This window comes from Isoalcanivorax pacificus W11-5 (assembly GCF_000299335.2).
Lineage (GTDB): Bacteria > Pseudomonadota > Gammaproteobacteria > Pseudomonadales > Alcanivoracaceae > Isoalcanivorax > Isoalcanivorax pacificus.
The window spans coordinates 4118271-4168427 of the sequence record NZ_CP004387.1 but is presented as its reverse complement, the minus strand read 5'-3'; the positions used below and the strand labels follow the sequence as shown (position 1 = coordinate 4168427).

Sequence of the window (50157 nt, the reverse complement as noted above, 5' to 3'; positions counted from 1 at the left end):
ACTGGCCATTCTATCCCCCGGGGGCTTCGTTATCCACAGCCGTCTGCATGCATTTTCCCTGTGGATAACCATGGGTGCGACAGGACGCACAAACCCGGTACAACCCTGTGGGCAGACCCATGAACAGATTTCGTCCCCAACCCTGCACCGGTTATCCCCCACTGCACCACCGTCCCCGCACCGGGATACCAACCGATTACACACAATCCAAATCATTGAATTTTATTTGTTTTTCAAACTTATCCACAGAAATCGCTTTGCTTATAACTAATACAACTACTAAAAAATCTAAATCTTTAAATCTAATAAAAGATAAGCGACGCACCGGCTCCGTAGGCCCCGACTTTGCCGTTTGACAGCCCGGCAGGGCTCACCTAGAATTGCCGCCCTTCGACTGACCAGTGATCCCGTGGGGACGCCACCATGAAACGTACTTTTCAACCGAGCCAAATCAAGCGCAAGCGCACCCATGGCTTCCGTGCCCGCATGGCCACCAAAAACGGCCGCGCTGTACTGAACCGTCGCCGCGCCAAGGGCCGCAAGCAGCTGACCGTCTGAAGTCGGCTGTTTGCTTCACTTGTCCCGCTGACGCCTTACCCGCCGACGATGGCCTGATCCGGTGAGCGATACCGCCCCGGATTTCCGCTTCCGCCGCGAAAACCGTCTGCTGACTCCCGCTGACTTCCAGCGTGTGTTCGACCAGGCCCGTTACCGGGCCGGCAGCCGGCATTTCCTGTTTCTCGCCATTGAAAACCCGCTCGCTGTGCATCGCCTCGGCCTGGTGATTCCCCGCAAGCGTGCCCGCCGCGCCGTGGATCGCGCCCGCGTCAAGCGCCAGCTCCGTGAAAGCTTCCGGCACCGGCCGGACATCCTCCGGGGCCTGGACGTGGTGGTACTGCTCCGCGGCGGCCTGAGCGACCCTGATCCCGCCGAGCTGCGGACCGAGGTCGACGACCTCTGGGACAAGCTGCTTGCCAAGCGCACCCGGGCCTGAGACACTGCCCGCCGTTTTTCTCGCCGCCAACAAGTCCTATCTATGGAAATCAAGCGCGCTCTTATCCTGGTCGCCATCGCAGTGGTGACCTATATGATGATCCTGGCCTGGCAGAAGGATTACGTCCTCGTCCCCGACCAGGATCAGGCCACCATTACCGACACCACCACGCAGATCCCGGATGATCCGGCATCGCCTCCCATGCCCCAGGCGGACGCCAGTGATGAGGTTGTTCCCGGTATTGAGGATGTGCCGACGCCTGCGCCGGCAACGCCCGCCGCGGTTTCCGAACCACAGGCTGCGCCGGGTTCGGATCGCATCATCCGGGTGCGCACGGATGTGCTGGAAATGGAAATCGACCGGCTGGGCGGTGACATTGTCCGCTTGTCACTGCTCGACTATCCACGCCATGTCGATACCCCGGACCAGCCGTTTACGCTGCTTGAGCGCTCCAGCACCCGGACCTATGTGGCACAGAGTGGCATTGTTGGCGCCAACGGCACCGACAGCGCCGAAGGCCGCCCCACCTGGCAGACCGAAAAGGGCGAATACCAGTTGCTCGACGGCGAGTACGAACTGAACGTCGACCTGACCCTGCGCCAGGCCAACGGGGTGGATATCATCAAGCGCTTCACCTTCGAGCGTGGCAGCCACCTGATTCGTCAGTCGCACATCGTGCGCAACAATGGCGGCAGCCCCTGGCAGGGTGCGCTGTACGGCCAGATCAAACGTGACGGCAGCGACGACCCGGGCAAGGCGACCGGCGGCTTCGCACCCATGCCGACATACCTGGGCGCGGCCTACTGGGACAGCGAGAAGCCCTACAACAAGCTGCGCCTCAAGGACATGAAGGAATCCAACCTGCGTCTGACCGAAGACGGCGGCTGGATTGCCATGATCCAGCACTACTTCCTGTCTGCCTGGATTCCCGACAGCACCCAGCGCCAGGTCTACAGCAGCGTCTACCGCAGCAGCGCCGACGAATACATCCTGCGCTTTGTCTCCCCGACCACCACCGTGGCACCGGGCGACGAAGGCGTGCTGTACGCCGAGTTTTACGCCGGCCCGAAACAGCAGGACAAACTCAGCGCCATCAGCCCCGGCCTGGACATGACCGTGGACTACGGCTGGCTGTGGTTTATTTCCCAGCCGATCTTCGCCCTGCTGGTGTTCCTGCAAAGCGGCCAGATCAGCATTTTCGGCAACGAGTTCGATATCGGCTTTGGCGTCGGCAACTGGGGGGTGGCCATCATCCTGCTGACCCTGATCATCAAGCTGCTGTTCTTCAAGCTCTCGGCCACCAGCTACCGCTCCATGGCGCGCATGCGCAAAGTGGCGCCGGAAATGCAGCGCATTCGCGAGCAGAACAAGAGCGATCGCCAGAAACAGTCGATGGAGCTGATGAAGCTCTACCAGAAAGAAAAGATCAATCCGCTCGGCGGCTGCCTGCCGGTGCTGGTGCAGATGCCGGTGTTCATCGCCCTGTACTATGTGCTGCTGGAATCGGTTGAACTGCGCCAGGCACCCTTCTTTGGCTGGATTCAGGATCTGTCGCTGATGGACCCCTGGTTCATCCTGCCGCTGTTGATGGGTGCCTCGATGTGGTTCCAGATGCGCCTGAACCCGACCCCGCCGGACCCGACCCAGGCCCAGGTCATGAAGTGGATGCCGGTGGTGTTCACCGTGTTCTTCCTCTGGTTCCCGGCCGGCCTGGTGCTGTACTGGCTGACCAACAACCTGTTGTCCATTGGCCAGCAGTGGCTGATCACCCGCAAGATCGAAAACGAGTGATCCGGCCCTGCGCCGCTCTGAAAAGCCCGGCCTTCGCGCCGGGCTTTTCGGTTTAAGGCGCCCAACCCGTATACTCCCGCCATGACCCAACCTGATACCGACACCATCGTTGCCATCGCCACCGCGCCCGGTCGTGGGGGCGTGGGAATCGTGCGCCTGTCCGGGCCGCGCGCGCTGGCTGTCGCCAGCGCGTTAATGCCGGCCAGCCGCACCCTTGCACCCCGCCATGCCCATTTCAGCAGCTTCCGCGATGCCGAAGGCCAACTGATCGACGAAGGGCTGGTGCTTTATTTTCCGGGCCCGAAATCGTTCACCGGCGAAGACGTGGTGGAATTGCAGGGCCACGGCGGGCCGGTATTGCTGGATCAACTGGTGCAGGCCTGCATCCGCCAGGGTGCCCGCCAGGCCAGGCCCGGTGAATTCTCCATGCGCGCCTTCCTGAACGACCGCATGGACCTGACCCAGGCGGAAGGTATCGCCGATCTTATCGATGCCGGCACCGTCGCTGCCGCCCGCGCGGCGGTGGGCTCACTGCGCGGCGCGTTTTCCGACGCTGTGAACAACCTGGTCGAACAACTGATTCAGTTGCGCATCTACGTCGAGGCCGCCATCGATTTCCCGGAAGAGGAAATCGATTTCCTGTCCGACGGCAAAGTCGCCGGCGACCTGAACGACCTGATCCATGCCACCGCCGAGGTGCTCGCCACGGCCCGTCGCGGCAGCCTGCTGCGCGAAGGCATGACCCTGGTGATCGCCGGCCGGCCCAACGCCGGCAAGTCCTCCCTGCTCAATGCCCTGGCCGGCAACGACGTGGCCATCGTCACCGATATCGCCGGCACCACCCGCGACGTGCTGCGCGAAACCATCCAGCTCGACGGCATGCCCCTGAACTTGATCGATACTGCCGGCCTGCGTGAATCACCGGACGTGGTGGAACAGGAAGGCATTCGCCGTGCCTGGCAGGCCATCGAGCAGGCCGACCGGATTTTGCTGGTGGTGGATTCAACCACCGTCACCCCGGCGCAGCTCGACCAGCCGGACCAACTGCTGCCGGAAGGGCAGCGCACACTGTCGTCACTGGGTATTCCGCTGACCCTGGTCCTCAACAAGGCCGACCTGTCCGGCTTACCCCCCGGTATTCAAACCAACCACCCGGATACCCTGGCGATTTCCGCCGCACACGGAAATGGGCTGGACGCATTGCGCGAATACCTGAAACAGAGCGTCGGTTTTCACAGCGGCGAGTCCAGCCCCTTTTCTGCCCGTCGCCGGCACCTGAGTGCGCTGGAGTTGGCGCTGACTTCGCTGCAGCACGGGGCGCGTCAGTTGGGGGACCATGCGGCGGGTGAGTTGTTGGCGGAGGATCTACGTGGTGCGCAGCGTGCTTTGGAAGAAATTACGGGGGTGTTTTCGGCGGATGATTTGCTGGGGCGGATTTTTTCCAGTTTCTGCATCGGGAAGTGAAACGGCCTAATAGGTACAGAAGTATTCTGTAAAATTTAAACAAGCCATTTTTATGAAGACATAAATAATTTCTATTTCTTTGCGAGCTGCTTGATCCGTTTTGCCTAGCTTGCTTCGAGTGTCCGAGTAGAAGGTTTCGTAGCACGCTGAGCAACAAAAGGTTATCCCGACTTCTGGGCCACAGCGATCTCAAAAAAAGAGATCTATGTGGACATACTCGAAACCCGCCGGATGAAAGGTCATGAGGAGGAACTCTCCTGACACATTGACGAAACCTCGAACATGCCAGAAGACGCTATCAGTGGCCCAGCCAGCGCTGCTCAATGCTAAATATCGCCAGCAGATTTCCACGGCGCCATTGATCAAATTTACAACCGATATAAATGCCTCTCTATACTGGTCTATCCGGATTAAAGCCGTTGAAAGCGGTGTGATGCCAATATATATTGACCAGTCAGCGTAATTTAGGGCGGTTCCGCCCACGAGACCGTGCCGCCTCAGGTGAGGAGGCAATACCATCGCCCATAGGAAGCGAAAACATGGCCGAGATGGAAGATCGTTGGTTATCCGTAGACGAAATAGGCAAACACCTCGGTGTCAGCAACGATACCGTGTATCGCTGGATCGACAAGCACTCAATGCCTGCCCACCGCATGGGGCGCTTTTGGAAGTTCAAGAAAGTGGAAGTAGACGAGTGGGTCAAAGCCGGTGGAGCCGCCGAGACGAGCAAAGGTGAGCGTTCCGAATGACCCAAGGCAGGTATCGCATCTCCTTCACGTCCGGCAGCCTGTATCACCGCGAATCGGTGAAGCTCGCAGAGCTCTACGTGTCACTCCGTGACTGGGAAAAGGTGCGTGCTCAAGCGTTGCGTGACAACTTGCTTCAGGCCAGAACAGAAAGCACGGCAATGCGCACTTGTAGAGAGGCAATTGCTCGCCTGAAGAGATTGAACGATGACGAACTGGCTTTCCTGGCCGAGGCAAACTACCACGACCAGGCTCACCTTCTATGGGTTGCGGTGTGCCGTCTTTATCGCTTTATTGCGGATTTTGCGATGGAAGTAGTTCGCGAACGGTTTGTTGCGATGAAATTGGATCTCAGTTTTGAGGATTTCGATGCCTTCTATAATCGTAAATCAGAATGGCATGACGAGCTCGATAATGCCAGCGCTTCAACACGCGATAAGTTGAGGCAGGTCCTGTTCAGAATGCTGCGGGAGGCTGGGCTGCTGGCTAAGGACAAAACCATCAACGCCGCGCTGCTTAGCCCTAGCTTGATTGAGTTGCTTCGACAAAAAAATCCTGAGGCGTTTCTTTACTTTCCAGTCTACGAATCAGATATCAAGGGGATGTCAAAGTGAGAAAGGACATTGCCAAAATGCCTATGCAGGAACGGCTACAGCACCTGTTTAGCGTGGTTTCTGGCCAGCGATTCCTGAACAGGCAGGGGTTGGGTAACGAGGTCCCTTTCTTCATCTGCCCCTACGGGCCTAAAGAAGCGGTCGAAATGGACCGTCTTCAGCGGCAGCTGGTTAACCGACTGGAGCAGGCGGGCATCCGGATACTGAGCATCAACCTGTATGACCTTACCGTCGATATTTTGAAAGAGAGAGACATCTGGGAGCAGGTGTTCGAGCTCGAGCCCACGGTCTCAAAGGATCAGCTGAAAGAACTGTTACAAGGCGTGCTGGACCCGGAAGCCCATTTGGTGCCCGCTATTGCGGCAAAACTCCAGTCTGTTGAGTTTGACGTGCTGTTTCTCTCAGGGGTGGGCGAGGTCTTCCCCTACATACGCTCCCATAACGTGCTCAATAACTTGCAGAGCACTGCCAAAGACCAGCCAACGGTAATGTTCTTCCCGGGCTCCTATACCCACTCGCTGGAAACCGGAGCATCATTGGATCTTTTCGGCAGGCTGCATGACGACAAGTACTACCGGGCGTTCAACATCTTTCATTACGAAGCCTGAGTGAACGAAACGATTCGAGGCGTAATCATTAAGGGAAAGTACCATGACATTGAAGAACATTTTTCTAAAGCCCGTTGATCGCCCTATTGAAGGCGTTATCAAAGCCGACGATGAAGCCAGTCTTCGCCTCGAAATCGAAGAATACGTACTGACTAACGAAGTCGAGAAACGCCTCGAAGAGTTTCTGGACGCCTACAACAACTATGAAGGAGCGAACGGTGTCTGGGTATCCGGTTTCTTTGGCTCGGGCAAGTCTCACTTGCTCAAAATGCTGGCCCTTCTGCTTGAAAACAGGGAAATGGACGGTGCTACAACGCTGGATCTGTTCCTTCCCAAGTGCAGCGAGAATGAAATTCTCCGGGGTGACCTGAAGCGAGCCATCTCTATCCCTTCAAAGAGTATTCTTTTCAACATCGATCAGAAAGCCGATGTCATCAGCAAAACCCAGATCGATGCGCTTCTGGCCGTGTTCGTTAAAGTCTTTGACGAAATGTGTGGCTACTACGGAAAACAAGGGCACATTGCCCAGTTTGAGCGCGATTTGCACAGCCGAGGGCTGTACAAGCAGTTCAAAGCCGAGTACGAGGCCATTGCCGGTCGCTCATGGAAAAAAGGTCGAGAGCAAGCTCTCCTGGAAGGCGCGAATATTGCCAAGGCTTACGCTTCTGTGACCGGGGGCGACCCGCAGTCGGCAGCGGGCATTCTCGACAAGTACCGCAGCGAATATCGAGTCTCGATTGAGGACTTCGCGGATAATGTGAATGCCTATATCGAGAAGCAGGCAAAAGAGGGTGGCCACAAAGAGTTCCGTCTGAATTTCTTTGTGGACGAGGTTGGCCAATACATTGCCGACAACACCAAACTGATGACCAACCTGCAAACCATTGCCGAGAGCCTCGCCACCAAATGTCGGGGCCGGGCCTGGATTATCGTCACCGCCCAGGAAGAGATGAAAGACGTTGTGGGCGAAATGGGCAAACAGCAGGGCCACGACTTCTCGAAAATTCAGGCGCGGTTCAATAACCGCATGAAGCTCTCCAGCGCGGACGTGGCGGAGGTTATCCAGAAGCGCTTGCTGACCAAGACCGAAGAAGGCGTCAATCAACTGTCGGACGTCTATCACGCGCAGGCGAACAACTTCAAAACCCTCTTTGACTTTGCCGATGGATCGGCCACCTACCGGAACTTTCGGGACAGGGACCACTTCATCCACAGCTACCCCTTCGTCCCCTACCAGTTCGCGCTGTTTCAATCGGCGATCCAGAACCTGTCGCAGCACAACGCCTTCGAAGGTAAGCACAGTTCTGTCGGTGAACGCTCCATGCTAGGGGTTTTCCAACAGGTTGCCATCCACATCGGCAACCACGAGGTGGGCCAGCTGGCCACCTTTGACCTGATGTTTGAAGGCATCCGCTCTGCACTGAAATCACAAATACAGCGGGCGATTATTCAGGCCGAGAACCATCTGGATAATGCCTTCGCCATCCGGCTGTTGAAGGCCCTCTTCCTGGTCAAATATGTCAAGGAATTCAAGCCCACGGTGCGCAACCTATGCGTGTTGATGCTCGATGCTTTTGATCAGAACCTGCCGGCACTTCGCACTAAGGTGGAGGAAGCCCTGAGCCTTCTGGAGCAACAGACCTACATACAGCGCAACGGGGACCAGTACGAGTACCTGACGGACGAAGAAAAGGACGTCGAGCAGGAGATCAAGAACACGGAAGTCGAGTCATCGGACATCGCTGACGAGCTGGAAAAGATCGTTTTCGACTTTGTCATCAAGCAGCGCAAGATCCGTTATGACGCCGGCTCCTCCCAGAACCAGGGGCAGGACTACTCTTATTCGCGCAAACTGGATGATCGTCTGCATGGGCGTGAATACGAGCTCTCCATTAATGTCATCAGCCCGTTCCACGAGCATACTGACAATGAGCAAATGCTCCGTACAGCCTCAACCTACAAGGCAGACGAGCTGTTCGTGCTCATGCCTTCGGACGAGCGCCTGGTGCGGGACCTGCTTATGTTCAAGCGCACCGAGAAGTACATCAAACAGAACATCTCCGTTACCCAGCAGAAAGGCGTCAAACGGATCCTGCATGACAAGGGCTTCCAAAACCGTGAGCGTGAGGCCAGACTCCGGCAGCAAGTTCAGACCCTCATTGGCAAGTCCAAGTTGCTCATTGGCGGCGCCGATGTGGAAGTGGCGAATGAGGACCCCCAGACCCGCATTATTCGGGGCTTCCATGAGCTGATTTCACGGGCTTACCCCAACCTCCGCATGTTGCGCGGCGTTTCCTATACGGAAAACGACATCAGCAATTGCCTTAACCGTACAGACGATGGTCTTTTCGGTAATGACGCCACGGCCCTGGCGGAATCCGAGCAGGAGGTGCTGGCGTTCATTCAGAGCAACAACCGGGGCGGTGTCCGCACCACCCTCAAGAGCCTGCTGGAAAAGTTCGAACGCAAGCCCTACGGCTGGTATTACGCCGCTGTTCTCTGCACCCTGGCCAACCTGTGTGCCCGTGGCAAGGTGGAAGTTCGTCTCGACGGGAATATCCTGGAGGACAGCGAGCTGGAGCGCGCCCTGCGTAACACTCACGGCCACGGCAACGTGGTGCTGGAACCACAGATTGAGTTCACCGCCTCTCAGGTCCGAGCCCTCAAGTCGTTCTATGAGGACTTCTTCGACAGCCCGCCCCGCAGCAGCGAAGCCAAAGCCCTGGGTAAAGAAGCCGGCGAAGCCTTCCGGGACATGTACCACGACCTGGATCGGCGGATAGCGCAGGTCGACCAGTACCCGTTCCTTAATGCTTTGAAACCTGCTCTGGAGACGCTGAAAGAAGTTGCCGCAAAGCCCTACACTTGGCACCTGACGGAATTGGGTAAGCAGGAAGATCAACTGCTTGGCCTGAAAGAGGATGTCATTGACCCCATCCGCAAGTTCATGGGCGGCTCGCAAAAAGACATCTATAACCAGGCTCGATCCTTCCTGCAGAGCCAGAAGCCCAACTTCATCTATGTGTCCGGGGATGAGATCGAGCAGATTCGCACCATCCTGAACGATGCCAACTGCTACAAAGGGAATCGCATTCAGCAGCTCAAGGGCCAACTGGATAGCCTGCAGGAGCGAATCGATGAGAAAGTGCAGCAAATCCGCTCCCAGGCAGAAACCTCCCTGAAGACCATGCAGGAACGCATGCAAAGCATGGACGAATATCAGTCCCTGCCGGAACCGCGCCAGGATGAGCTTAATAAACCGTTGCGGGAGCTGGTCGATTACATCGGACAGGAGCGCCTGATAGCCGTGATCAAGGACCGGATCCGGTACTTTGAAGAAGAGGGCTACCAGAAGCTGCTGGGCAAAATGGTGGCAATGGCCAAGCAGAAACCAGCACCGTCGGATGATCCCGCGCAACGCACAGGTGTTGAGAATGGCTGGAATGGTGGACAGCCTCATGAGATCAAGGAACCGTCTGCCGACTACATTCACACTCGCAACCTCCGTGTCGCGTTCGACAAGGCCTGGTTGGCTGACGAGGATGATGTGGACCGTTACCTGAATGCCTTGAGAGAGGCCCTGTTGGTTGAGATCCAGCAAGGTCGCAAGGTTCAGATCTAAACATGCCACACCGTTTATTGGGGATAGCCATGCACGAAGCCGAACAGGAAATCCGGGCGCTCATTCGCGGCGGCGAAAGCCTTGCCGTCGAGTTCAAGAGCGACGTCAAAAGCCTGCCGGACCGGGATCTGGTAGCTGCGGTGGTGGCCCTTGCAAACACCGAGGGCGGCGACCTGTTCCTGGGCGTTGAAGACGATGGCACCCCGACTGGACTGCATGCCAACCACCGCAACCTCGCAGGCCTGCCCGCTCTGATTGCCAACAAGACTATTCCTTCGCTGGCCGTGCGCGTTGAGGCCCTGGAGCTGGAAGGGCAACCTATTGCCAGGATCCAGGTGCCCAAGTCCCGGCAGCTGGTGTCCACCTCGGATGGTCTGCTGCAACGCCGGCGCCTGAGAATGGACGGCACCCCGGAGGCCGTGCCCTTCTATCCTCATGAGTTTGTTCAGCGCCAGTCCAGCCTGGGGGTAACGGACCCCTCTGCCTTGCCGGTGGAGAACCTGGCGGTTGAAGACCTGGACCCGATTCAGCGCATCCGGATCCGCAACGCCATCAAGAAGTACGGCGGCGACCAGAGTCTGATGCCCCTGGCGGACGATGAGCTGGACGGCGCCCTGGGCCTGACTGTGAGCGTGGGAGGCATGCGCCGCCCCACGGTTGCAGGCCTGTTGCTGCTGGGAAACGACAGGCAGCTCCGGCAACACCTGCCCTCCCACGAGGTAGCCTTCCAGGTCCTGCGCGGTACCGATGTGCTGGTCAATGAGTTCTACCGCAAACCACTGCTGGAGACCTTCGAAGAGGTCGAAGTGCTATTCCGCGCCCGGGTGGAGGAAGAGGAGATTCAGGTCGGGCTGTTTCGCGTGCCCATCCCCAACTTCGACCGCCGTGCCTTCCGGGAAGCCTTTGTGAACGCCCTGGTTCACCGCGACTACAGCGCCCTGGGCGCCGTGCACGTCAAATTGGACGACGACGGCCTGAGCATCAGCAACCCAGGTGGATTTGTGGAAGGCGTCAACCTGGACAACCTTCTGGTGGCTGACCCTCGCTCCCGTAACCCCTTGCTGGCTGACATTATCAAGCGCATCGGCCTGGCCGAACGCACCGGCCGGGGCATCGACCGGATCTTCGAAGGCATGCTCCGCTACGGGCGCACCGCCCCTGACTACTCAATGTCGTCCGCTCACACCGTCTCCGTGCGCATGAGCGCAGCGGACGCGGACGCCGAATTCCTGCGCATGATCGTCGAGCGAGAGGAACAGACCGGCGCCGCCATGCCCATCGACAGCCTGATCATCCTGTCCCGGCTGCGCAATGAGCGGCGTTTAAGAACGGCGGACCTGGCCAAATCCGTGCAAAAGCCCGAAACCGTGGTCCGGGGCTCCCTGGAAAAACTGGTGGAAGCCGGCATGGTGGAAGCCCACGGCACCGGCAAGGGCCGCACTTACACCCTGAGCGCCAAGGTTTACCGGGGGGCGGGACAGAAGGCGGCCTACGTTCGCCAGGCGGGGTTTGATGCCATCCAACAGGAGCAAATGGTGCTGAATTTCATCGATACCCACGGCAGCATCAAACGAGCGGATGCCGCTGATCTGTGCCATATCAGCCCTTTCCAAGCCACTCGGCTGCTCAACCGCTTGAAAGACAAGGGCGTGATACGCCCGGTGGGCCAGGGGAAGGGGACTCGATATGAGCGAAGCTGATAAAATACGTGCGGCGCACGAAAAATGCGAGCGGGTGCGAGCGGCGCGCGTATTTCCGTGTGCAGCCAAGCAGACATGCTATGCCGCAGCCGATCCCGCATTAGGCCAGCTCAGTAACAAAATATTGGGAAGTAACGATGATAGAACGCCTTGAGCTCAGAAACTTCACGTCATTCAGAAAGCTGGAGATCAATTTTTCGCCAAGAATCAACGTGATCATTGGCGAAAACGGGACCGGCAAAACCCATTTGCTTAAGGCAGCATATGGGCTGTGTTCCGGCGCTCCACTGTTTAAGAATCAACCTGACCTCGGTCAGAATGAGCTCGAAGTGGCGCTGACAACCAAATTCCTTCGCCTATTTATGCCTCTTGATGACAGGTTTGGAAAGCTGCACGGCCAAGGCGTGACTGATCAGGCGTACCTTTCGGCCCAATTTGCCCATGAGAAAAAAGTCGCCGCAACCTTCTTTAACAACTCTAAAGCATTAGCCATTCAGGATCGTACAAACTACGAAAAACACTTGGCTGAAGCGGTATTTATTCCCACCAAAGAAGTCCTCTCCTTTATGAAGGGGTTCAACAGCCTGTATGAGAAATATGGGCTCTCTTTCGATCAAACTTACCAGGACATTTGTCTCTCACTGGACCTCCCTGAAGTGCGCTCCCAGTTACTGCACGAGAAAGCAAAATGGGCTATGGCCGAAATCGAGAAAATATGCGGTGGTCGTTTTGTTTTTTATGGAGGAGGAAAGGTTACTTTTAAGACTGAGCATACGGAGTACTCTGCCAACTCCATTGCGGAGGGCTTTCGTAAAGCAGGAATGCTCTCACGCCTCCTGGAAACCGGAACAATCCAGCCCGGTGTTAGCGGTCCACTGTTCTGGGATGAACCTGAATCCAATCTGAACCCCAAGCTGTTGAGGATCCTTGTTCAGATTCTGTTGGAGCTTTCCCGTAACGGCCAGCAGATAATTTTAGCGACTCACGATTATGTCTTGCTCAAGTGGTTCGATCTTCTAGCGGACGAAGGCAAAGAAGATCATGTCCGCTTTCATAGCCTGTATCGAGATCCTGATACTTCAGAAATCAAGGTCTCGTCCACTGACAGTTACCATGATATCTCTCCCAACCCAATTGATGAGGCTTTCGGTTTTCTCATCAACCAAGAAATTGAAAATGATATGGGGGGCCTTGGCAAATGAAGATTGTGGCTGCTGACGGCTTCGAGTTTCAATTCACTGATGCACTTGATGCGTTTGTTTTCGATGAGAAGGACCGTACAAAACCCACATATCATGGTGCTCCGATGAAAGGGGTCGACATAGTCGCCGAGTTTGAAGAGGCCTATGTCTATGTGGAGTTGAAAGACTATGACGATCCGTCGATCTATGATGTCCGCAATGCGGCAAACGATCAGCAGAAGAAAGCAAGGCAAGATAGTTTTAAGTGGCTAAAGAACTACCTCAAATATAAATTCCGAGATTCTTATCTCTATAGACACGCCGAACAGAAAGTGGATAAACCCGTCCATTATGTCTGTCTTCTCACTTTTGAGAATGCCTTAAATGGCCATATGCAAAAGTCATTGAAGCAGGAGCTACCTGTGGGGAAAGCTTCCTCGCGCTGGGTTCAGTCACTGGCCACCAGCTGTCATGTCGTCAACCTGCAGAAGTGGAACGAAAACTTTCCCAAATGGCCTGTTACACGCTTGGCGGATGCTGAAGGAGCATAATCAGATGGAAACATCAAAACTTAAAAAATTCGCCCAATTCGCTCGCCGCAGCCTCCTCGAACAGGTTACAGCCAAGCTCAAACTAGTACTCGCCGACGAGAGTCCCGCCCGGCGAGAAAGGCCACAGGCAATTAAAAAGCTGGAAGAGGCGGTAACCGACCAAGGCAAAGAGCAGGTTATCGAACGGGTGGCCTACATCTGGTTCAACCGCTTCTGCGCCCTGCGTTTTATGGACGTGAATCGTTACAACCGCATTGGCATTGTTTCCCCTGCTGAGGGGCAGTTCCAGCCCGAGATCCTAGCGGATGCCAAAATGGGCCATATCGATGAAGAAATGGTGTCGGAGGCAACCCGTCAAAAGATCTTCACTCTCCTGGATGGCAAAACACCCAGTCAGGATCCGCAGGGGGAGGCCTATCGCCTGTTGGTCGTCGCGGCCTGTAACTATTGGTACAGTGCGATGCCGTTCCTGTTCGAACGCATTGACGATTACACCGAGCTACTAATGCCGGATGATTTGCTGTCAGGAAACTCTATCCTGGCCTATACCCGCGAAGCCATGACGCCGGATGCCTGTGAGGATGTCGAGGTGATCGGCTGGCTGTATCAGTTTTATATCTCCGAGAAGAAAGACCAGGTATTCGCCGATCTTAAGAAAAACAAGAAAGTTACTCCCGAGAATATCCCAGCGGCGACCCAGCTATTCACTCCTCACTGGATTGTTCGTTACTTAGTGGAAAACTCGCTGGGCCGACTCTGGATGCTCAACCGGCCAGACTCAGGCCTGATTGAACGGATGGATTACTACATTAAGCCGGAAGATCCTGAGGCAGATTTCCTCCGCATCAGTAGCCCCGAAGAAATTAAGGTTTGCGATCCAGCCTGTGGCTCAGGCCATATGCTGACTTATGCCTTCGATTTGCTGTATGCCATTTATGAGGAGGAAGGCTATGAGTCCGCTGAGATTCCGGCCAAGATTCTGACCCATAACCTTTACGGAATTGAGATCGACGAACGCGCTGGAGAACTGGCCGCATTTGCGCTGACCATGAAGGCGCGAGCCAGACAACGCCGTTTCTTCCGAAAGCCCGTGCAGCCGAATATTGTCGTTCTGGAGAACGTGTCCTTTACCGAATCCGAGATGCAAGATGTAGCTACTCTGGTAGGTAAAGATCTTTTTACTGACGAGCTGCGCGAGACTTTATGCCGGTTCGAACAGGCAAAAAATTTCGGTTCACTGATAGTGCCGAAGCTAACTGATCCATCCCAAACTCTGAGCGTTCTTGAGGACGGAGGCCTTTGCGACGATATGCTGCTAAAAGAAGTTCAAGCGCGCCTCGTCGCCGTTCTCCGAATGGCCGAAGTGCTCTCGCCCAAATACCATGTGGTGGTAGCCAATCCACCGTATATGGGGCGAAGGAGTGGGATGAATGATGTTCTGAAGAAATTCATCAACGACTTCTTCATTGAAGGAAAAGCTGATCTATACGCAGCCTTTCTGAAAAGGGCTTCCTTGCTCGGCGTTGAGCGATCACTGCATGGGCTCGTCACCATGCAAAGCTGGATGTTTCTCTCATCGTACAAGGGAATCAGGGAACTATTGGTTCGCAACCATACGATAGATTCAGTGCTGCATCTTGGGCCGAGGGCTTTCCCTGAAATCGGCGGGGAAGTCGTGCAAGTTGCAGCTACATCGTTCTCAAAGCTACGGAATCTTGACAATAAACCGATATTTATCCGTGCAGTAGATAGAACTGCCGAGGAAAAGTCGCAGGCGCTAAAAGATAAACGCAACTTTTTTTCTAAGGTGAGCCAGCTAGAGTTCTTGGGTATACCTGATTGCCCGCTTCCATATTGGCTTCCTGAGCAACTTATCGCCCTATTTGGACGATCAAAAAAGGTAGAAGACTACTCAGATCAGCGCCAGGGCCTTGCAACTGGAGATGATGACCGATTTCTTAGAACATGGCCGGAGGTTTCCAGTGCTCGAACTAACTGGGATGCGGAGAAATTTCCTGACCAAGCCTTTCCATGGTTCCCATTCATTAAAGGCGGTAGCTTTCGGCGCTGGTATGGAAATAATGAGCATGTCATTAAATTTGACCAGGAAAGTTTTACTGCGTTATCCCAGCAGGGAAACTGCCTGCCAAGCAGATCATATTATCTAAGGGAGTCTGTCGTTTGGTCAGATATTGCCGGATCAGCATTCGCTGCAAGATTCAACCCTCAAGGGAAAGTTTTTGCTACTGGCGCACTGAGCGCTTTTCCATCCCAAACGCCTATTTCTTCGCTGCTTGGCTACTTCAATTCTAATATCCACAAGGAGGTTATGTACGCTCTTAGTAGCGGAATGCATTACAGCGTGGGCTATGTCGATAAATCGCCATACCTTCACAGTGATGTACCGCACTCGCGCGTTGGCGAGATAACTAAAATTTGCGTCGCTCTCTCAAAATCTGACTGGGACGCCTACGAAACATCTTGGGATTTCACGAGTTCTCCACTGCTTACGTTGGATCACCGGGCCGAGACGCTGGAGGCCAGCTATACCCTGCTACGCACCAATTGGCAACGCATGACAGAAGAGATGCAGAGATTAGAGGAAGAAAATAGTCGCATTTTCATCGATGCCTATGGCCTGCATGACGAACTATTCCCCGAGGTGCCGCTTGAGGAAATCACACTTACTTGCAACCCCGCCTACCGCTATGGGGTAAAAGGCTCTGAGGAAGACCGGGAAACCCGCCTGTGTGCTGACACCATGGCTGAACTCATCTCCTACGCTGTGGGTTGTATGTTCGGTCGCTACGCTCTGGACAAGCCGGGCCTGATTCTCGCCAATCAGGGTGAGACTATCGCGGACTACCTGAAGCAGATCCCAGAGCCGAGCTTCCCGGCGGATGAGGATAATGTCATCCCCATGCTCGACGGTGACTGGTTCACCGACGACATCACCGAGCGTTTCCGCGAATTCCTGCGCATCGCCTTTGGCGAAGAACACTATGAGGAAAACCTCCGCTTTGTCGAGCAGGCGCTGGGCAAGGACATTCGCAAGTATTTCCTAAAGGACTTCTACAACGATCACGTGCGCCGTTACAACAAACGGCCCATCTACTGGCTGTTCTCCTCACCAAAGGGCTCATTCAATGCGCTGATCTACATGCACCGCTACCAGCCCCACACCGTGGGCACGGTGCTGGAGTACCTGCGCGATTTCAAAGACGAGAAGCTGCAAGCCCGGAAAAACCATCTGGAAGCCGTCAGCATCAGTGCTGGAGCTTCCCAGGGTGAGAAGACCAAGGCCCTGAAAGAAATTGAGAATATCAACAAAATCCTTGCCGAGCTGGATGACTACGAGCGGGATGTGCTTTACCCCCTAGCCACCGAGCAGATGGAAATCGATCTCGATGACGGGGTGAAGGCCAATTATCCGAAATTCGGCGACGCTTTAAAGAAGATTACCGGGTTAAGCCAATGAGTGACCGTATTAGTCAGGCGCTGAGCAGGCTTTTCGATAAGCACCGCATCGTGTTTTGGTACGACGCCAAGCAAGAGCTGCGTGGTGACTTTGAAGCTGTTTCCATTCCGGACGTCGAAAAGCTGGAGATTGCCAACAACGAGTACGGTATGAAATATCGTATTCTGCGAGATTCACCGGAACAGAAGTTCCTTTTGTACAAGGAGGGTCCGCAACCGGAGGATCTGGATAACTGGTTGCTGGACGTACAGCTGACCCACGGTGAATTCCGGACTGACCAGGTGGCTATCTGGCTGTCCGAACTGGAATTGGGCCTGGAGTTTGCCGAAGTAGCCCAGGTCCACGCGGAATTCTTTCAGGCGAACAAGCGCAAGGATGCGTTGAAGAAGCTGCTGAAACCGGACGACACCGCCGGTCAGCTGCGCCTGAAGATGCTGGCTGTATGTGCCGGTAGTGAGCCCCGTATGGACTCGGTGGTGGAAACCCTGCTGCAGCAACAGGCGGAAGAGCGCGATGATGGCATTCGGCTGATTGAGCGTTGCGGTCTGGACAGCTTCCTGTGGGAGCAACTGGCCCGTTTCTACGGCTACGAGGCCAGTGAACCCAGCCTGCGCGACTTCGTGATTGAGCTGTTCAAGTCCTGCTATGCCATGGGCACCGATGGCGAGGTCAAACTGACCGGCGACGCCCTGGTGTTCCTCAAACGCTGGAAAGACAGCCGGCAGTTCGAGCAGGGGTTTGAAACCCTGTCTGCCGAGTGTGCCGAGGTCCTGGGCATTGAGCAGGATCTCGGTAAGCGGGACTTCCGAGACCTGGTTGAGCTCGATTACTTCCGGCTAATCGACCAGAAGATTATCAGTGACCTAGTGCGGGCGGTGGTTGGCCGCACGGTGACCAGCGGTGATGTGGCACTGTGGGTACGGCAGCGGCGCCAGGGCCACTGGTACGGGGAGTTTCGCCACCTGTATGAAGCCATTGAGTTTGCGGCTCGTTTTGTCCAGATGCTGGGTGAGGCTCGTCTCACCATGGATAGCCTCTCCGACGGCGTTCAGCGATACAGCCGTTCCTGGTTCCAATTGGATCAGCTCTACCGCAAGTTTACCTACCATGTGCGCATGTCCGGCCAGGCATCGTTGATGGGCGAGCTTAGTGAGCAGGTGGAGAACCTTTATTCCAACAACTACCTGCTCAAGCTGGGCGATGGCTTCCAGGTTCACGTGGACGCCGCGCCGCGCTGGGAGGCCTATCCAGTCATTCAGCAAAAGGCCTTTTTCGAGCACTGGGTTCGCCCGTACCTGCGCAAGGACAAACGGATCTGCGTGATCATTTCCGACGCCATGCGCTATGAGATTGGTGACGAGCTGCTGGGCCTTATCCGGCAGGAAGATCGCTACAGCGCGGAGCTCGAGCCGGCTCTCTCGACCCTGCCCAGCTATACCCAGCTCGGTATGGCGGCGCTGCTGCCCAACAAGTCCTTGGCGATCGCCGACAACGATACCGGCACGGTACTGGTGGATGGCCAAAGCTCACAGGGCACGGTCAACCGTACCAAAATCCTGCAGGCCGCCTTGGATGGTCGGGGCCAGGCCGTCAAGGCGGAGGATTTTATGCAGCTCAACCGGGAAGACAGCCGTGAGCTGCTCAAGGGTAATGATGTGCTGTACATCTACCACAACCGCATCGATCACACCGGCGACAAGATGCATTCAGAGGGGCAGGCCTTTGAAGCCGCAGAACAAACCCTGGATGACCTGATTCGACTGATCAAGAAGCTCACGGCGGCCAACGCCAATAACCTGCTGATCACCGCTGATCATGGCTTTATTTACCAGAACCGTGAGCTGGATGAGAGTGATTTCCTGGGTGACGTCGTTTCTGGCGATGATATTCGCTACCGGGACCGTCGGTTCGTGCTAGGTAAGGGGCTGTCCGCCTCTCCGGCTTTCCATCACTTCTCGTCGGAGCAGCTTGGGCTGGATGGCGATATGGAAGTGCAGATTCCCAAGTCCATCAACCGGCTGCGCCTTAAAGGCTCAGGCAGCCGCTTTGTGCATGGCGGCGCATCCCTTCAGGAGGTTGTGATTCCAGTCCTGAAGGTTAACAAGAAGCGCCAGAGTGATGTCAGCGCCGTTGAGGTGGACATCCTGCGTGGGTCCAGCTCGGTGATCACTTCCGGCCAACTGGCCGTCACCTTGTATCAGTCCGGACCGGTTACCGAGAAAGTACAGCCTCGCTACCTCCGGGCTGGGATTTATACCCAGTCAGGGGAGCTGATCTCGGACAGCCACGAGCTGTCGTTTGACCTGACCTCGGAGAATCCCCGCGAGCGGGAGCTTCAAGTGCGCTTTGTGCTCAGCCGCAAGGCGGACGAGGCCAACGGCCAGGAGGTTTTCCTAAAGCTGGAAGAACAGCACGCCGGCACCTCCCACTACAAGGAATACAAGTCGCTCAGGTATTTGATGCGGCGGTCCTTTACCAGCGATTTTGATTTCTGAGGGTTTTAGCCAATGAGTACGCTTGACCAAAAGATCAACGAACACTTCCCCGGGTTGGTGGTGCGCAAAGACCTGGTGAAAACGGTCAAGGGCAACGCCATCGTCCCCTCCTATGTGCTGGAGTATCTGCTCGGCCAGTACTGCGCCACTAACGACGAGGCTACGATTCAGACCGGTATCGAGACGGTCAAGGAGATTCTGGCCAAGCACTATGTCCACCGCAACGAGGCCGGGCTGGTGCGCTCGAATATCAAGGAAAAGGGGCGCTACAAGGTCATCGATAAGATCAGCGTGGCCCTGAATGAGAAGACGGATGCCTACGAGGCGCAGTTTTCCAACCTGGGAATCAAGAAAGTGTTGGTGGATTCTGGGACCGTGAAGGCCCACCCCAAACTGCTGGTAAGCGGCGTCTGGTGCATCGCGGACATCGAATACGTATTTTCTGAAGACCAGAACGTCAGCCCCTGGATTCTGTCCACCCTCAAGCCGATTCAACTTTCGCACTTCGATTACGATGCCTACGTTGCCGCGCGGCAGCAGTTCAGCACCGATGAGTGGATTGACCTGCTGATACAGAGCATCGGCTTTAACCCGGAGATGTTCGGACGGCGCAGCAAGCTGACGCAGCTGGTCCGTTTGATTCCGTTCTGCGAGCGGAACTACAACCTGATTGAACTTGGCCCCAAGGGGACGGGTAAGTCCCATGTTTACTCAGAGTTCTCGCCCCACGGAATTCTGGTATCCGGTGGTGAAGTCACCGTACCCAAGCTGTTTGTGAACAACTCCAGCGGCAAGATTGGCCTGGTGGGCTACTGGGATTGCGTGGCCTTCGACGAGTTTGCCGGCAAGCAGAAACGCGTCGATAAAGCACTGGTCGACATCATGAAGAACTACATGGCCAACAAGTCCTTCTCCCGGGGCGTGGAAACCCTGGGTGCTGGGGCGTCCATGGTGTTCGTGGGGAACACCCGGCATACCGTTCCTTACATGCTGAAGCATTCGGACCTGTTCGATGAGTTGCCGGACAAGTTCTACGATTCTGCCTTCTTGGACCGGATCCACTTCTACATCCCCGGGTGGGAGGTCGACATCATCCGGGGCGAGATGTTCTCCGACGGCTATGGCTTCGTGGTGGACTACCTTGCAGAAATCCTGCGCTCGATGCGAAACTATGATTATTCCGATCAGTACCGGGAGTACTTTACCCTTTCTTCGGATATCTCGACCCGTGACCGGGACGGTATCAATAAGACCTTTTCCGGCTTGATGAAGATCCTGTTCCCCCAGGGCGGAGCAACCAGGGATGAGGTTGAAGAAGTGTTGCGTTTCGCCATCGAGGGGCGCAAGCGGGTCAAGGACCAGTTACAGCGGATTGATACCACCTACGGCGAAGTCCGATTTTCCTATCAGGATCAACAAGGCCAGGAAATACTGGTCACGACACTTGAGGAAGAAGAGTACCCGGGTTACTACCATCAGACAGTGTCTACTCCTGATGAGGGGGGATTAGAGACCGAGCCAGCAGCAGACGTTAAAGGTGGCGAGCCCAAAGCGCCCCGCGCCTCTGAACCCGTACTGGAGGAAAAGCACCTGACCTTCCAGGAAAATCAAAAAGGCATCTCATTCGACGGTTTGTTTGGCGCATACCTGAAAGGAGCCAGCAAGATCACCGTTACAGATCCCTACATCCGGCTTTTCTACCAGATCCGTAATTTCATGGAGTTTCTCGAAGCCGTCGTAAAGAATAAGGCAGAGGAGGATGAAGTGGCGGTTCACCTCATCACCGTCCGGGACGAGTTCAAGGGTGATCTGCAAGACGAGAGTTTTGAAAAAATCCAGGCATCCGCTCGCACCGTGGGCATCGACTTCACTTGGGAGTTTGACGACAGCGGGACCATTCATGCCCGTCATATCGTTACAGACCACGGCTGGAAGATTTCACTGGATCGGGGGTTGGACATCTTCCAGCACTACGAGATGAATGAGGCCTTCGCGTTTGCCAACAGGTTGCAGCAGTTTCGATCGAGCAAAGCCTTCGAGGTGACATTTATCAAGCAGTCATAAATGTAGGAAGACAGGAGGTCAGGCTTCTGAATGGATATCACTGGAACTGCCTGTGTCAGCGATCTTCGTGATCTTTGCGGGCCATGGCAGCCAGCATGTCGAGCATCATGGCGATTACTGCCCGGAAAATGGAGCCTATGAATCCGTTATTACCCTTCTTGTCCAGTGCGAGCCTGCTGGGCAGCAACTCCGGAGAAACAATGTCTAGCCGCTTGGTGGGCCGGCTTTGTCTGAGAGAGTCCCAATAACTTTGTTTGAGGCGCTTGGCCGGGCGGTTACGCTCGCTAGCAGCAGGCGCCGGCCGTCCCGTCTGAATGTTTTATATGACATGACTGCGCCCCTATCGACATCGCCCCACATGGTCAAAGCAGCCGTCATCTCACCGCAGCATGGTTACTGTTGCCGCACCTGATTTTTACCTCCAATAAATAAAAAAGGTACAGATAAAACTTTTTGCATCGGTAACTGGCATCGGCTATCTCCTCCCGCGTAAGTTGCTCCGCGCTTGGCGTTTCAATCAGACAGCTAACCGAAAAGCCCACTTCCACCAAAATATAGGCGCATATTTGAGATCAAAATGACATCATTTCGCTGGCAGGGCGGATTTACCCCTTCCGCACGAATATAGGCACAAGCGCCACCCCACCCCACCCGAACTGTTATCACCGTCACATCCTTTCTGGACTACCGTTGGAGACGGAGCAATGTCGCTCCGCCATTAATCCAAACCAGAAAGGAGATTCACCATGCGTAATGCCGCTCTCAAACACGCTGATGTCACGCACGCCAACTGGGCTGCCCAGCCGCAATCGTTGCCGGTGCAGTACGACCTGGCCGAATGGCAGTCCTTGCCGTATCAGCTCGCGGACCGTACTTATGAGCATCGCATCGAGACCTACCTGAAGGATTCCAACGCCTACACCAACACCTACTTTGCCCGTTACTTTGAATGGCAGGGAGTGTGCCGGGAGGCCTGGTTCTTCAAGTGTGTGTCAGCGGACATGCTGCAGGACAAGGGGGTGTTTATCACCAAGGCTGCGCACAATGACTATGTGCAGGAAACCTTCCCGTTCCAGACCATTCGGGGGCAGGTGAATACGGCCCTGGTGAAGAATGCATCGTTCTATATCCTGTTCCGTTTTTCCAATGCGGAAACCGGTGAGTTGGTGTCGGGCGGTTACCAGCAGATTGTGTTTGCGGATCTGAACCGTCGCATTTGCCGCCTGCCGGCGGACGTGCTGGAAACGGTACGCCGTTATGAGGTACCGCTGATCGTCTGAAGCAAGTGCATGACAACGAGAAGAGGCCGGTAGCACTGGCCCCGGAACTGACGGGCGCCGGATGGCGCCCGATTTTGATCGTAAGGTGGGTAGAGCGCAGCGAAACCCACCGGGTCCATGCAGCGCACTGCTCGCACAGAAGCCGCGAAACTATCTGCCTTTGAAGTGGGGTAGTTCCGATGATTTTGCGGGAGTGGATGATGGGCATGGGCGTGGTGGGTTTCGCTGCGCTCTGCCCACCCTACGGTCACCCTGTTAAAAATGCGCGCAGTCCGGGAAACGCAGCCGGAACAGGGTGTACTCGCCCTGCACAGACTCGCAGAAAATATCCCCGCCCATATTGCGCATTGCACTGCGGCAGAAGGACAGGCCGACGCCGGTGCCGTTGTGTTTGGTGGAATAGAAATCATCGAACACCCGCTTCACGGCGTCCGGTGCAATACCAAGCCCGGTATCCCGGAAATGCACTTCATTGCCATGAATGCTGCGTTGCAGGCTGATGTGAATATCGCCCTTGCCGGCAGCACGCACGGCATGCAGCGCGTTCTTGAGCAGGTTATAGAGAATGAACATCACCAGCACATCGGAGCCGAAGAAGTCGAAATCCGGTGCGGCTTCGAGATGCACCAGTGCGCGTGCGCCGGGCTCGAACGGGTAGTGGGAAAGCGCTTCATGAATGCACTGGTTAATGCCGTACACGGCAAAGGTCGCGGTATCAATCTGCCCGGCGTTCGCCGAGGCAAGCAACATGTCGATCACCAGGTTCGAGCGGTCCACTTCCTGCTGGATGGTGTCGAAGCTGTCAGCCATGCTCTGCAAGCGCCGTGGCCGCATCGGGGTTTCAATGCGACCGTTGTGCAGCGCTTCGTGATACAGCTCCATCAGCATGGGCCAGTGCCGGGCGATGGCATCCGCACGCATGCGGATGGTGGCCAGTGGCGTGCGCATTTCGTGGGCGATGCTGGCTGCCAGCGCCATCAGGGTTTCACGCTTGCCGGCGAGCAATTCGATTTCGCGCTGGCGCATGGTGAAACTCTGTAGCGACTGCTCAAGCTTGGCCCGCAGTTCTTCCAGCAGCCAGGGTTTCATGATGTAGCCGGAGATGCCGCCGTCATTGACTGCCGCTACAGCCTGGGAAAGATGAGCATGAGAGGTAGTCAGCAGCCGCACGGCATGAGGCAACTTCTGACGCGCCCACGCCAGCACCTCCACGCCGGTGCCGTCCGGCAGATAGTGATCGGCCAGCAGTACGCCGATCTCGTCGCCGCGCTCACGCAGCACCTCGAACGCCTGACTGACATTCGGTACGGTGATCAGGTTGAATTCGGAATAAGTGCGCAGGAACAGGCGGGTAATGGCGTCCTCGTCCTCGATCAGCAGAATAAAGGGCTGTGTGGATGGGTCCTCTTTCTGCAACTGGTTCATACCGCCTCCGTTGAGTGGGGCTCAGTATCGTCCACCGGCAGGCGGATTTCCACACGGGTACCTACGCCCGGCGTGCTGGTGACGTGGATCTCGCCGTCATGCTCTTCGACGATGCGCTGGATGACCTTCATGCCCAGGCCAGTGCCGCCGGCCTTGCCGGTTTCCAGCGGCGTCCAGAGTCGGCGCAGCCGTTCCTGATCCATGCCGATCCCGCTGTCGCTGACGCTGACCAGTATCTGCCGGTCACCGCCCTGGTAGCTGGAGGCTACCTCCAGCACGTTGGGCCGGTCACGGTCGCCGGCTTCCACCGCGTTCTTGATCAGGTTGACGAACAGGATCAGCAGATCATCCGCGTCGCCGATCATCGGCGGCAGCTGTTCATCCAGCGCCAGCGCAACCGTGGCATCACGTACCGGGAACAACCGCAGGGCGGATACCAGCATGGCGTTGATCGACACCGGGCGCTCCTGTCTGTCACGACGGTCCTGCAACACGCGCAGCATTTTTTCCAGCAACCCCAGCACGCGCTGGCACTGGGCAAGGGTTTCCTCGCGCAGGGTATCGCGGTCGACATCTGATTGTGCGTACATGTGGATGATGCTGATCGGCGCTTTCAGTTCGTGCTGGTACTGATTCATCATGGCCATCAGCGAGGCGCTTTTCTGTGCCTTGGCCAGGCCATGACACACCTGCGAATAGGCATCAACGCGGTCAAACGCGAGATCAAGCTGGCCGGGCAGAAACTCGATCAGGTCCAGGTCATCGTGGCTGTAATGCGCGGCATTGTCCTGCTTGCCGAGCAGCACGATGGCAATCACTTCCCCGGCACGGCGTATCCGCACGGCGCTCATGGCCTGATATTGCTGATACAGCGCCTGCACTTCGGTGTCGGCTTCGCGAAAGTGAACGACCCCATTGCCACGCTGCAGTTGCCGCACCAGCGAGTGCTCCGCCGGCAGTGCTTCGCGGTGGTCTGGCTCGCCGGCATCCATGCGCCATATATAGAACGCCGAGCCGGGCGCTTCATTGGCGCCGAGACCAAAATCGGCGCGCACGAACAGGGTCAGGGGCGCAATGCGGGCTTCAGTGGCCAGCACGCCAGCGAAGTCGCGCACCAGATCGTCCAGACGAATGTGCGATCCGAGAGAACGGGTCACCGCCTGTACGACCTGGGCGTAGGTGTAGCTGTGGCGCCCGCGTTGCAGCAACCGGTCCGGTACGCCCTGGAGAAAATCACTGAGCGGGACATAGGCTTCGCACACCAACACCAGAAAGCCCAGCCCGAGCACCAGGGCCAGCAAGGGCGGCAATTGTGGCGTCAGCGCGCGTAACCCGAAGAAGGCCGCCAGGTAAAGCAGGGCGAACAACAGCAAGGCTGCTGAGCGGGCCAGACCGCGGCTGAGCGCCACGGAGATATCCATCAGCTGATACTTCACTGTGGCAATGGCGAGCAGGCCAAGGCTGATGGCAATGAAGAACACACCCGGTGGATAGAAGCCCAGCCCGTAGTTGCACAGATAGTCCACGGCCGCAAACAGGTAGATCAGCAGGCTGGCAACACAATAGCGCAACCGCGTGCGCTGCCGGGGGGCGGCGGTCTGCTGTGTGCGCCAGGTCAGGTACAACCCGCGCAACACCACGACGCAGGTTTGCAGCACGTGCAGCGGATGCAGGTAGCCGGCTTTCGGGTAATACCCGAAGAAGAAATCGTAGTGCCCGCGCACGAACAGGTCGCCCGGCAGGGTGACCATCAACAGCGCGGCAAAACCGTAAGAGGCGTAGACCCGGGGCAGCTCCCGGCGCTGGTCGGTAATCTCGGAGAGAAAATGGTAAAGCGTCGTCGGCAGGAACAGGATCGGCAAATATCCCAGCCGCACGAGTATCTCGGCGGTGTCCGGATCATGCACCTGAAACAGCACCGCCCAGGTGGCCTGCCAGGCGAAGGTGGTGAGGCACATGAGGAAAAAGCTGCGCGTGACGCGGTTGAAACCACTGCGCCAGAGCACGTAACCGCCATATACCAGAAACAGCAGGGCGACAGTTGCGGGGAAAACCGAATACACCTGGGCCTCGCTTCCACGAATACGGGACAATGGGCGACGGGCGGAGCGGCCCACAGCGACATGCGGCAGCGGCGAGGCATGCGCCTGGCCTGCTGTAACATGCTAGCACGGTACCCGTACCAGCCCCGCCCCCCTGTGGACATTGCCTGAATGACAACAGGTAGTGTCTCATTGATGACGATAAGGCCCAATGCTGCCACATTGGTATCAGGACGGTGCCTTCCAAAGGTGCCCAGGCTGCACTCAGCAGCCGGCTTAACAATGGAGCCGACCCCATGGCCGATATCTTGCCGTTCAAGCGCCCGCCTGCGAAGCGCAGGCATCAGGGCATGTGCCAGCATGGCTTCCACAAATGGGTGGTATGCAAGGAAAAGCAGTTTGACGTGAAACAGGGCAGGCTGGTCACGGTCTATCGATGTGAACGCTGCAACGCGCAGAAAGTGAAGGCCCTGTAGCCGGTGGCCGCCACCAGGAGGAGCACATGACCGGATTTCGTAAAGAGCACGACAGTCTCGGCGAGGTCGAGGTCCCCGCCGGGGCACTCTGGGGCGCGCAGACGCAGCGCGCGGTGGACAATTTTCCTGTGTCCGGCCCGATGCCCGCAGCCTTCATTGCCGCCCTCGCGCAGGTCAAATGGTGCGCGGCGCAGGCCAACGCCGAACTCGGCCTGCTTGATGAAGCCCGGCGCGATGCGATCCAGCACGCGGCCGAGGCGATCATCGCCGGTGAACACCCGGACGCGTTTCCGGTGGATGTATTCCAGACCGGTTCCGGCACCAGCAGCAACATGAACGTCAACGAGGTCATCAGCCATCTCTGCCAGCGGCAGGCCGCAGCGCCCGCGGTGCATCCCAATGATCATGTGAACCTGGGCCAGAGCAGCAACGATAGCGTGCCGACGGCCCTGCACCTCAGTGCGGTACTGCAGGTGACCGGTGCACTGTTGCCGGCCATGCAGCACCTGGATCAGGTGCTCGCACAACGGGCGAAGGAATGCGAACACATCGTCAAGACCGGGCGCACCCATCTGATGGACGCGATGCCGGTCACGCTCGGGCAGGAGCTTACCGGCTGGCGCGCGCAACTGGCGTTTGTGCGTGATCAGTTGCGTCAGGCGCGCGATGGCCTGCTCGCCATTCCGCAGGGCGGCACGGCAGTAGGAACCGGCGTCAATGCACATCCGCAGTTCGCTGCGCTGTTTGCCCGTCATCTGAGCCAGCGAGCCGGCCACAATTTCGCACCGATGGATACCGCCTTTGCGGGCCAGGGCGCCATTGACCGTCCACTGGCGCTGTCCGCCGCCTTGCGTGGCTACGCCGTGGCGTTGATGAAGATCAGCAACGATCTGCGCTGGATGAATTCCGGTCCGATCCATGGCCTGGCAGAAATCTACCTGCCCGCCGTACAGCCGGGATCCTCGATCATGCCGGCCAAAGTGAACCCGGTGATCTGCGAATCCGCCTGCATGGTCAGTGCGCAGGTGATGGGGCTGGATCAGGCCAATACCCTGGCCGCGCAGAGCGGTAATTTCCAGCTCAACGTCATGCTGCCGCTGATGGCGGCCAATCTGCTGACCATGATCAGCACGCTGGCGAACGTCACCACGCTGCTGGCGGATCGCGCCATTGCCGGTTTTACCGTCAATCACCAGGGCCTGGCAGAGGCGGTCAACCGTAACCCGATCCTGGTCACCGCGCTGAATCCGGTCATCGGGTACGAAAAAGCCGCTGCCATCGCCAAGGAGGCGTTTGCCAGCGGGCGGGCGGTCATTGATGTGGCACAGGAAAAAACAGACCTGTCCCGGGAGCAGCTTGAGGCCTGCCTTGATCCGGCGCGATTGACGCGCGGGGGATTCCCCGGAGAATGAGGGGCTATCCCTGATTCACAGGCAGTACACAACGAGGCCGGCACACCGGCCCGGTAGCACACTACGGACGATAACAACGACAGGGCATACCCCAGGAGTATTTTTTCATGACAGCACGCGTCATTGAGCGAACCCCTTCCGCCGTCGACCAGCCACTGGTGATCGGCAGCATCCTGCAAGCGGGTGTACGCACCGCGGGAGAACAGGAAATCATCTACGCCGACAAGAAGCGCATGAGCTACCGCGAAATGGCCGAGCGCATCAACCGGCTGGCATCAGCGCTCAATCGCGCCGGCGTGAAGGAAGGCGACACCGTGGCGGTGATGGACTGGGACAGCCACCGCTATCTGGAGTGCTTTTTCGCCATCCCGATGATGGGCGCCGTGCTGCACACCATCAACATCCGGCTCTCGCCGGAACAGGTGCTCTACACCATCAACCACGCCAAAGATGACGTGATCCTGGTGAACCGCGAGTTTCTGCCGCTGCTGGATGCGATCAAGGATCGCATTGAGACGGTCAAGACATTCATCCTGCTGGACGATGGCGAAGGCCCGGAAAGCAGCAGCATCCAGACCGTCGGCGAATACGAGCAGCTGCTTGCCGAGGCGGCACCGGAATACGATTTCCCGCTGCTGGATGAAAACACCCGCGCCACCACCTTCTATACCACCGGCACCACCGGTTTGCCGAAAGGCGTATATTTCAGCCATCGCCAGCTGGTGCTGCACACCTTTGCGCTGCGTTCGGCCACCTCCGGCGACGGCCACGGCCGCTTCAACCAGACCGACGTGTACATGCCGATCACGCCGATGTTTCACGTGCATGCCTGGGGCGTGCCGTATCTGGCCACGCTGCTGGGCGTCAAGCAGGTGTATCCGGGCCGTTACCTGCCGGAAGTGCTGCTGAAACTGCTGGTCACGGAAAAAGTCACCTTCTCCCACTGCGTGCCGACCATCATGCAGATGCTGCTGGCCAGCGACGCGGTGAAGAAAGTCGACCTGTCGAAATGGAAAGTCATCATCGGTGGTTCCGCGCTGCCGAAACCGATGGCGAAAGCCGCGCTGGACCTGGGTATTGATGTCTTCACCGGCTACGGCATGAGCGAAACCTGCCCGGTGCTGACGCTGTCGCACCTGCAGCCGGACATGGAGAGCTGGGACAATGATCGCCAGGCAGACGTGCGCAGCCTGACCGGCCGGCCGGTGCCGATGGTGACGCTGCGCATCGTCGATGACAACATGAACGATGTCCCGCACGATGGCAAAAGCCAGGGCGAAGTGGTGGTGCGTGCGCCGTGGCTGACACAGGGCTACCTGAATGACGCGGAGAATTCCGAAAACCTGTGGCGCGGTGGCTGGCTGCATACCGGCGATATCGGTGTCATTACCGAAGACGGTTATCTGAAAATCACCGACCGCATCAAGGATGTGATCAAGACCGGTGGCGAGTGGATTTCCTCGCTGGATCTGGAGGGCCTGGTGCTGCAGCACCCGGGTGTGGCCGAGTGCGCCGTGATCGGTATTCCCGATGCCAAATGGGGCGAGCGCCCGCTGGCCCTGGTGGTGAAAAAACCGGACGCCGACGTGACCGAGGACGCCATTCGTGAGCTGGTGGCCGGCTATGCAGAAAAAGGCATCATCTCCCGCTACGGCGTGCCGGAGCACATCACTTTCGTCGACAGCCTGCCGCGCACCAGCGTTGGCAAACTCGACAAGAAAGTGATGCGCGCCGAACACGGCGGCTGATACGTCTTTCCTGCCCGTTTCATTTCTTGCTGCAGACTGCGCGCGGGTGCCCCCGGCACCCGCGCGCCAGGTCACACACTCTCCGCGTTTCACCTGTCTGTCATATCAGTGACTCATCATCCCTTTGCCTGACGCATACAGATGGATCAGGCCGGGCTGCAAGTTGCCCCGCATTGCCAGACCACCGCGCTGATGTGTCCGCTCAGGGGGAGCGGCGGCGCGATGTGGATAATAACGCGACCGCCGCCGCGCGCCCGGAACGCCCGTGGCCGGCCGAAGCCGATGACAGGCCGTTGCATGGCTGGTAACCGCTCTACATTCCGTGTCCGTGACCTGGTCATGCAGGTCCACCCGATCCCGCCGCAGATGCGCGTCACCGACGTGGCGGATCTGTTTCTGGCCGAGGCCTGCGCCAACCTGCTGTGTCTGCCGGTGGTGCGTGACGGTGTGCCGCTGGGGATTGTGTCCCGCTACGACATCATGCGCATCTTCCTGCGCCAGTATGGCCGTGAAGTGTTTGGCGCGCGGCCGATAGAACGGTTCATGAACAGCGCGCCGCTGCTGGTAAATGCCCAGGCCGAAATCGAAACCGCGAGCAGTTATGTGCGCGAACATATGCGGCTGCCCATCACCGAGGATTTCGTCGTGGTGGAAGAGGGCCGTTACCTCGGCATGGGCATGGTGACCTCGCTGCTGGAAAAAATGGAGCAGCGTGTCGCCGCGCGCGGGCAGGCCCTGGTGCGTGCCAACCAGCACCTGAAAGCCTCGCAGGCACACCTGGTGCAGTCGGAAAAAATGGCCTCGCTCGGCCAGATGGTGGCCGGCGTGGCGCACGAGATCAACACGCCGCTGGGCTACGTGCGCAGCAACGTTGAACTGGCGCGGGACTTTTCCCAGCGCACCGCCACTGCACTGATCGCCGGCGGCAATCTGGTGCGCACCTTGCTGGATGAGCGCGCCACCGATGAAGAAATCGGGGAACACCTGGCGGTGGCCACCACTGAACTGGAGGCGGTCGCCGAGACCGGTATCCTGGACGAGCTGGGCAACCTGTTCGATGACACCCTGCATGGCCTTGGCGAAATCAGCGAACTGGTGGTGAACCTGCGTAATTTCAGCCGCCTGGATCGCGCCCGGGTGGACCGGGTGAACCTGAACGAATGCCTGGAAAGTGCATTGACCATTGGCCGCAACCTGATCAAGCAGAAAGCCGAGGTGGTGCGCCACTATGGCGATCTGCCGGACGTCGAATGCGCAGCCTCGCAGATCAACCAGGTGCTGCTGAACATTCTGACCAACGCCGCCCAGGCCATCGATGAATTCGGTGAGATCGCCGTTGCCACCCGCGTGCTGGGTGAGCAGGTGGAGATCAGCATTCGCGACAACGGTTGTGGCATGCCGGAATCGGTGCGCGCACGCATTTTCGATCCCTTCTACACCACCAAACCGGTCGGTCAGGGCACGGGCCTGGGACTGTCCATTTCCTACCAGATCATCGAACAGCACGGTGGCGCCATTGAGGTGAACTCGACACCCGGCGAAGGCACGGAATTTATCCTGCGCCTGCCGTTACGACAGCCCGATGCTGTCGAGGACAGTGTGGCGCTGGAAGACATGCCGGAAGCCGGCTGACGGAGGAAGACCATGCAGCAGAAAGCAACGGTACTGTTTGTGGATGACGAGGCGCGCATCCTGCGCACCCTGGCGCTGGCCTTCGGTGCCCGCTATCGGGTGCTCACCGCCAACAGCGGCCGCGAGGCAATCGACCTGCTGCGTGACAATACCGTGCAGGTGGTGGTCAGCGATCAGCGCATGCCACAGATGACCGGCGTCGAGGTGCTGCGCCAGGCGCGCGACATGCAACCGTCGGCGATGCGTATTCTGCTGACCGGCTATGCCGAACTGACCAGCATTGTCGGCTCCATCAACGACGGTGAAATCTTCCGCTATGTGCAGAAACCCTGGCAGCTCGACACGCTGCGCGACACCATCGCTGAAGCGGTGGAGATTGCCCGCCAGAGTGAACAGCCGGAGGAGCCGGTCCTTGAGCAGCAGGAGAAGGAAGCCGGCGGCATCCTGGTACTGGATCGCACCGCCGACCTGTTCGAACTGATCCAGGCCAGTGAACCGGGGCGTCCGGTCTACACCGCCGGGACACTGGATGAAGCACTGGCGCACATGGCCACCCACCCGCCGGCCCTGCTGGTGACCGACCTGCAACTGCCGGAAGGTGATATTTCCGATGCCCTGCGCCTGCTGAAAGCCAGGCAACCCGAGCTGGTCACCATTGTTGTCACCGCGTTCCGCGACACCAGCCACCTCATCCGACTGATTAACCAGGCCCAGGTCTACCGGGTGCTGCCACGGCCGGTCAGCCGCAACATGTTGCTGCGCAGTATCGACAGCGCGCTCAAGCACCATGCGCTGCTGCGCGCCCGCCCGTCTCTGCTGCAACGGCACAAAGTGGAGGCCGCCGACGATATCCGCGTCGACAGCCGGGCCGCCGGCCGGGTGCGCAGTTATCTCGACCGGTTGCGCGGGCGCCCGGCACCGGTATAGCACCTGCCGGTGTCATTGCTATACTGCGGCCATGTCGCCGCCCTCCGGTTCCAGCGCACCTGTTTCCTATACCGTGACACGCTCCAGGCGTCGGTCGCTGGAGTTGCGCGTGTTCCCGGATCACCGCATCGAAGTACGCGCGCCCCTGCGGACCCCGGACCAGGACATCGCCGAGTTTGTCGACAGCCGGCGCGACTGGCTGCAACGTACCCTCACGCAGCTGGCTGAACGGCCACCCCCGCTGCGGCTGGCACTGGTGGACGGAGCCCGGCATCCGTTCCTGGGCCGCCCGGTCACACTGCGCCTGGCACGGGGGCCGTCCGAGGCGGTGTTGCGGCAGGATGAACTGTTCATTACCGCGACCTCACCGGAGCGGGCCGCCGCACAGCTTGATCGCTGGTATCGCACGCAGGCGCGGCAGCATTACGAAGCAGAAATCGATCGCCATTTCCCTTTCTTCGCCGCCCGGGGGCATGCCCGCCCTGTGTTGCGTATCAAGCAGATGAAAAGCCGTTGGGGCTCCCTGTCCCGGCGCGGCTATATCAATCTCAATCTGGCGCTGATCAGGCTGCCAATGCCATGCCTGGAATACGTAGTGGTGCACGAGCTCTGCCATCTGGAGCAGATGAACCACGGCCCGCAATTCCATGCCTTGATGGATCAACGCCTCCCGGACTGGCGCGCCAGGCGTCAGCTCCTCAATCGACTGCCCGCGATCGAGCTGACCTTCTGACACAGTACGGCCCGTTCGCGTTACCCCTTTGTTACCCCCTGATTCACCACCTGGAGAACATAATGGTTGCAAGCACGGAGACACTCGATGCGCTGCTCGAGCAGGCGCGGCGCCGGGACCCGGACCAACCGGAATTCCATCAGGCAACCGGCGCCGTACTGCGGACGCTCTGGCCGGATATCCGGCACCGGCAGGAACTGTTCGAGGCCGGCATCCTTGAGCGCCTGCTCGAGCCGGAACGCGTGATCCTGTTCCGGGTGCCCTGGGTGGATGACCAGGGCCGGGTGCAGGTCAACCGTGGCTACCGGGTGCAGATGAACAGCGCCATTGGCCCGTACAAGGGCGGGTTGCGATTCCACCCCTCGGTGGACCTGGGCATCCTCAAATTCCTCGCCTTTGAGCAGACCTTCAAGAACGCACTGACCACGTTGCCGATGGGCGGTGGCAAGGGCGGTGCGGACTTTGATCCGAAAGGGCGCAGCAACGGTGAAGTCATGCGGTTCTGCCAGTCGTTCATGAACGAGCTGTACCGGCATATCGGACCGGACCTGGATGTTCCCGCCGGCGACATCGGTGTGGGCGCGCGCGAGGTGGGTTACCTGTTCGGACAGTACAAGCGCCTGCGCAATGAATTCACCGGCGTGCTGACCGGCAAGGGGTTTGCCTGGGGCGGCAGCCTGCTGCGGCCGGAAGCGACCGGTTACGGGCTGGTCTATTTTGTCGAGGAGATGCTCCGGGTGCGTGGCTCCGGCCTGGAAGGGCTGCGCGTGGCCATCTCCGGCTCGGGCAATGTGGCGCAGCACGCGGCCGGGTTGCTGGTATCACAGGGCGCGCGGGTGGTGACGATGTCCGATTCCGGCGGCACGGTGCACAACCCGGCCGGCTTCACCCAGGCACAGTGGCAGGCGCTGATGGTACTGAAAAACGAAAAGCGCGGCCGTATCAGCGAATGGGCAGAGCAGTTCTCGATGCGTTACCTGCCCGGGGCCCGCCCCTGGGGGGTGGAATGTGATGTGGCGCTTCCCTGCGCGACCCAGAATGAGCTGGACAAGGCAGATGCCGAGCAGTTGCTCAGGCAGGGCTGCCATTGCGTTGCCGAAGGCTCGAACATGGGGTGTACCGCCGAGGCGGTCAGCTACCTGCGCGATGCCCGGGTGCTGTACGCGCCGAGCAAGGCAGCCAATGCCGGCGGGGTGTCCGTGTCCGGTCTGGAGATGAGCCAGAATGCGCTGCGCCTGAACTGGAACGAGGGCGAGGTGGACGAAAAACTGCATGCGATCATGCATGCCATCCACGGCAGTTGCGTGAAATATGGCCGCGAGGGCGACCATATCGACTATGTGCGGGGCGCCAATGTGGCCGGCTTCATCAAGGTCGCAGAGGCGATGCTGGCGCAGGGTGTGGTTTGATCCCCCGACAGCGGCTGGCTCAGGCCAGCCGCTGTTGTAGCCACTGGCTGATATCGCGTACCTGCTCCAGGCACACCTCATGCTCCATCTCGTAACGGCGCAGTGTCACCGGATAGCCCAGGTCCCCGAGGCGCTCGGCGGCGCGTGCGCCGAGAACTTCCGGCACCACCGGGTCGCGGGTGCCGTGGTGGATGTCGATCGGCAGTGCCGCGTTGGCAGGGTGCCGGTGAACACTGTCTGCGGTGGCGAAGTAGGTGGACATGGCCAGCAGCCCCGCCAGACGCTGTGGATAACGCAGCGCCACCTCATAGGCCACCGCCCCGCCCTGTGAGAAACCGGCCAGCACAATCCGCTCCGCCGGGATGCCCCGTTCACGTTCGCGCTCGATCAGCGCAGTGACCTGATCCGCCGAGGCGCGCAGCCCGGCGTCGTCGATACGGCGATCAATGTTCATCTCCAGGATGTCGTACCAGGCAGGCATCACCAGCCCGCCATTGATGGTGACCGGGATGCGGGGGGCATGGGGAAACAGGAAACGCACCGGCAGCGAATCGGGCAGGGCCAGGGCGGGCACGATCGGCTCGAAATCATGGCCGTCGGCACCCAGCCCATGCAGCCAGATGACGCTGGCAGTCGCGGCGGTGGTGGCAGAGACAGGTTCGATTTCGACGCAGGAGAGCAGGGACATAACGACTTCCAGCCTGTGGATAAGTTTGTGAGTAACGGGTGCGCCCCGGGTGGATGGGCTGTGTGTAATGGCCGGGCAGTGTAGCAGAGCCTCACACTGGCTTGCGTTGCAGCAAAATGCTACATTTTCCTGCATTCCACTACGCAAGAGAGGTAACGGCCATGGCCAGCCCGATGCGACTTGATGATGCCCTGATCCGCGATGCGGAGGCGGAAGCCCGCCTGAACCGCCGCAGCCTGCCGAAACAGATCGAATTCTGGGCCGACCTCGGCCGCCGCATGGCGCGTCTGGTGTCGCCGGAAGACCTGATCCGCATTCAACTGGGCCTGGGCCGGCTGACCATCGAGGACACGCGCTCGGTGAGTGCCGAGCCGGAGGATGTGTTCGCGTCGGTGGATACCCTGCGCGAACGGGGCGAATTGTCGGCCGCCGTGACCCGCGCGCCGCTGGCCTACCAGGCCGTACCGGGGGAGCCGGGTGTGCTGGAACAGATCAGCCGCGATGGACGCCGTGTACGCGGGCGGTTCATCAACGGCGAATTCGTGCCGCAGGGATGACGGCCGCTGCTCGACAGCTCTGGTTATTGGCCGGCGGCAACGGTGCCGGCAAATCCACCTTCCACCGTCTGTTTCTGGCGCCGCGCGGCGTGCAGTTCGTCAACGCCGACGAGATCGCCCGGCTGTTGTGCCCGGAAGCACCGGAAAGCGCCAGCTACGATGCGGCGGTGATCGCCGGGCACTTGCGCGAAGACCTGCTGCTGCGCGGCGTGAGTTTCTGCTTTGAAACGGTTTACTCGCACCCCGGCAAGATTGATTTTGTCGCGCGTGCGCGCAGCTTTGGCTACCGGGTCATCCTGGTCTATATCCATCTCGACGATCCGCTGCTGCATCTGGCGCGCGTGGCGCAGCGGGTCGACGAAGGCGGCCACACGGTGCCGGCCGAGAAAATCCTGTCACGCCTGCCGCGCACCCTCGCCAATGTGCGCAACACATTGCCGCTGGCCAGCGAAGTGCATCTGCTCGACAACAGCCGGCTGGACCAGCCGTTCCAGCGGTTGGCCACACTCCGGGACGGCACGCTGACGCTGCACCGGCCCCCGTCGGACTGGCTGGCCACGCTGTTGGCGGACTACCTCGATCAGGCTTGAGCCGCCGCGTCCGCCGCCGCATGATGGGTCTTCCATTGAGCACAGGGAGTTCCGGGAAGATGGACGTTTCGCATCGATTGCCGCGCACACTGACGCTGGCCCTGCTGGCCAGCCTGCTGACACTGGCCGGCTGCGACAAGCCGGAAGACAAAAAAGCCGCCACCGAACCGCCGCCGGCCACTGCGCAGGAGGCAGAGGTCAGCGGCACGCTGATCTACCGCGAGCGCGAAGCGCTGCCGCAGGATGCCCGCATTCATGTGCAGTTGCTGGATGTATCACTGATGGATGTGCCGGCCACCGTGCTGTCGGAAAAGACCTTCAGCAGCGACGGACGCCAGGTGCCGATTCCATTCACCCTGACCTTCAAACCCGCCGGCATCGATGCACGGCATCACTATGCCGTGCGCGGGGAAATCCGGGATGCTGACGGCCAATTGCGCTGGACCACCATGCAGCAGCATCGGGTGGACCTGTCCGCCGGCAGCCCGCCGCCGGTGGAGCTGATGCTGGGCAAGGTCACTTCCGGCGAAGAGCGGGTGCCTGCCGAGGAAGTGCTTGAAGAGTAGGGTGGGTTGAGCCAAAGGCGAAACCCACCGTGTCCATGTCCGTTATTCACTCCCGCAAAAACATCGAAACTACCCTGCTTTGGAGGTGGGTAGTTTCGCTGTTTTATGGACGAGTAGTTCCGCTGTTTTTGTGCGAGCAGTGTGCGGCATGGACACGGTGGGTTTCGCCTTTGGCTCTACCCACCCTACGCCCTACTCACTGGCTGGCGACGATTACCCGCACGGCGGCAAGCTGACACCGGGCTTCGGCGAGGTGTTGCGCCAGCGCCTCGGTCTGCCGGTCGATGAAATCGATCTCTTCCTGGCGGATGGCCGGATTGCGCGCCTGCAACTGCAGCAGCCGATTGCGTTCGGCGGCCTGCGAGGTCTGCATGGTTGCGCGCGCCTCATCAATGATCGCCTGTGCCCGGCCATTGACGCGTTGCTGGTCCGTCTGGAGCAGTTTTTCCAGCAGGCTCTGCTGGCTTTCGATCACCTTGCGGGCCAGCGGCTTTTCCATCTTGTGGCACTGCTTGCTCAGGCCATCGTGGCTGATCGCCTGGCTGAGATCACGCCCCTGGGCGTCGATCAGGCTGCGCAGCAGCGTAGTGGGCAGAAAGCGTTCGGCCTGCAGGTGGCGTGGCGCACTGCACTGTACGCTGTACAACGCTTCCACCAGCAACGTGCCCGGTTTTACCTTCGGGTTTTTCAGCAGCGCCACGCTGGCCTTGCCACGATCCTCGCCGAGCACCAGTTCAATGGCCCCTTCCACCATCGGGTGTTCCCAGGTCAGGAACTGGATATCGTCGCGGCTCAGGGCGGTGCCACGGTCGGCGGTGACAGTGATGCCTTCTTCCGGCAGCGACGGGAACGGCTCCAGCATGTGCGGGCCGGGCTTCAGAATGCTGGCGTGGCGCGAATGTTCTTCCACCTCGACGCCGAAACGCTCGAACGCCATTTCCATGAAACCCATCGGCGGTGTGTCGTCGGCATCCGCCAGTTGTGAGATCAGGGCCTCGGCCTGTTCGGGATTGTGCGAGCTGAGTTCCAGCAGCCGGTCGCGGCCGGCATCCAGCTGCGCCAGCAGCGTTTCGGTCAGCTGCCGGGTCTGGGCGATCAGCGCGTCCACCCGGGCGCTGTCCTGCGGTGCGGCCAGTGCCGCCGCCAGGGCATCTGCAGTGCCTTGCAGGATCTGCGTGCCGGCGGGATTGGTGCGGGTAAAGGCGTGCATGCCCTCGTCGTACCAGCGGAACAGCACTTCCTGCCCGTGGCCGGCAAAATGCGGCACGTGAATCTGGATGTCCTCGCGCTGGCCGATACGGTCCAGGCGACCGATACGTTGCTCCAGCAGGTCGGGATTGCGCGGCAAATCCAGCAGCACCAGGTCGTGGGCAAACTGGAAGTTGCGGCCTTCGCTGCCGATCTCGGAACAGATCAGCGCCTGGGCGCCGTCTTCCTCATCGGCGAAATACGCGGCGGCGCGGTCGCGGCTGATGATGTCCATGTCCTCGTGGAACACGCTGACGTTCATGCCCAGCTTGTAGCCGCACCAGGCGTGCAGGTCGGTGGCGGTTTCCTTGCGGGCACAGATCACCAGCACCTTGCGGCCGCGCTCGCGGCGCAGGAAATCGGCCAGCCAGGTGACACGCGGGTCTTCGGCGCACCAGGTGTCGTCGCGGAACACGCTTTCCGGGTGCAGCAGGTCGTCCGGGTGGGTCGGGTCAAAATGGATCGGCCCGTACATGGCCGGGTAAGGCAGCGCCACGCCATGCACATGGCGGGCGGGAAACCCGGCGATATGCTTGCGCGTGTTGCGGAACAGCACGCGGCCGGTGCCGGAGCGGTCCAGCAGTTCGCGCAGGATCTGTTCGCGATGCGCCTCTTCGATGGGCACGTCCGGCACGTGCTGCGCCAGCGCCTGCTTCAACGTGGCGGACCACTGTGCTTGATCCACCATTTCAGCGGCGATGGCGGCGATGGCCTGATAGTTCTGCTGTTCCTCGCGGAACGCTTCCAGGCTGTGGAAGCGGTCCGGGTCGAGCAGCCGCAGACGGGCAAAATGGCTTTCCAGGCCGAGCTGCTCCGGGGTGGCCGTGAGCAGCAGCAGGCCACGGGCGGCGGCCGCCAGACGCGCGACGCGCTGATAGGCTTCGCTGGGGGCGTCGGGGCGCCAGTCCAGATGGTGCGCCTCGTCCACCACCAGCAGGTCCCATTCGGCGGCGGCGAGCAGATCAATGTCGCAGCTTTCCAGAAAATCGGTACTGCACAGGATCAGCTGTTCGCTCATGAACGGGTTCTCCCGCTCATCCGGTGTGTCGCCCTGTTCCTCGACGATCAGGCGCGCCAGCATGTCCTTGATGCTTTCCTCCGGCTGCAGCGCGGCCAGCCGTTCGCGGTCGAAGATGCTGAAGTGCAGATTGAAGCGCCGCACCATTTCCACGAACCACTGGTGGACCAGTGGTTGCGGCACCACGATCAGCACACGCTGCGCACGGTGGGTGACCAGTTGCTGATGCAGGATCAGGCCGGCCTCGATGGTCTTGCCCAGGCCCACTTCATCGGCCAGCAGCACGCGCGGTGCATAGCGGCCGCCCACTTCGTGAGCGATCCAGAGCTGGTGGCCGATCAGGTCGATGCGCGGACCGCGCAGGCCACGGACCGGTGAATTTTCCGCCTGCGCCCGGGCGTTCAGTGCGGCCACGCGCAGGTTGAACCAGTTGGTGCTGTCGAGCTGCTTGGAGAACAGCCGGTCGGTCACCGCCGAGAGTTCCACCTGATAGCCGAGCTGGCTTTCCGGGACCTGCCGCAGCGCGCCCGGATCGTCCTCCGGCGCCGCACGATAGATCAACAACTGCTCCACCTCGACCGCTTCGTGCACGATCAGTCGCTGGCCGTCCTGGGTGTGGATCGTGTCACCCGGTGTAAACGCCATGCGGGAGAGGGGGGCATTGGTCTTGGCGTAGGTACGTTCTTCCTCGCAGGCGGGATAGAACAGGGTGACGAGGCGATAGTCGAGATTGACGACGATCCCGAGGCCCAGCTCGGTCTCGGTTTCGCTGAGCCAGCGCTGGCCAATGGCAAATTCAGTCATGAAGTCCGGTGCTGTGTGGGCCGGGGAAAAACAGACTCCCGGCGTGAATGTCAGTGGCAGGCGTGGCGGGCACGGCCTGAGCATCAGCCCCGATCCGTGTCGGGTGCGGCGGATTATACGGGCATTCGGGGGGTGGCCGCACGCCGCACCGGGTGGCCGGGTGCGGCGACGCGATCAATGCAGTTTGCGGGGCGTGAGCGGATTGCCGTCGAACTGGATACCGGCCCAGCCGTGGCGCATGAACACACGGATATTCGGGTGGTTCTTGCCGTTGAGCTGGTCGAGCACATCGTCGCGGTAGAAGCGGCCAAAGCAGGCCAGCGTGCGCGCAGTGTTCAGTTCGTGCCGCTGGGCGAAGGCAAAAATACGGCATGAGCCTTCATTTTCACCGGCGGCGTTGATCACCTGGTCACCCTTGACGCCATTGATGAAGCGGGTAGGGGTGTAGTCATAATGTGCGTCGATGATCGCCATGACCTGCTCGAACTCGACCTCGTTGGGGCGGGTTTCCAGCAGTTGCAGCAGCGATTCTTCGGTCAGTGCTGCGGTGTCGGACGTTGCGTCAGTTGCATTCATAACAGTCTTTCGCCTTTGTCACGGTGCGCTCTGCCCCGTTGCCGGCGCCCCCTGGGCTGGCATCAGCGGGTTGCAGTCACGCAGTATCACCCGGCCCTCGAGCAGATTGCCTCGGGCGTATTCGCTAAATATACATATATTGCGTTGCGGATCGTAGTTCTGGATCCACAGATTGTCATCTTTCCAGGTGGCACCCATGTGCATCTGGCCCGCCGGGATGCTGATCGACATGGAGCCACCCCAGCGCTTCACGAACATCTGCTCCAGGTAGAAGTAATAGAGCAGTGTGCTGGCCGCTACCAGAATGACCGCAATCAGCAGCGCGGGTTTCCATTTGCCGAGCCGGACCCCGAAACCGAACAGCAGGGCAAACACCAGCGTGGCGACCAGTAACCAGTAAAGATAGGAAATCATGCCTGCAATCCCTGATGGCAACACAAGCGCTGATGATAGCATGGTGTCCCGTCGGGACGGTGAAGGGTCGTTAAAAGATGGTGGCGAAAACGCCGGAGATGGTGTGGTTTGTGTATATCCTGCGCTGTGCAGACGCCAGTCTGTACACTGGCATTACCAACGATTTACAGCGCCGCCTGCTGGCGCACAACAACGACGACCGTAGCGGCGCACGCTACACGCGGGCGCGACGGCCGGTGGAACTGGTCTGGCACGAACAGCATGCTTCCCGCAGCGATGCACTGCGTCGTGAAGCGGCCATCAAGCGCCTCAGCCGGGCCAAAAAGCTACACCTGCTCGGCGCTGCCGACGAGCCTTGAGAAGCTGTTTCCCGTGCACAAAAAACCCCACCGGGGGTGGGGTTTTTTGTCAGCGTATCACCAGAGGGTGATCAGCCAGGGGTAACGTTAGCCGCTTGAGGACCTTTCGGACCTTGCTGGATTTCATAGGTCACTTTCTGACCTTCCTGCAGCGTCTTGAAACCGGTGCCCTGAATCGCGCTGAAATGTACGAATACGTCTGCGCCGCCGTCGTCCTGAGTAATGAAGCCAAAACCCTTGGACTCGTTGAACCATTTAACAGTGCCGGTAGCCATTGAATCTATACCTCAGAAAACCAATCAATTCGTGTGTCGCGTGCAGTCTTCGGGGTTTGGGGGTGTTGAGGAGGTAACACAGACGGGAACGACCAAAACATCCACTGCCTTCCTTCTGCAGCTTTAGGCACCTTACGCCGTTTCCCTGGGGCGCGCCAGTATTTTTTTGCAGCCTCGCCGGGGCCTGCAGCGAGGTGCCGGAGTCGGGGCTATCTCGTTGAGCCGAAAGGTAAATTGTTGTTCAGCCTGGATGGGTGACGGGCGCCGGGCGAACATATCCGGTGGCACTGTGTCACACTCACACGGGTGGCGACGGGCGAAAATCGGGACCTGTCGCCGCGCCGGCACCGGGCCGTCATGCCTGCCGGCGCCTTGCACAGGAGGGCGAGACGTGGCTGCACATTCCGCTTCGAATATCCGCGCGCCGGGCCGTCGCTGGCGGGCTCTCGGTGCACTCACCTGTCTGGTGCTGGGCGGCCTCATGAGCCTGGCGTCACTGGTTTCCACCGGCGCAAGCCAGCGCGCTCCGGTGGTGGTGCTCGACATCGACGGGCCGATTGGTCCGGCCACCAGCGACTACCTCTCCCGCAGTATGGACAGCGCCCGCGACGAGCACGGCGCGCAACTGGTGGTGATCCGCCTGGATACACCCGGCGGGCTCGACAGTGCCATGCGCGACATGATCAAGGTGATCCTGGCCTCGCCCGTACCGGTGGCGGTCTATGTCAGCCCCGGCGGCGCACGTGCGGCCAGTGCCGGTACCTACCTGCTTTACGCCAGCCACATCGCCGCGATGGCGCCCTCGACACACCTGGGCTCGGCGACGCCGGTGCAGATCGGCGGCATGCCCGGCCAGCCGGAGCAGCCAGAAGAGGACGGCGAGACGGACGACGATGGCAAGCGCCGTGGCGGCACCGCGATGGAGCGCAAGGTGCTGGAGGATGCGGTGGCCTATATCCGCAGCCTGGCGGATTTGCGCGGTCGCAATGCCGAGTGGGCCGAGCAGGCGGTGCGCGATGCGGTGAACCTGACCGCCCCGGAGGCGCTGGCGCAGCAGGTGATCGAATATGTCGCCCCCAGCCTGGATGATCTGCTGACGCAGCTTGATGGCCGGGAAGTGGCGCTCGACGACGGCACGCGCACCTTGCAAACCGCCGGGGCCGCTGTGGTGACGCTGGAACCGGACTGGCGCAACCAGCTGCTGTCGGTGATCACCAATCCCAACATTGCCTACTTCCTGATGCTGGTCGGCTTCTACGGCATCATTTTCGAGCTGGCCAGCCCCGGCAATATCTACCCCGGTGTGATTGGCGCCATCTGCCTGGTGCTGGCGCTGTACGCCTTCCAGGTGTTGCCGGTGAATTACGCCGGCCTTGCGCTGATCCTGCTGGGGGTGGCGTTCATGGTGGGCGAAGCCTTCATGCCCAGCTTCGGCGCGCTCGGGCTGGGTGGCGTGGTGGCGTTCGTGTTCGGTTCGGTGATCCTGCTGGACGACGCGCACCTGCGCATTTCATTGCCCCTGATCGGCGGCCTCGCCCTGGTGTCCGCCGGCTTCATGCTGTGGACCCTGACGCGCCTGCTGCGCTTGCGGCGACGTCCGCCGCAGACCGGGGAAGAGGCGCTGATCGGCCAGCTGGCCACGGCCCAGCATGATTTCGACGGCGAGGGCCGGGTGCGCCTGCTGGGCGAATCCTGGCTGGCCCGCGCGCCGGGCCCGGTGCGCCGGGGCGACAGATTGCGGGTGCTGGCCGTGGACGGCCTGCACCTGAGCGTTGAACCGGCCGGTGCCTCCGCACCGGCGCCGAATGAGGAGAACAGACCATGATTGCCTATCTGATTCCGATCCTGTTTGTGCTGGGCCTGATCGCCCTGTCGGTGCGCATCCTGCCCGAATACCAGCGTGGCGTGGTGTTCTTTCTCGGTCGTTTCCAGGGCGTGAAAGGGCCGGGTCTGATCGTGGTGATTCCCGGTGTCCAGCAGATGGTGCGTGTGGACCTGCGCACCATCACGCTGGATGTCCCCAGCCAGGACGTGATTTCCCGCGACAACGTCACCGTGCGCGTGAACGCGGTGCTGTATTTCCGCGTGGTGGACCCGAACAAGGCCATCATCCAGGTGGAGGATTACTACAGCGCCACCAGCCAGCTCGCGCAGACCACCCTGCGCTCGGTGCTGGGCAAGCATGACCTGGATGAAATGCTGTCCGAGCGCGACAAGCTCAATATCGATATTCAGGAAATCCTGGATGAGCAGACCGACAACTGGGGCATCAAGGTGCAGAACGTGGAGATCAAGCACGTCGACCTGAACGAAAACATGATCCGCGCCATTGCCCGCCAGGCGGAAGCCGAACGGGAGCGGCGCGCCAAGGTGATTCACGCCGAAGGTGAACAGCAGGCCGCCGAAAAACTGGTGGAGGCCGCCAACATCATGAGCGCCACGCCGGGCGCCATGCAGCTGCGCTACCTGCAGACCATGAGTGACATGTCGAACAAGAATTCATCCACCATCGTGTTTCCGCTGCCGATGGATGTGATGGAGATGTTCAGGAAGAAATCCTGAACAGGACGGTGGGCGACGCGCCGCGAGCGATTAGCTAAAAGCCTTTTGCTCGCGGCCTGTGCCGCCCACACCGCGCTCACTTCAGATTGGCCGCCACTTCCAGCTCGCGCAGCCCGTGTTCCAGATAATCAAGCAGGCGCTGCATCGACGGCAGGGTGCGGCGGCAGCCGATAAAGCCGAACTCGAGCTGGTCGACGTAACTGGTCAGGGTGATGTTCAGGGCGATCTGGTTCAGCGCGATGGAGACCGGGTACATACCTTCCAGCTTCGCGCCGTTCCAGTACAGCGGCTCCTTCGGGCCGGGTACGTTGGAAATGATCACGTTGAACGCACGCCACTCCGGTGCCAGGCCGGTCAGCAGGTTCAGGCCGGTGGGCGCCATCATCAGCGCGGTCAGGTTGAGGATTTCTGCCGGCGTCATCTGCTTGTAGCGGCATTTGGCTTCTTCCACCGACGCCTTGATCACGCGCAGGCGGTTGGCCGGGTCGGCGATATGCGTGCCCAGGTTGGCCAGGATCATGGCGATCTGGTTGCCGCCGGCGCTGTCGTCCTGGCGCAGGTTCACCGGCACCATGGCGATCAGCGGCTTGTCCGGCAGCGCATTCTGGCTGATCAGATACTCGCGCAGCGCGCTGCCGCACACGGCCAGCACGATGTCGTTGAGGGTGCAGCCGAACACCTTGCTGAGGGCCTTGAAGCGGCTGGTGTTATAGGACTGCGCCGCAAACCGCCGGCTGCCGGTGATGCGCTGGTTGATGATGCTCTGCGGCGCCTGGAAGATCGACACATAGTCGTCGTCGCTGCGCGCCTTCTGCGTCATCTGATAGACCTCGCGCGCCAGCGCCGGCACGGTGGCGATCTGCTTGCTCAGGCCGGCGGTGAGCCGCGCCAGGCCGCTGACGGCGGCCACCGGGTTGGCGGTGAGCTGCATGCGTTCGCGGCGCTTGGGAGTGTTGGCCCAGACCGGCGGCAGGTCACGCTCGTTCGGGTCCGGCGACAAGGCGCGCATGCCCATGCGCATGGCGGAAATACCGTCCACCACCGAGTGATGCACTTTGGTGTAGAGCGCGAAGCGGCGGCCCCGGATGCCTTCGATCAGGTGCGCCTCCCACAGCGGGCGCTCCCGGTCGAGCAGGTTGGAGTGCTCGGCGGACACCAGCGACAACAACTCACGAATCCGGCCGGGTTTCGGCAACGCTTCGTGGCGGAAATGGTGGTCGATATCAAACTGCTTGTCCTCGATCCAGAAGCTCTGTCCGAACCGGGTGAACAGCCGCTGGTTGAAGGGCGCCACCGGGCAGCAGTAGTCGCGCATGGACTGGGCCAGCTCGCTGACATACTTCGGCCCTGCGTCCTCGGGGAAGCTGAACAGTTGCAGGCCCGCCACATGCATGGGCTGCTGGCGGCCTTCCAGCCAGAGAAACAGTTGATCGACCGGGCTGAGCGCTTTCATCAGAGATCCTTCTGCTATCGTTATCGCTGATCGTGTTGTCGCGGTTTTAATGCCTGCAAAACGCAGACCACTATTTGCCTTGCCAGTGTCGCATCGAGGTAGAGATGCCGGAGCGTTTGGCGACTTCATCCCATACTGGCCCCGGTAGCGCCCCCTTGAGCAGGTCGATGCCGCGCACCAGCGGCGGCTCCACCACCAGGGCCTGCCGGTGCTTCACACCACGCAGGATGGATTTGACCACTTTCTCCGGGGTCAGCATCGGCGACAGAATCGGGTTGCGCACGCCGTCGAACATGCCGGTGCTGATGTAGCTCGGGCACACCGTGGTCACTGCTACATTGTTGATGCCCCGCTCCTTCAATTCCAGCCGCAACGATTCGGAAAAGCCCAGCACGGCCCACTTGCTGGCGGCGTAGGTGCTGCCGAACGGCAGGCCGATATAGGCGCTGGCGCTGGCGATATTCACCAGATGCCCCTGGTGGGCATTGCGCAGGTCATTCATGAAGGCGTGGCTCATCGCTATCAGTCCGAGTGTGTTGATCTGCAGGGTATTCAGATGTTCACTCAGTGCGACCTGTTCGAATTCGCCGCCGAATACCACGCCGGCGTTATTGACCAGGATATCGATCTCGCCGATCTCGGTGTGCAACTGGTCGCGGAACGGCGCAATACTGTCCAGATCACTGACGTCCAGCAGCCGCGCGTGGCCGCGGCCACCGGCTGCCTGCACCCGTCGCGCCACGTCTTCAGCGGGTTTGCGACGGCGCGCGGTCACGATCACTTCGGCACCGCGGCGGCCGAGCTGTTCGGCCATCAGTGCACCGATGCCGGACCCGGCGCCAGTGATCAATATCCGTTTACCCTGGTAGTAAGACATGACGCCATCCTCATCCGGCCGCCGCGTGGCGATAAGGCGAAAGACTAAAGGAAGCGGAGCATCCTGCCTACGCGCGGCGGGCACAGGCCGATGGCCGTCGGGTCACCCATGGCATCACCCGGCCCGTTGTCAGTAGTATCGGTAAAAACAACATAGGGAACCTCTGAATAACTCCCCGGTGGTTCTGGCTTTCCGGGCGGCACCTGATCGAGGCGCGACTTCGAAGGCATAGCGGGCTACGTCGAGAAGTCGCAACGAAGAGCAGGTGCCGCCCGGAAAGCCCCGCAGGGCGAGCGCTACAGCACGCATTAGCCGCGCCTGTGCCCCGAATGGGGTATTGCCGGCGCGCCGCGCCTTGCCACCGCATGCTGTAGCGCTCGCAGAACCACCGGGGAGTTATTCAGAGGTTCCCTAAAGCACGCAGGGACAGGCATGACGACCAGGAAGGGTGTGTGCGCATTTTGGCTTTGGCTGATCAGCATGATTCTCGGGGCACCGGCAACGGCTGCGCCACTGACACTGATCTCTCCGGTGGCGCCCACGGCGCTGGCACCGTATCTCGACTACTGGTGTGACGGCGACGGACAGGCCACGCTGGCCCAGGCGCGACAACAGGACTATCGCCGTGTCGGCAGCGCGCAGGTGGCGTTTGGCTATCGTGATGACGCCTGCTGGTTTCGGGTATCACTCATACAGGAAGGTGATGCGCCTCTGCCGTTGTGGTTGACGGTGGACTACGCGCTGCTGGATGCGCTGGACGTTTACCTGGTGCAGGGCGATGACCCGCTACCGCGTGCGCACTGGTCTCTGGGCGAGGCGATGCCGTTTGCTGAGCGGCCTGTGGCCACCCGTGCCTTCACGGTGCCGCTGAGCCTGCCGGCGGCATCCTCACAGGCGCTGTACCTGCGTGTGCAGACGCAAAGCTCCATGACGGTGCCCGTGCAACTCAGCGGCAGCCAGCCCTGGCTGGAGTATGCGCTGGGCCATGACTGGATACTGGGCGTCCTGTATGGCATCGGCTTCGGCCTGTTTGCCTATCATCTTGTGCTCTGGCTTGGTGCACGCGAGAAAGCCAACCGTTTCTATGTGCTGCATGTTGGCAGCGCCCTGTTGTACGTCGCCTGCCTGCAGGGTGTGGCGCAACGGTTCTGGCCGGCACTGCTGCCGTGGCCGGCGGACCTGCCGTTTCTGGCGGCCTATCTGGCGCTGCTTTCCGGTGCACTGTTCGCGCGTGATTTTCTCGATACCGCCTCGCTGCCGAAAACCGACGGCTTTCTGCGGCTGCTGATCGGGGCACTGAGCCTGGCGATGCTCGGCCAGCTGGTGCTGCCACACGGCAGCATGAACCACCTGCAGGGCGTCTTTGCGATTCTGACCATCGCCACGCTGATGCCGGTGGGGCTGATCTGCCTGTGGCGCCAGCGGCCGCAAGCCTGGGTCTTTCTGCTTGCCTGGGGGCTGTTCCTGGTGATGGTGGTGGCGTTGGCGCTGAACACCTACGGCCTGCTGGGTACCTTCCCGGTGCTGCTCAATCTGCACGGCCTGCAGATTGCGCTGGCCTGCCAGCAGATCCTGCTGTCGCTGGGGCTGGCCGGCCGGCTCAACACACTCAAGCGCGAAAGCCTGGAGCGCGCTCACGAGATGGCCCGCGCGCAGGCCGACAATGCGGCAAAAAGCGAATTTCTGGCGCGCATGAGCCATGAGATCCGCACGCCGATGAACGCAGTGCTCGGGCTGACGGAACTGATGCGCGATACACGGCTGGACCCGACCCAGCGCAACTACATGGACACCATCTACAACGCCGGCCAGAGCCTGCTCGGTGTCATCAACGACATTCTCGACTATTCCAAGATCGCGGCCGGCAAGCTGGAACTGGAAGCCCACGACTTCAACCTGCCGAAACTGCTGGAAGACTGCCTGACCATTTTCCATGGCAGCGCGGAACAGAAAGGCCTGCGGCTGGTGGCGGACCTGTCTGCCGACCTGCCCGAATGGGTGTCCGGCGACGGGCCGCGCCTGCGCCAGGTGGTGTTGAACCTGCTCTCCAACGCGGTGAAATTCACCCAGCGCGGCGAGGTGCGGTTAAGCGCCCACTGTTCCGGCACGGGCGGGGTGGTGTGGCTGCACTGCGTGGTGGCCGATGAAGGCATCGGCATGACCCGCGTCCAGGTGGCGCAATTGTTCGAATCGTTCCAGCAGGCGGATATTTCCACCACGCGTCGCTACGGCGGCACCGGGCTGGGGTTGGCCATTTCCCGGCAACTGGTGGAACTGATGGGTGGCGCCATAGAGGTCGAAAGCCGCGCCGGGCAGGGCTCGCGTTTTCATTTTCGCGTGCGGCTGTTGCAGGGCCGGCCGCCGGAGCGTGGCACGGATGATCCGTCGCCCACCAGTTTTGTGGGCATCAAGGTCCTGCTGGTGGAAGACAATGCCGTCAACCAGATGGTGGTGCGGGCGTTGCTCGGGCGGCTGGGGGTCAGCGCAACTCTGGCGTCCGGTGGTGAAGAAGCGCTCGAATTGCTGGCGGCGGGAGACCGTTTCGACCTGATCCTGATGGATTGTGAAATGCCCGGCCTGGACGGCTATGAAACCACGCGGCGTATCCGCCTGCTGGAACGCAGCGGCAGGTTGCCGCATCGTCCGATCATCGCGCTCACCGCGCATGCCCTCAGCGAACACCGCGAGCGTTGCCTGGCGGCGGGCATGGATGACCACCTGTCGAAACCGCTGACGCTGCAACAGGTAACCTCGACGCTGTACAAGTGGGTGTCGGCGCGCGGCAGCGGCGATTAGGAATTTCTGAAAAATCGTATCTCTTTGTGATAATGGAGCCATTCATCACCAGCGTTCGGAGAGTCTCTTGAGACAGTTGATCTATGCCGAAGCGGCGCGTGCGGTCAAGAAGTGTAAGACACGTCGGGGCAGCCGTCACTGGAGAAGCTGGAAGTCTTGGTGTTATAGAAGCAGCCGGAACCCCCGATAGTCCAAACATTATGCTCAAGAAGACCTGGGATGCGCTCCTTGCCTGCTTTGAGCATGCGTCAGAATACGGACTCTTGGTGAAAAAAGACAAATTGGGTCTGGTCTGAACTGAATTTTGCTTGTGATAGAGGTCAGTTATGACGATGCTGACGAAGCCTGTGAGCTATTTGGACGATACGATGTCATGATCCAAGAATACCTGTATATGGCTCACCGTTCCTCTCGTATACCCCCTGGACCAATGGGCGTCGGAGAACAAAGTGGCCGGAATGACTGAAACCTTACAGCCTGGCGAAACCGTACGAATAAGCAGCAATCCTAGGCGCGTCGGTACACTTAGCAACCAATTAGATGGGCCGCCACATCGTCGGAAGGCGCTAGTACGTTTTCAGGACGGTTCCGAGAGTTGGATTCTGCTCGCCGCGCTTGAAAGAGTTGGAAATGTCGATGAAGGCCCCTATGACACACTCAAGGCTGGCCGATTCGGTCGAGTAACCGACCTGAGGGCTGCCATCACCTTTTATCGTCTAAGCGGAAAACTTGCAAACCTACTATATAGCTTGAATACGACCAACACAGAATTCTTCGCTTACCAGTTCAAGCCCGTACTTAATTTTCTGGAATCACCCTGTAATGGCATCCTTATTGCCGACGAAGTTGGCTTGGGAAAAACTATTGAGGCTGGCTTGATCTGGACGGAGCTACAAGCCCGCCTCGATGCTCGCCGACTACTGGTGATTTGTCCGGCGATGCTATGCGAAAAGTGGCGGCTAGAGCTTGGGGATAGGTTTGG

39 protein-coding genes (1 of these 39 cut by a window edge) are annotated in these 50157 nt (G+C 59.5%); 30 read left to right on the top strand and 9 right to left on the bottom strand.

Features of this window, described 5'->3' with window-relative positions; translation table 11 throughout:
- The first annotated feature begins 423 nt into the window (after positions 1–423).
- From rpmH to S7S_RS18575, 15 genes are all read left to right on the top strand, one after another.
- The gene (gene rpmH / locus S7S_RS18650; RefSeq protein ID WP_008734391.1) at positions 424–558 is read left to right on the top strand and encodes a 50S ribosomal protein L34; all 135 of its coding nucleotides are present in this window, start codon (positions 424–426) and stop codon (positions 556–558) included.
- A 61-nt stretch (positions 559–619) separates the two neighbouring features.
- Positions 620–994, top strand: a complete 375-nt coding sequence (rnpA, locus tag S7S_RS18645) for a ribonuclease P protein component (protein WP_008734393.1) — start codon at positions 620–622, stop codon at positions 992–994.
- 42 nt (positions 995–1036) lie between these two features.
- Positions 1037–2785 carry a membrane protein insertase YidC gene (gene yidC / locus S7S_RS18640; protein WP_008734395.1) on the top strand — a complete coding sequence of 583 codons (1749 nt, stop codon included), beginning with the start codon at positions 1037–1039 and terminating at the stop codon, positions 2783–2785.
- Positions 2786–2866: 81 nt separating this feature from the next.
- Positions 2867–4249: a tRNA uridine-5-carboxymethylaminomethyl(34) synthesis GTPase MnmE gene (mnmE, locus tag S7S_RS18635; RefSeq protein ID WP_008734396.1), complete on the top strand. Its 1383-nt coding sequence runs from the start codon at positions 2867–2869 to the stop codon at positions 4247–4249.
- 539 nt (positions 4250–4788) lie between these two features.
- Complete coding sequence (locus S7S_RS18630) at positions 4789–4998, top strand: helix-turn-helix domain-containing protein (protein ID WP_008734398.1); 210 nt, start codon at positions 4789–4791, stop codon at positions 4996–4998.
- Positions 4995–5609 (top strand): DUF1819 family protein, encoded by a 615-nt coding sequence (locus S7S_RS18625; RefSeq protein WP_008734399.1) that lies wholly within the window; start codon positions 4995–4997, stop codon positions 5607–5609. The genes S7S_RS18630 and S7S_RS18625 overlap by 4 nt, the downstream gene beginning before the upstream one ends.
- Positions 5606–6217: a DUF1788 domain-containing protein gene (locus S7S_RS18620; RefSeq protein ID WP_008734402.1), complete on the top strand. Its 612-nt coding sequence runs from the start codon at positions 5606–5608 to the stop codon at positions 6215–6217. The genes S7S_RS18625 and S7S_RS18620 overlap by 4 nt, the downstream gene beginning before the upstream one ends.
- A 43-nt stretch (positions 6218–6260) precedes the next feature.
- A complete protein-coding gene (gene brxC / locus S7S_RS18615; protein WP_008734404.1) occupies positions 6261–9839 on the top strand; it encodes a BREX system P-loop protein BrxC in 3579 nt (1192 codons plus the stop codon).
- A gap of 29 nt (positions 9840–9868) precedes the next feature.
- Positions 9869–11539: an ATP-binding protein gene (locus tag S7S_RS18610; RefSeq protein ID WP_008734406.1), complete on the top strand. Its 1671-nt coding sequence runs from the start codon at positions 9869–9871 to the stop codon at positions 11537–11539.
- A gap of 137 nt (positions 11540–11676) precedes the next feature.
- On the top strand, positions 11677–12741 hold the full coding sequence (locus S7S_RS18605) for an AAA family ATPase (RefSeq protein WP_008734408.1): 1065 nt from the start codon (positions 11677–11679) through the stop codon (positions 12739–12741).
- Complete coding sequence (locus S7S_RS18600; RefSeq protein ID WP_008734410.1) at positions 12738–13271, top strand: hypothetical protein; 534 nt, start codon at positions 12738–12740, stop codon at positions 13269–13271. The genes S7S_RS18605 and S7S_RS18600 overlap by 4 nt, the downstream gene beginning before the upstream one ends.
- Positions 13272–13275: 4 nt before the next feature.
- Complete coding sequence (pglX, locus tag S7S_RS18595) at positions 13276–16749, top strand: BREX-1 system adenine-specific DNA-methyltransferase PglX (RefSeq protein ID WP_008734411.1); 3474 nt, start codon at positions 13276–13278, stop codon at positions 16747–16749.
- On the top strand, positions 16746–19244 hold the full coding sequence (gene pglZ, locus S7S_RS18590; RefSeq protein ID WP_041026041.1) for a BREX-1 system phosphatase PglZ type A: 2499 nt from the start codon (positions 16746–16748) through the stop codon (positions 19242–19244). Before pglX ends, pglZ begins: the two co-directional genes overlap by 4 nt.
- Before the next feature lie 12 nt (positions 19245–19256).
- Positions 19257–21308, top strand: coding sequence for a BREX system Lon protease-like protein BrxL (gene brxL, locus S7S_RS18585; protein ID WP_008734415.1), 2052 nt, complete (start codon positions 19257–19259; stop codon positions 21306–21308).
- A gap of 746 nt (positions 21309–22054) precedes the next feature.
- Positions 22055–22588 carry an acyl-CoA thioesterase gene (locus tag S7S_RS18575; RefSeq protein ID WP_008734417.1) on the top strand — a complete coding sequence of 178 codons (534 nt, stop codon included), beginning with the start codon at positions 22055–22057 and terminating at the stop codon, positions 22586–22588.
- A 255-nt stretch (positions 22589–22843) separates the two neighbouring features.
- Here the strand turns inward: S7S_RS18575 and S7S_RS19005 are convergent, their stop codons facing one another.
- Positions 22844–24013 carry a sensor histidine kinase gene (locus tag S7S_RS19005; RefSeq protein ID WP_008734419.1) on the bottom strand — a complete coding sequence of 390 codons (1170 nt, stop codon included), beginning with the start codon at positions 24011–24013 and terminating at the stop codon, positions 22844–22846.
- Positions 24010–26076 carry a sensor histidine kinase gene (locus tag S7S_RS19910; RefSeq protein ID WP_008734421.1) on the bottom strand — a complete coding sequence of 689 codons (2067 nt, stop codon included), beginning with the start codon at positions 26074–26076 and terminating at the stop codon, positions 24010–24012. The genes S7S_RS19005 and S7S_RS19910 overlap by 4 nt, the downstream gene beginning before the upstream one ends.
- A 275-nt stretch (positions 26077–26351) precedes the next feature.
- On the opposite strand from S7S_RS19910, the gene S7S_RS18560 reads away from it, so the two are divergent.
- The 7 genes from S7S_RS18560 (at position 26352) to gdhA (ending at position 34392) form a co-directional block, all read left to right on the top strand.
- Positions 26352–26531 (top strand): hypothetical protein, encoded by a 180-nt coding sequence (locus S7S_RS18560; RefSeq protein ID WP_008734424.1) that lies wholly within the window; start codon positions 26352–26354, stop codon positions 26529–26531.
- 26 nt (positions 26532–26557) lie between these two features.
- Positions 26558–27943 (top strand): class II fumarate hydratase, encoded by a 1386-nt coding sequence (locus S7S_RS18555; RefSeq protein ID WP_008734426.1) that lies wholly within the window; start codon positions 26558–26560, stop codon positions 27941–27943.
- A gap of 107 nt (positions 27944–28050) precedes the next feature.
- Positions 28051–29691, top strand: a complete 1641-nt coding sequence (locus tag S7S_RS18550; protein ID WP_008734428.1) for a fatty acid--CoA ligase — start codon at positions 28051–28053, stop codon at positions 29689–29691.
- A gap of 297 nt (positions 29692–29988) precedes the next feature.
- A complete protein-coding gene (locus S7S_RS18545) occupies positions 29989–31323 on the top strand; it encodes an ATP-binding protein (RefSeq protein ID WP_035203607.1) in 1335 nt (444 codons plus the stop codon).
- A gap of 12 nt (positions 31324–31335) precedes the next feature.
- Entirely contained in the window at positions 31336–32250 is a 915-nt protein-coding gene (locus S7S_RS18540; RefSeq protein WP_008734431.1) for a response regulator, read from the top strand.
- A gap of 31 nt (positions 32251–32281) precedes the next feature.
- Positions 32282–32983 carry a M48 family metallopeptidase gene (locus tag S7S_RS18535; protein ID WP_052269283.1) on the top strand — a complete coding sequence of 234 codons (702 nt, stop codon included), beginning with the start codon at positions 32282–32284 and terminating at the stop codon, positions 32981–32983.
- Positions 32984–33045: 62 nt separating this feature from the next.
- Positions 33046–34392 carry an NADP-specific glutamate dehydrogenase gene (gene gdhA, locus S7S_RS18530; protein ID WP_008734435.1) on the top strand — a complete coding sequence of 449 codons (1347 nt, stop codon included), beginning with the start codon at positions 33046–33048 and terminating at the stop codon, positions 34390–34392.
- 19 nt (positions 34393–34411) lie between these two features.
- Here gdhA and S7S_RS18525 read toward each other — a convergent pair whose 3' ends face one another.
- Positions 34412–35080: an alpha/beta hydrolase gene (locus S7S_RS18525; protein ID WP_008734437.1), complete on the bottom strand. Its 669-nt coding sequence runs from the start codon at positions 35078–35080 to the stop codon at positions 34412–34414.
- Between the two features lie 161 nt (positions 35081–35241).
- On the opposite strand from S7S_RS18525, the gene S7S_RS18520 reads away from it, so the two are divergent.
- The 3 genes from S7S_RS18520 to S7S_RS18510 are packed head-to-tail and all read left to right on the top strand — an operon-like array spanning position 35242 to position 36793.
- A complete protein-coding gene (locus tag S7S_RS18520; RefSeq protein WP_008734438.1) occupies positions 35242–35637 on the top strand; it encodes a TA system antitoxin ParD family protein in 396 nt (131 codons plus the stop codon).
- Positions 35634–36227, top strand: a complete 594-nt coding sequence (locus S7S_RS18515) for an ATPase (protein WP_035203611.1) — start codon at positions 35634–35636, stop codon at positions 36225–36227. Before S7S_RS18520 ends, S7S_RS18515 begins: the two co-directional genes overlap by 4 nt.
- 59 nt (positions 36228–36286) lie before the next feature.
- Positions 36287–36793 carry a YbaY family lipoprotein gene (locus S7S_RS18510; RefSeq protein ID WP_052269282.1) on the top strand — a complete coding sequence of 169 codons (507 nt, stop codon included), beginning with the start codon at positions 36287–36289 and terminating at the stop codon, positions 36791–36793.
- Between the two features lie 196 nt (positions 36794–36989).
- Here S7S_RS18510 and rapA read toward each other — a convergent pair whose 3' ends face one another.
- The 3 genes from rapA to S7S_RS18495 all read right to left on the bottom strand — a co-directional run bounded on the left by rapA (position 36990) and on the right by S7S_RS18495 (position 40853).
- Positions 36990–39863 carry an RNA polymerase-associated protein RapA gene (gene rapA, locus S7S_RS18505; RefSeq protein ID WP_008734444.1) on the bottom strand — a complete coding sequence of 958 codons (2874 nt, stop codon included), beginning with the start codon at positions 39861–39863 and terminating at the stop codon, positions 36990–36992.
- Positions 39864–40037: 174 nt separating this feature from the next.
- Positions 40038–40439, bottom strand: coding sequence for a HopJ type III effector protein (locus tag S7S_RS18500; RefSeq protein WP_008734445.1), 402 nt, complete (start codon positions 40437–40439; stop codon positions 40038–40040).
- A gap of 18 nt (positions 40440–40457) precedes the next feature.
- The gene (locus tag S7S_RS18495; protein WP_008734447.1) at positions 40458–40853 is read right to left on the bottom strand and encodes a hypothetical protein; all 396 of its coding nucleotides are present in this window, start codon (positions 40851–40853) and stop codon (positions 40458–40460) included.
- Between the two features lie 77 nt (positions 40854–40930).
- Between S7S_RS18495 and S7S_RS18490 the strand changes: the two genes are divergently transcribed.
- On the top strand, positions 40931–41212 hold the full coding sequence (locus tag S7S_RS18490; protein WP_008734449.1) for a GIY-YIG nuclease family protein: 282 nt from the start codon (positions 40931–40933) through the stop codon (positions 41210–41212).
- Between the two features lie 71 nt (positions 41213–41283).
- Here the strand turns inward: S7S_RS18490 and cspE are convergent, their stop codons facing one another.
- The gene (gene cspE / locus S7S_RS18485; RefSeq protein ID WP_008734451.1) at positions 41284–41487 is read right to left on the bottom strand and encodes a transcription antiterminator/RNA stability regulator CspE; all 204 of its coding nucleotides are present in this window, start codon (positions 41485–41487) and stop codon (positions 41284–41286) included.
- A gap of 391 nt (positions 41488–41878) precedes the next feature.
- On the opposite strand from cspE, the gene S7S_RS18480 reads away from it, so the two are divergent.
- Both S7S_RS18480 and S7S_RS18475 read left to right on the top strand, forming a co-directional pair.
- A complete protein-coding gene (locus S7S_RS18480; RefSeq protein WP_008734453.1) occupies positions 41879–43312 on the top strand; it encodes an NfeD family protein in 1434 nt (477 codons plus the stop codon).
- Complete coding sequence (locus tag S7S_RS18475) at positions 43309–44049, top strand: slipin family protein (RefSeq protein ID WP_008734455.1); 741 nt, start codon at positions 43309–43311, stop codon at positions 44047–44049. The genes S7S_RS18480 and S7S_RS18475 overlap by 4 nt, the downstream gene beginning before the upstream one ends.
- A gap of 76 nt (positions 44050–44125) precedes the next feature.
- Here the strand turns inward: S7S_RS18475 and S7S_RS18470 are convergent, their stop codons facing one another.
- Together S7S_RS18470 and S7S_RS18465 are read right to left on the bottom strand one after the other, a co-directional pair.
- Entirely contained in the window at positions 44126–45502 is a 1377-nt protein-coding gene (locus tag S7S_RS18470; RefSeq protein WP_008734456.1) for a WS/DGAT/MGAT family O-acyltransferase, read from the bottom strand.
- Positions 45503–45572: 70 nt separating this feature from the next.
- Positions 45573–46379, bottom strand: coding sequence for an SDR family NAD(P)-dependent oxidoreductase (locus S7S_RS18465; RefSeq protein WP_008734458.1), 807 nt, complete (start codon positions 46377–46379; stop codon positions 45573–45575).
- 432 nt (positions 46380–46811) lie between these two features.
- Between S7S_RS18465 and S7S_RS18460 the strand changes: the two genes are divergently transcribed.
- The gene (locus tag S7S_RS18460) at positions 46812–49175 is read left to right on the top strand and encodes a hybrid sensor histidine kinase/response regulator (RefSeq protein ID WP_082027778.1); all 2364 of its coding nucleotides are present in this window, start codon (positions 46812–46814) and stop codon (positions 49173–49175) included.
- Between the two features lie 458 nt (positions 49176–49633).
- On the top strand, positions 49634–50157 hold the start of the coding sequence (locus S7S_RS18455; protein WP_035203615.1) for an SNF2-related protein. 2590 nt of this gene lie beyond the right edge of the window; the window shows 524 of its 3114 coding nt (coding positions 1–524); it begins with the start codon at positions 49634–49636; the stop codon falls past the right edge of the window.

Coding starts and splice junctions, on each gene's coding strand:
- rpmH (WP_008734391.1), top strand. CDS start 424: ATGAAACGTACTTTTCAACCGAGCCAAATCAAGCGCAAGCGCACCCAT.
- yidC (WP_008734395.1), top strand. CDS start 1,037: ATGGAAATCAAGCGCGCTCTTATCCTGGTCGCCATCGCAGTGGTGACC.
- mnmE (WP_008734396.1), top strand. CDS start 2,867: ATGACCCAACCTGATACCGACACCATCGTTGCCATCGCCACCGCGCCC.
- S7S_RS18630 (WP_008734398.1), top strand. CDS start 4,789: ATGGCCGAGATGGAAGATCGTTGGTTATCCGTAGACGAAATAGGCAAA.
- S7S_RS18625 (WP_008734399.1), top strand. CDS start 4,995: ATGACCCAAGGCAGGTATCGCATCTCCTTCACGTCCGGCAGCCTGTAT.
- brxC (WP_008734404.1), top strand. CDS start 6,261: ATGACATTGAAGAACATTTTTCTAAAGCCCGTTGATCGCCCTATTGAA.
- S7S_RS18610 (WP_008734406.1), top strand. CDS start 9,869: ATGCACGAAGCCGAACAGGAAATCCGGGCGCTCATTCGCGGCGGCGAA.
- S7S_RS18605 (WP_008734408.1), top strand. CDS start 11,677: ATGATAGAACGCCTTGAGCTCAGAAACTTCACGTCATTCAGAAAGCTG.
- S7S_RS18600 (WP_008734410.1), top strand. CDS start 12,738: ATGAAGATTGTGGCTGCTGACGGCTTCGAGTTTCAATTCACTGATGCA.
- pglX (WP_008734411.1), top strand. CDS start 13,276: ATGGAAACATCAAAACTTAAAAAATTCGCCCAATTCGCTCGCCGCAGC.
- pglZ (WP_041026041.1), top strand. CDS start 16,746: ATGAGTGACCGTATTAGTCAGGCGCTGAGCAGGCTTTTCGATAAGCAC.
- brxL (WP_008734415.1), top strand. CDS start 19,257: ATGAGTACGCTTGACCAAAAGATCAACGAACACTTCCCCGGGTTGGTG.
- S7S_RS18575 (WP_008734417.1), top strand. CDS start 22,055: ATGCGTAATGCCGCTCTCAAACACGCTGATGTCACGCACGCCAACTGG.
- S7S_RS19005 (WP_008734419.1), bottom strand. CDS start 24,013: ATGAACCAGTTGCAGAAAGAGGACCCATCCACACAGCCCTTTATTCTG.
- S7S_RS18560 (WP_008734424.1), top strand. CDS start 26,352: ATGGCCGATATCTTGCCGTTCAAGCGCCCGCCTGCGAAGCGCAGGCAT.
- S7S_RS18555 (WP_008734426.1), top strand. CDS start 26,558: ATGACCGGATTTCGTAAAGAGCACGACAGTCTCGGCGAGGTCGAGGTC.
- S7S_RS18550 (WP_008734428.1), top strand. CDS start 28,051: ATGACAGCACGCGTCATTGAGCGAACCCCTTCCGCCGTCGACCAGCCA.
- S7S_RS18545 (WP_035203607.1), top strand. CDS start 29,989: ATGGCTGGTAACCGCTCTACATTCCGTGTCCGTGACCTGGTCATGCAG.
- S7S_RS18540 (WP_008734431.1), top strand. CDS start 31,336: ATGCAGCAGAAAGCAACGGTACTGTTTGTGGATGACGAGGCGCGCATC.
- S7S_RS18535 (WP_052269283.1), top strand. CDS start 32,282: ATGTCGCCGCCCTCCGGTTCCAGCGCACCTGTTTCCTATACCGTGACA.
- gdhA (WP_008734435.1), top strand. CDS start 33,046: ATGGTTGCAAGCACGGAGACACTCGATGCGCTGCTCGAGCAGGCGCGG.
- S7S_RS18525 (WP_008734437.1), bottom strand. CDS start 35,080: ATGTCCCTGCTCTCCTGCGTCGAAATCGAACCTGTCTCTGCCACCACC.
- S7S_RS18520 (WP_008734438.1), top strand. CDS start 35,242: ATGGCCAGCCCGATGCGACTTGATGATGCCCTGATCCGCGATGCGGAG.
- S7S_RS18515 (WP_035203611.1), top strand. CDS start 35,634: ATGACGGCCGCTGCTCGACAGCTCTGGTTATTGGCCGGCGGCAACGGT.
- S7S_RS18510 (WP_052269282.1), top strand. CDS start 36,287: ATGGACGTTTCGCATCGATTGCCGCGCACACTGACGCTGGCCCTGCTG.
- rapA (WP_008734444.1), bottom strand. CDS start 39,863: ATGACTGAATTTGCCATTGGCCAGCGCTGGCTCAGCGAAACCGAGACC.
- S7S_RS18500 (WP_008734445.1), bottom strand. CDS start 40,439: ATGAATGCAACTGACGCAACGTCCGACACCGCAGCACTGACCGAAGAA.
- S7S_RS18495 (WP_008734447.1), bottom strand. CDS start 40,853: ATGATTTCCTATCTTTACTGGTTACTGGTCGCCACGCTGGTGTTTGCC.
- S7S_RS18490 (WP_008734449.1), top strand. CDS start 40,931: ATGGTGGCGAAAACGCCGGAGATGGTGTGGTTTGTGTATATCCTGCGC.
- cspE (WP_008734451.1), bottom strand. CDS start 41,487: ATGGCTACCGGCACTGTTAAATGGTTCAACGAGTCCAAGGGTTTTGGC.
- S7S_RS18475 (WP_008734455.1), top strand. CDS start 43,309: ATGATTGCCTATCTGATTCCGATCCTGTTTGTGCTGGGCCTGATCGCC.
- S7S_RS18470 (WP_008734456.1), bottom strand. CDS start 45,502: ATGAAAGCGCTCAGCCCGGTCGATCAACTGTTTCTCTGGCTGGAAGGC.
- S7S_RS18465 (WP_008734458.1), bottom strand. CDS start 46,379: ATGTCTTACTACCAGGGTAAACGGATATTGATCACTGGCGCCGGGTCC.
- S7S_RS18460 (WP_082027778.1), top strand. CDS start 46,812: ATGACGACCAGGAAGGGTGTGTGCGCATTTTGGCTTTGGCTGATCAGC.